Source organism: Rathayibacter sp. PhB186 (assembly GCF_003751825.1).
GTDB classification, from domain to species: domain Bacteria; phylum Actinomycetota; class Actinomycetes; order Actinomycetales; family Microbacteriaceae; genus Rathayibacter; species Rathayibacter festucae.
Genome location: NZ_RJKO01000004.1, coordinates 115,343 through 173,013, shown reverse-complemented (window position 1 = coordinate 173,013; position 57,671 = coordinate 115,343). Strand labels below are relative to the sequence as shown.

Below are 57,671 nucleotides of genomic sequence, written 5' to 3'. Positions count from 1 at the left end.
AGCTGATCCACGGGTAGCGCCGCAGCCGGCGCCGAGTCGAGGTCACGGTCACGGTCACGGTCAGAGTTCCTCTCCGGAGCGGACGAGGGTCCGGATGTAGACGGCGCTCAGGGCGAGCAGGATCAGCGCCGACGCCACGGCGATGGCGGAGCCGGTGCCGATCCGGGCGCCGCCCGAGAACGCCGTCGTGAAGGTGAAGACACCGAGCGTGGACGTGGCGCCGTCGGGCCCGCCGGCCGAGACGAGCCAGATCTGGTTGAAGACGTTGAAGTCCCAGATCACCGAGAGCATCGTCACGAGCAGCAGGGTCGGCCGGAGTGCGGGGAGCACGACGACCCGGTAGACCGCGAGCTCGGAGGCGCCGTCCAGTCGCGCGGCCTCCTTGCGCTCGATCGGCACCTGCGTCTCGGCGGCGTGCAGGGTGAGGGCGAGGAAGGGCACCGCCTGCCAGACGACGAGGAGCCAGATGCAGACCCAGGCGAGCCGCGGGTCGGCGGCCCAGTTCGTGCTGGTCAGATCGCCGACCAGCCCCGTCCGGGTGAGCAGCCAGTTGACGACGCCGTACTGCGGCTGGAACAGCCAGCGCCAGATCAGCGAGGAGGCGACGTTCGGCATCGCCCAGGCGAGGATCAGCACCACGGTCGTGAGGAGGCGCAGGGCCGCCGGCAGCCGGGTCAGCAGGTGCGACATCCCCGCGCCGATCAGCACGCTGCCCGCGACGAGAGCGCTCGTGAAGACGAGGGTGCGCACCAGCGCGAGCCAGAACTCCGGGTCGCCGAGGATGTCGGCGTACTGCGCGAGCCCGACGACGTCGTAGGCACCGGTGAACAGGCTGCGCTGGTCGTAGTCGGTGAAGGAGGTGAGGACGAGGAACACGATCGGGGCGATCGTCACGACCGCGAGCACCAGCCCGGCCGGGGAGAGCAGCAGCAGCGGGGCGAGCGAGGAGCGGCGCCGGGCGCGGCGGGCCGCCGTCCCCGGGCGGAGCGGGGCGGCGGCCGGGGCGGTGGACATCGCGCGATCGCCCGGCCGGCCTAGTGGCCGTTGAGCGTGTCGTCGGCGGCGGCGTCGAACTCCTCCGACGCCTCCTGCACGCTCTTCGCGCCCGAGGCGATCGAGGAGAACAGCGACTCGATCTCCCGGTTGCTCTCGATCGCGGCCCACTTCGGATTGGCCGGCACGGACTCCGAGGTCAGCGCGGCGGTGAAGAACGCGCGCTCGATCTCGCTCAGATCGGACTGCGCCGCCTCGATCCCCTCCCGGCTGTTCGGGATCCAGCCGTCCACGCCGTGGACGAAGTCGCGCTGCACCTCGGGGCTCGTGGCGACGGCGATCCACTGCCGGGCGAGGTCGGCGTTCCGCGATTTGGCGGCGACCGCCCAGTTCGAGCCGCCGAGCACCACCGGCTGCGTGCCGCCGTCGACGCCCGGCATCGGGAAGGTCCCGAGCTCGTCCTCCGACAGCTCCGGGTTCGCCTTCAGGACGCCGGCGACGCCGGTGGTCAGGATCGCGGAGGTCTTGCCGTCGGCGAAGATCTGGTTCTGGTCGGGGTCGAGGGTGTTCAGCGTCGCCGAGGAGGCGCTGGAGTAGGCGTTCTGGAACTCCTTGAACGCCTCGAGACCGGACCGCGAGGCCCTCGAGCTGAGCGTGGACCACCAGGTGTCGCCGTCCTGCATCGCGATCCGGCCACCCGCGTCCCAGACGAACTGCAGCCCCGCGTACCAGTACTGCCCCGGGAGGTAGAAGGCCGAGAAGTCGGGGGTGCCGGCGTGCGCGGCCTTCACCTCGTCGAGCGCGGCGGTGAGCTCCTGGTAGCTGGTGGGGAGGGTCATCACGCCAGCCTCGGCCCAGAGCTTCTTGCTGTAGACGACGGCCCGCGCGCCCGCGAAGCCGGGGACGGCGAAGAGGTGCCCGTCGAACGTCGCCGGGTCGACGAGGCCGTCGAGCCAGGTCTGCCCCTGCGCGAGCTCGTCCCGGTGCTCCGTCAGGTCGAGGAGCCCGCCGTTCGCGGCGTAGCCTGCGACCTGGGTGTTGCCGATGTCGAGGACGTCCGGCGGGGAGTCGGTCGCGAGCGCCGTCGAGACCTTGGTGGCGATGCCCTCCCAGGTCTGCACCTGCACGTCGACCTCCGCGCCGGTGGCCTTCGTGAAGCGCTCCTCGACGGCGGCGAGGGTCTCGGGCGAGTAGTCGCCGTCCATGCTCCAGACGGTGAGCGTGCGACCCTCCTCACGTGCCCCGTCCGGCCCGCCGTCGCTGGTCGTGCACGAGGTGAGCAGGAGCACGCCCGCGACCCCCAGGGCGCCGAGCACGACCGCCCGGCGCCGCACCGATGCGTACTTCCCGACCACGTTGTTCCAGGCCACAGCTCTCTCCTCCGTATGGGTGCCGCGTCGCGATCCGGGATCCTGCGCCAGTTGCGACGGAGTTAGTAAAGAACCCTTGCGAACCCCTGTCAACGAGGCTTCACTGACAGGCGCGAAGAGTCGCATCCCCCGCGCAGAACGGAGCCCGCCGTGCCGTCCCTCCTCCCCCGACCCCGCTCGCTGCGCCCGGAGACCGGCGAGTTCGTGCTCTCCGCGAGCACCCGGATCGCCCGCCCGGAGGCCCTCGAAGGCGCCGCGCAGCTGCTCCGCGCCACGGTCGGCCGGGCGACCGGACTCGCGCTCGAGCGTGGCGACGAGATGACGGCCGGCATCCGGCTCGCGCTCGATCCGGCGCTCCCGCCCGAGGGCTACCGCGTCCGCGTCGACGACCGCTCGGTCGTCCTCACCGCGGCGCGCCCGGCGGGCGCGCTGCACGCCGTGCAGACGCTGCTCCAGCTGCTGCCGCCGGCGATCCACCGGTCCGCTCCCCTGCCCGGGGTCCGCTGGGCGGTGCCGGCCGTGACGATCGAGGACGAGCCGCGCTTCGCCTGGCGCGGGATGCTGCTCGACGTCGCCCGGCACTTCCTGCCCGTCCGCGAGGTGCTCCGCGTCATCGACCTGCTGGCCCTGCACCGCCTGACCGTGCTGCACCTGCACCTCACCGACGATCAGGGCTGGCGCCTGGAGATCCCGCGCTACCCGCGGCTCACCGAGGCGGGTGCCTGGCGGCGGCGGTCGCAGGTGGGCGCCGGCCCGACCGCGGGGCAGGACGACCGGCCGCACGGCGGGTACTACCGCCGGGACGACATCCGCGAGATCGTCGCCTACGCCGCGGCGCGGGGCGTCACCGTCGTCCCCGAGATCGAGCTGCCCGGCCACGCGCAGGCCGCCCTGGCCGCCTACCCGGAGCTGGGGGTGCGGGGCCTGCCGCTCGAGACCTGGACGGAGTGGGGCGTCAGCACGAACGTCTTCAACGTCGAGGAGAGCACGATCGAGTTCCTCGAGCACGTCCTCGACGAGGTGATCGAGCTGTCCCCCTCCCCGTACGTCCACATCGGCGGCGACGAGTGCCCGAAGGACCAGTGGGCGGCCGACGCCCGCACGCAGGAGCGGATGCGCGAGGTGGGCGTCCCGGACGAGAACGCGCTGCAGAGCTGGTTCGTCGGGCGCATCGGCGCACACCTCACCCGGCGCGGGCGCCGCCTGCTCGGCTGGGACGAGATCCTCGAGGGCGGCCTCGCACCCGGCGCGACGGTGCTGTCCTGGCGGGGACGGGTGGGGGCGGTGGCGGCGGCCCGGGCAGGCCACGACGTCATCGCCTGCCCCGAGGACACCGTCTACCTCGACCACCGGCAGTCCGAGGCGGCGTCGGAGCCGATCCCGGTCTCCACCGTCACGACGGTCGCCGACGTCCTCGCCTTCGATCCGGTCCCGCCGGAGCTGACCCCCGAGCAGGCCCGGCACATCCTCGGCGGTCAGGCGAACCTCTGGACCGAGCACGCCGACTCCCCGCGCACTCTCGACTACCTCGCCTTCCCCCGGCTCTGCGCGCTGGCGGAGGCGCTCTGGTCGGGCGGGCACCGCGACACGGAGGACTTCGAGGCCCGTCTGGCGCACCACCTGACCCGGCTCGACGCGCTCGGGGTCGAGTACCGCCGCGCCGACGGCCCGCTGCCGTGGCAGACGCGGCCCGGCGTCCCGGGCCGCCCGATGACGCACGCGGAGGCCGCCGCGCAGGTGGCGCTGCTGACCGCGGACATCGCCGGCGGCGGGAGCAGGTCCGGTCCCTAGCGGGAGGGGCACAGCGTCGTCGAGCAGGAATCCGCTCTCCGTGCGGTCCTCCGCGGCCGGGTGGGCGGGCCTCCGAAATGTGCCGCAGGCTGTGGCACCTTCGCTGTGGGCCACGTCCGAGTCCTCATCGACGAGCGCGATGGCCAGGAGATCGACGGGTCGGACTTCTCCATCGATCTGCTCTTCTTCCACATCGGTCAGCTCCGGTACATCGTGAACGAGCCGAAGAAGGGCGCGTTCGAGCCGTCCCTCCACGGGGCAGCTCGGGCTCTCCCTCGCGCTCGTCGACGACCGGCTCCGCGGCGACGTGCCGCACCGGCCGACGGTGGGATCGTCATCCGCGGTGGCCGTCGCCACCTGCACTTACGAAGCCCTGCCGCCGGAGGGAGACCGAACAGTCGACGTCAGAGCCGGCATCATCGCGGCGAGCCGACTGACTGACACCGCCGCCGGTACGCCTTCTAGCAAGTGCCGTAATGAAAGTCATGTCCGATCGGTGACAGGGATCGAAGCTCGGTGCCAGGTCCGGCCAGCGACACCGCAAACACCTGGAGGCTCGGTCTTCGTCGATCTCGAACCCGCGTGGTCGAATCAGCCGGTGATCTCCGTGGCGATCGGAACGCGCAGCTGATTCGCAAGGGGCGTGTAGAGATCGATGTCCTGTGCGCTGGTCTGCAGTGAGAGAAGTAATGCGTATCGGACCGGGTGGTTCTGTCTGTCCTGCCGCCCGTTGTTCTTCCACCAGCCGCCGACCGGATACACAGCGACGGGGTTACATCGGGCCAGTTCGGCGCCGCTCCCCCTCCATTCGTCTTGATGCGGTGACCCGAGGCCGCGCTGATCCGGGCCGACCAGCCACCGGTCCGTGGTCGTCCCAGCACCGGACGAACCGTCCTCATCAGCCTGGGCGTCGCGGTTGATCCGAGCGATGAACTGCTGCTGCGTCTCGAGCGCACCCTGGAGGTCGAGGCGAAACGCGTGCGACGCGTAGGTGCACCGCTGGCGCCAGCCTCGGCGTGAGGCCGAGGGCTCGACGAAGTACGACAACGTGAGACGCAAGCGCACGTCGGCGACCCCGAGCTGCTCGAGAATCTCGGAAGGCCACGGGAGTGTGTGGAGTCGGACGCGACGCATGCGATGGTCGTCGCCTTCGAACGGCGTGACGTCATCCTGAGACACCACGGAGAGGGCGGGACCTCTCCTGACGGGACGGAGAATCATGGGAGGCGGTCGTCCGGCGGGCTGTTCACTCACAGGGGTCGCATTCGCAGGGTCGTGACGCCGCCGTCGACGAGGAGGGAGGTCCCTGTGATGGAGCCCGAGAGAGGGGTAGCGAGGAACGCGATCGCCGAGGCGACCTCGGCAGGGGTCGCCATGCGTCCGTTGGCCTGGCGCGCGTCGAGGGCGGCGCGTTCGACGACAGGGTCGGGGAACGCTTCCAGCATCCGTGCCACGAAGGGGGTGTCGACCGTGCCGGGGGTGACGCAGTTGACGCGGATGCCTTCTCGAACGTGGTCGGTGGCCATCGCCAGCGTCAACGCGTGTACGGCGCCCTTCGACGCGGAGTAGAGGGCCCGGCGCGGCAGTCCGTTGGCGGCCGCGATCGAGCTCAGGTTCACCACCGAGGCATGATCGGAGAGACGCAGCAGCGGGAGAGCCGCGGCGGTGACTCGGGCGATGCCCGTGATGTTCACGTCGAGCACGCGGCTCCACTCGGCGTCATCGTTCTCCTCGACGGTGCCGACGGCACTGATGCCGGCATTGTTCACCAGGACGTCCAGACCACCGGCTCGTCCCTGCACGCGCTCCAGCGCATCATCGATCGAAGCGCGATCGGTCACATCGCAGCGGAACCCTGTCAGTCCCTCTGGGGGGTCGTCGACGGAGATGTCGAGAACGATCACGCATGCGCCGCGTTCGTGCAGGAGTTGTGCCGAGGCAAGGCCGATGCCGGAGGCGCCTCCTGTGATCGCGGCCACCAGGCCGTCGAACTCGGCCATCAGGCGTTCCGGAACGTCTGCCGGGCGGTGCCCAGGCCGTCGATGGAGAGTTCGACGACGTCGCCGTCGCGGAGGAACGGGGTACCAGGGAGTCCTAGCGCGACTCCTGCCGGTGTGCCCGTGTTGATCAAGTCGCCCGGGTTGAGGACCATGAAGCGGCTCAAGTACCGGATCACGTGCGCGACGGAGAACACCATCGATGCCGTCGATCCGCTCTGACGCTGATTACCGTTCACGTGCAAGCGCAACCCGAGGTTCTGCGGATCACCGACCTCTTCCGCGGGAACCAGCCACGGCCCGAGCGGGTTGAAGGTCTCACAGCTCTTGCCCTTATCCCACTGACCACCGCGCTCGAGCTGAAACTCTCGCTCGGAGACGTCGTGCGAGAGCACGTAGCCGGCGACGTATGCAAGCGCGTCGTCGGAGTCGTCGAGGTAACGGGCTTCGTGCCCGATGACGACACCGAGCTCGACCTCCCAGTCAGTCTTGACGGATCCTCGCGGAATGAGGACGTCGTCCTCGGGTCCGACGATCGTCGACGGGTCCTTGAGGAACACCACGGGCTCGACTGGGAGAGCCGCGCCCGTCTCCTCGGCGTGATCGCGGTAGTTCAGGCCGATGCAGACGATCTTGCCGGGACGAGCGATCGGCGCACCGAGCCTGCCACCCCGCGCAAGGGGTGGGAGCGTGCCGGCCGCGAGTGCGTCTCGCACCTGCGCGATTCCTCCGCCTGCGAGCCAGGCGCCGCTGATGTCGGTCGTCAGCCCAGCGAGTGAGTAGCGTGCACCGTCGTGCTCGACGGCCGGCTGCTCGGCGCCGGGCGCGCCGATCCGGATGATGCGCATGGGTCCTCCTGTTGTGCCCCCTGAGGGCGGTCTTCACATGTGTCGTCGCCGGCCATGACCTGCAGAGGCGAAGGACGAGGGTCACCCTCGTCAGCGACCAGCTGTGCTACACCCCGCTGTCGACGGATCTGTCGAGGGGCCTCGACGGGGAGACCAGTCATAGTCTGACGACAATGATCTGACGATTCGGGGAGCAACAGAACCATTATGCCGGCCCCATCGACGTCCTCCTACAGTTTCATCTGATCATCTGCCCGATCACGACTTGACAGATTGCCATTTATCGATAAATTTGGTGGACGGCGGCTTCACCGCCACACCACCTCCCTGCATCACCGCACTCGACGGCGAGGTCGCTCGCCAGAGGAGAAACAATGAAGTTCTCGAGGATCGCCGGCGTCGCTGCCGGCGCCGCTGCGATCGCCCTCCTGGCCACCGGATGCTCGGCATCCGGGTCCGGAGAGACGTCGGCGGACGGCACCACCACGATCAACTACTGGGGCTGGGACGGCGCTCCCGGGCAGGACGTGATCGATCCGCTCATCGACGCGTTCGAGGCGGAGAACCCCGACATCACGGTCGACTACACCGAGGTGCCGCGCGACGACTACAAGGCGAAAGTCGCATCTGCTCTCGGCGCCGGTGAAGACATCGATGTTCTCGCCGTCCAGCCCGGCGCATGGGCTGGCGAGATCGAGGACTACCTGAGTGACGTGACCGCCTGGCCGAACGCCGACGCCCTCACCAGTGCCTTCACGGACACGTCGATCGAGCAGACGAAGCGTCTGTTCACGGACGGCGGCCTGTACGCCGTCCCCCTCTACTCGACCGGCTCCGCGATCGGCATCTACAACGCCGACATCCTCGACTCGGTCGGCGTCGCTGCGCCCACGACCGTCTCCGAGTTCACCGCGCTGAGCGAGGCCTTGAAGGCGCAGAGCCCGGACATCCTCCCGGCCGTGATGCCGGCTGAGGGCTGGTTCCAGGACGAGGCGGCCCTCACGGTCGTCGGCCAGACCGACCCGAGCTTCTTCGACGAGGTCCGCTACGAGGAGGGCGAGTGGGACACCGACAGCTACGTCACCGGCCTCGAGTCGTACAAGAAGCTCTACGACGACGGCGTCTTCGCGAAGGACACGCTCGACATGGACTACGCCACGGCGACGAACACGTTCGACACCGGCGAGGCCGCTGTGCTCTTCAACGGTTCGTGGGAGGCCGGCCGGATCCTGACCGGCAACTACGGCATCATCCCCTTCCCCGCCGCGACCGCCGACGAGGCCTCGCTGCGTGCGTTCCTCGACGTCACGATCGGAATCCCTGAGGAGTCCACGAAGAAGGACGCTGCGTCCACGTTCGTCGAGTACCTCGCTGCGGGCGACGGCGTCGACGTCTGGGCCACCAGCCTGAAGGGCGTTCCCGCTGTCGACGGCTACACGCTCCCCGAGGGAACGCTGACCACCGACCTGCAGAAGCAGAGCTACGCCACGATGGTCGACCTGATCAGCGACCCCCACAGCGACCGCAACAACCTCGGTGCGTTCTCCGACTTCGTCGGCGCGAACGTGCTGCAGGTCCTCACCGGCAGCATGAGCGCGGAGGACGCCGCCGCGAGCGATCAGGCCGAGCTCGAAAAGGGCAACTTCTAGTCACACCCTGTTCAGGTCGGGCCGCTTCCCGCGGCCCGACCTGACTCGTCGATCCGAGGACTCACCATCATGACCCGACCGCTCGAACGGCCCACCCGTCGCCGTCGCCCCCCGAGCCAGTGGCGCAGCGCGCTCCTGTTCCTGCTGCCGCTGCTCGCCGTCTACGCCGTCTACTACGCCTACAGCATCGTCTTCCTCGCGCAGACGAGCACGCAGCGCGTCGGGATCTCTCTGCTGCGACCGGTCCAGGTCGGGTTCGACAACTTCATCCTGCTGCTCCAGGACGCCGTGTTCTGGCAGTCGATCGGCAACAACCTCGTCTTCGCGGGTGTGAGCATCGGCGTCTCCCTCACGATCGCCTTCTTCATCGCCGTCGCACTCTCAACCGGAGTCCGAGGGCGCAAGGTCTTCTACCTCGTGTTCCTGCTGCCGGCACTCATGCCGCTCTCGCTGGTCGCCACGATCTTCGGGTCGATGCTGCAGTCCCGCAACGGAGCAGTCAACGAGACCCTCCGCGCGATCGGCCTCGGCGACCTCGCCCAGTCCTGGCTGACCACCCCGCAGTGGGCATACATCGCCGTCATCCTGGTGTTCTGCTATCTGATCGGCCTGCCGATCATGTACTACACCGCTGATCTCTCCGCGCTGCCCACCTCCGCACTCGAGGCGGCGCTGCTGGACGGCGCCGGAACCTTCCGGATCATGCGCTCGATCATCTACCCGATGATGCGCTCCACTCACATCACCGTGATCCTGGCTCTCCTCCTCGGTTCCTTCCGCGCTCTCGAGCAGGTGCTCTTCTCCACTGACGGAGGGCCTGGTTCGACGACGGAGATCGTCGGCACCTACCTCTACTCCTCCGTCAATTCGGGAGGGAAGACCATCGGCTTCGCAGCCTCCGCCTCGATCGTGGTGCTGCTCATCGCTCTCGTGATCTCCGTCCTCCAGATGTTCGCCACCCGCACCCGGAAGGCCGATCGATGACCACCACCCTGCTCCCGGAGGCCACCTCCACCAGCGCACCGACCCCGCCCGCAGGACCCCCGCGGCGCCGCAGCAAGCCCTCCGCCGTCGAGGACAACCCGATGCGCGTGGTCATCACCAAGCGCAGCGACCTGATCCTGATCTACGCCCTCCTGGGCGTCATGGGCCTGATCTTCGCCTTCCCGCTGTACGCGGCGGTCAAGAAGTCCCTCGACGGCTTCGGACTCCAGAACTACATCTCGCTGATCACCGAGCCCATCGGCGACGTGTCCCTTCCGATGACCTACCTGAACTCCCTCATCATCGGCGCCCTGCATGCCGCACTCGTCGTCGCGGTGAGCTCGACCGCCGGCTACGCGCTCTCGCAGCTGCGGTTCCGCGGCCGCGAACTGGCGTTCGTGGGCATCCTGCTCTTCCTCGCGGTCCCCGGCGCGGCACTGATCATCCCCGTCTACCACATCACCAACGAGCTGAACCTCTTCAACAACTACCTCGGAGTCGCCCTGCCCGAGGCAGCCCTCACGATCCCGTTCGGCGTCCTCCTGATGCGCAACTACGGCAGCAACATCTCCGAGTCACTGATCGAAGCAGCGCTGCTCGACGGCGCCGGCCATGTCCGCGTGTTCTGGAGCGTCTTCCTGCCCCTCGCGCGCCCCGCGATCGCCAACCTCGTCGTGCTCTGCTTCATCTGGTCGCTGCAGGACTTCCTCTGGCCCTCGATGCTGTTCACCAACCCCGACGTCACGACCGCCGCGCAAGCGGTCTCCTCCTTCTCCAACGTGCTGGGACGCAGCCCCGAGGACTTCGGCCGCTACAACGCCAGCCTCGTGCTCCTCGCCGTTCCCGCCGTCCTCTTCGTCCTGTTCGGACTGCGGTTCATCGTCAACGGCCTCACCAGCGGAAGCACGAAGGACTGACATGACCGCACGCCGCCTCCTCTTCACCAGGCCCGCCGAGGAATGGATCGAAGCCCTGCCGATCGGGAACGGCCGGCAGGGTGCGATGCTCTTCGCCGGCGTCCGGGACGAGCGCCTCCAGATCAACGACGGCACCGCCTGGTCGGGATCCCCGCAGAGCGAATCGGCCGAGCCGAGAATCGATCCCGACGCGGCAGCGGACGCCCTCGAACTCGCCCGGACGGCCATCGCACGCGAGGACTTCGCGGCCGCTGACGCACAGTTGCGCCGCCTGCAGCATCGACACAGTCAGACCTTCCTCCCGTTCGTCGATCTTCATCTCCAGCTGCAGTCGGAGCACGAAGCGACCGACTACGAGCGGACACTCGATCTCGCCACGGCGCGCCACTCGTCCCGTTTCACCCTCGACGCGGCCGACCTCGAGCGCACGACCATCGCGAGTCATCCCGACGGCGTGATCCTGCACGAGGTGACCGCGACGGCCGGCGTGCTCCCGCCCCTGAGGATCAGCCTGTCCTCCGACCTGCGCGTGCTCTCCACCACCGTCGCGCGGGGCGCGCTCTCGGTCGCGCTGCGCATGCCCAGCGACGTCATGCCCAGCCACGACCCCGGACCCGATCCGGTCCGCTACTCCTCGGCTCCGGGGAGCTCGCTCGAGGGCGCCGCCCACGTGACCGTCCTGCACGACGGCGCTGAGTCCCCCGACGGCGACGGGTTGCTCATCGCGGGCGCGACGCGCCTCGCGCTGGTCATCGCGACCGCGACCACGTTCACCGGGGTCGCACAGCCACCGAAAGGCACTTCCGCGGATGCAGCCGCCGAGGCCGCAGCGCGAGCAGCACGTGCCGCAGAGGATCTCGACGGCGTCCGTCGACGACACCTCGACGACGTCACCGCGCTGCTGAGCCGGGTCGAACTCCTCCTCGGCGACGAGGACCCCGCGCCCACCGACGACCGTGTCCGTCGCGCCCTGGCCTCCCCCGACGGGGTGACGGCGGCAGATCCGGCGCTCATCGCGCTGCTTTTCGACTACGGGCGCTACCTCCTGGTCTCCAGCTCCCGGGAGGGCGGCGTGCCGGCGACGCTGCAGGGGATCTGGAACGACTCCCTCCAGCCCCCGTGGAGCTCCAACTACACGACGAACATCAACCTCCAGATGAATTACTGGCCCGCCGAGACGACCGCACTCCCGGAGTGCCTGCCGCCCCTGTTCGACCTCATCGAGGGCCTCGCGAAGACGGGCAGCCGCACTGCGGCGGAGCTCTACGGATCGCCCGGGTGGGTCGCGCACCACAACACCGACGCCTGGGCGTACTCGAGGCCGGTCGGTGGAGGAGAGCACGACCCGAAATGGGCGTTCTGGCCTCACGGTGGCGCTTGGCTCGTGCACCACCTCTGGGACCGCGTCGCCTTCGGCGGCGACGACTCCTTCGCCCGCGACCGAGCCTGGCCGCCGATGAGAGGGGCGGCGCAGTTCGCGCTCGCCTGGCTGCAGGAGCGCCCGGACGGCACCTTCGGAACATCCCCCTCCACCTCCCCGGAGAACCAGTTCCAGACCGACGACGGCGAGGTGTGGTCGGCCGCCGAGTCCTCAGCTGCCGACCTGGAGATCCTCGGCGAACTGCTCACGATGACTCTGGCGCTGGCCGAGCGCCTCGGGATCCGAGACGACGTCGTCGCGCAGGTCGAGCGGGTGCTGCCGCGGCTCGCATCGCCGCGGATCGGCGCGGACGGGACCGTGCAGGAGTGGGAACGGGACTTCGCGATGCCCGACCCTCATCACCGACACCTCAGTCACCTCTACTCGGTTCATCCCACGGACGGCGAGCTCACGGACGCCTTCGCGGACGCCGCGAGACGCTCCCTCGACTCCCGGGGCGACGACGCGACCGGATGGTCGCTCGCCTGGAAGATGCTGATGCGCGCGCGCCTGGGCCAGGGCGACCGGCTCCTTCCGCTGATCGAGTTGTTCTTCCGCGACATGACCGTCGACCGCGGTCCCTGGATCGGCGGCCTGTATCCCAACCTGTTCTCCGCGCATCCTCCGTTCCAGATCGACGGGAATCTCGGCTTCACCGCAGCGATCGCGGAGGGCCTTCTCCAGTCGCACGCCGGCGTGATCAGCGTGCTACCGGCACTGCCTGTCCGCTTCGGCGCCGGCAGCGTTCGCGGGCTCATCGCCCGACCCGGCGTCTCGGTCGACATCCAGTGGACCATCGCCGACGGGATCGCGACAGCACAGCGGGTCCAGTTGCGGGCGATCAGTGCAGCAGCACACGGCACCTATCCGGTGCGGATGAACGGGACTGAACACGTCGTCACGCTCGAGGAGGAATCCGTCCGGCTCGAGGCCGTCGAGCTCGCGCAGCTGTAGAGGAGGGAGGGCTCGGCTATGCGGCCGAGCTCTCCCGGCACTCCAGGTGGAATCCGACGTGGATCTCGCGTGCCGGGGCCCGATCCCCTGCGATGCGCTCGACGAGCATCCGGACCGCCTCGTGGGCGAGGCTCTCCCGACCCGGTGCGATGCTCGTCAGACTCGGTGTCGAGTAGAGCGCGTCCTGGGTGTCGTCGAAGCCCACGAGCGCGACGTCAGCGGGAACACGACGGCCCGAAGACTGCAGCGCGCGCAGCGCACCCAGGGCGAGAGCGTCGTTGAAAGCGAAGACCGCATCGAACGGGGCTCCACTGTCGATGACCTGCTGCATGACCCGCGCCCCTTCGGAACGCACCCATCCCGTCCCACCGGCGGACAGTCCGGGGACCGGATCCACCCCTCGTCGCCGGTGCGCGTCGAGGTAGCCCTGCAGTCGCGGAGTAGCGGCCCCATACTCGGCGCGCTCCTCGACTCCGAGGGCGACGATGCGACGACGCCCCTGATCCAGCAGGTGGAGAACCGCTGCCTCCGCCGCATCCCGGTTGGCCATCGTGACGTGGTCGAAGTCGCTCTCGAGGATGCGATCACCGAGGAGGACGAGGGGGATGCCGATGCGATGCGACTCCACGTCCTCCCGCTCCAGGACGCTCGGCGCGAAGATCACACCGTCCACCACGTCACCACCGAAGTGAGAGAGAGTGGCGAGCTCCCGCTCGCGATCGCTCTCGGTCGTCTCAACGAAGACGGAGAGCCCCTCCTCACGCGCGGCATGAATGACGGACTGCGCCAGCTCGGCGAAGTACGACTGCTCGAGACTCGGAATGGACAGGGCGATCATGCCTGTCCGCCCTTGCCGAAGGTTCCGGGCCGTGATGTTCGCTCGATAGTCGACAGTCGCCAATGCCGCCTCGACGCGATCGATCGTCGTCTGACGCAGTCCCTTGACGCCCCGGAGGTAGTTCGACACCGACTGGTGAGACACCCCCGCCACTCGAGCGACGTCGTAGATCGTCGCGGGCTTCGTCGTGCTCTGATTCACCGTCGGACCTCCGACAGCGAGATTATCGATAAAGCCCGACGGATGCTGGCCCCGGTCCGGGCGGCGCAGGACGTCGGTCACCGTGTGACGGGATCGCCGGCGAGCGGGACGAGATCGATCGGGAACGCTGCACCCTCCCAATCGCCGACGTGAGTGCAGGCCGCGGCTCCCGTCCGAGTCGCCCGGTCCAGGCGACCGGCCAGGTTCGCGCCGTGGATGCGGGCGCTGAGATAGCCGGCGACGAAGGCATCACCGGCTCCGACGGTGTCGACGACGGTGACCGGCACAGCCGGCCGATGCTCGGTCGCTCCTGCGCGCACGACGCTCGCGCCGTGCGCGCCGTCCTTCACCACCAGTTCCTCGAGGTGAGGTGCGAAGGTACGCACCGCTTCCGCGAATTCTTCCGGCGTCGACTCCTCCGGTAGTCCCGTCAGCAGGGCCAGCTCGTCGCGGCCGCCGAACAGCACCCTCGTCACGGTGGCAAGGGTGCGGTAGTGCGGCACGGGGTCGCGGCCTCGCCACAGGGAGGCTCGATGGTTCACGTCGAACGAGACCGGCACTCCGGCGACCGCTGCTCGATCCACCACGGAGTGCACGGCGGACCGGGCGTCCTCGGAGAGCGCGGCCGTAATCCCGGTCACATGGACGAGGTCCGCGGTCTCGACGAGCTCGTCCGGCACGTCCCCTGCTCGGAGGCGGCTTCCCGCGCTCCCGGCCCGGTAGTAGCTCACTCGGGTGCGGCCCGCTGAGGGGCGTTCCTTGAGCAGGAGCCCGGTGCTGGCCTCGGTGTCGACAACGGCGACCGTCTGCACGCCTGCACCCTGCAGATCACGGAGCACGCGTCGTCCCACGGCGTCATCGCCGACCCGGCCCACCCATGTCGCCCGCTCACCCAGGCGTGCCAGGCCGATTGCGACGTTGAGCTCCGCGCCTCCCGTGCTGAGAACCAGTGCGTCCTCGGTGACAAGCGAACCGATCTCCCGCGAACGGAGCACGCCGAGCGCTTCGCCGATCAAGAGGACGCCGGTGCTCACGAGCGCAGTGCTTCCGTCGTGCGTGCCGCGAGAGCGCGGATGCGCTCGGAGTCACCCAGGCCGTCCCGGGGGACCATCCAGCTCCCGCTGACGGCGAAGACGGAGGGATGCGCGAGGTACTCCGGCGCCGAGGCGAGTGTCACTCCCCCGCTGGGCAGGAATCGCACAGTAGCGAAGGGGCCCGCGAGAGCGGCGATGGCGGCGACGCCGCCGGAGACCGCGGCGGGGAAGAACTTGACCCGCTGCACCCCGAGCGAGACGGCGCGCTGCAGCTCGGTCGCCGTCGCGATGCCCGGCACGACTCCCGAGTCGCGTCGTCCGGCGACACGCACGACCCCCTCGTCCAGGCCCGGGCTGACAACAGCCACTGCTCCGGCGCTGATGGCGTTCTCCGCATCGCCCGCGGTGAGAACGGTGCCAGCGACGACGGTGAACCCCTCCACCGCGGACATGGCGCTGATCGCGTCCAGACCCGCGTCGGTGCGGAGTGTCACTTCTGCGCACGGAATCCCGCCCGCGAGCAGAGCTCGGGCGAGTCCCTCTGCTTGGCCAGCGTCGTCGATGACGACGACGGGCAGCACCCGCGCCTCCTCGAGGACGAGCAGCGATTGGACGGCGCTCATCGACCGAGCCATCCGCCATCGACGGGAAGAACCACGCCGGAGACGTACGCGGCGGCCGGCGAGGCGAGGAAGACGGCCGCGCCGCCCAAATCGCTCGCCGATCCCCATCGAGCAGCGGGGATGCGCTCGAGGATCGAGCGGGAGCGAGCGGGATCGTCCTGCAGCGCCTGAGTGTTGTCCGTCGCGATGTAGCCGGGCGCGATCGCGTTGACGGTCACTCCCTGCGACGTCCACTCGTTCGCGAGGGCGCGGGTGAGACCGGCAATCCCTGATTTTGCCGCCGTGTATCCGGGGACGTTGATGCCGCCCTGGAAGCTGAGCAGGCTCGCGGTGAAGATGATCCTGCCAGCGCCGCGCTCGAGCATCGAGCGGGCGATGAGCTGGGTGAGAACGAACTGGCTCGAGAGGTTCACCTCGAGGACGCGGTCCCAGAGCTCGAGTGGATGCTCAGCAGCAGGTGCGCGTTCGATGGTGCCGGCGTTGTTGACCAGAATGTCGACGTCGCGTCCGGCGAGGTCCTCACCCAGAGCGATGACAGCGTCCCGATCGGCGAAGTCGACGGCGCGCCCTTCGAAGGTGCGACCCAGTGCTTCCACGTCGCGGGCGACATCGCTGCCGGTCGATTCGAGGGTGGCGCTGACTCCGATGATGTCGGCGCCGGCTGCGGCGAGGGCGACAGCGATCGCCCGGCCGATGCCGCGGCGGGCTCCGGTGACGACTGCGGTCGTTCCGGCAAGGGAGAACGGGTTCGTCATCGGATCACTCCTGTCCGGACTGGACGTCGACGAGGACCTTCATCGCTCGTCCCGCGGCCAGATCCTCGAACGCAGCAGCCGTTCCCTCAAGAGGGACGACGTGGGTGATCAGCGCCTCGGTCGGAATGGCCCCGCCTGCGGCCAGGAGCTCCACGGCGGTCTCGAAGTCGGTGCGCTGGTAGACCCGGGCACCGAGCAGGCGCAGTTCACGCCAGAAAACCCGCTGCAGGTCGATCGGACGCGGCTGCGGGTGGATGGCCACGACGACCAGCGTTCCGCGCACTTTGAGCAGGGACGTCGCACCGAGCACGGCGGGCGCCGCGCCGGAGACCTCGAAGGCGACGTCCGCACCGGCACCGCCTGTCCACTCCTCGACTCGCGCGACCTGGTCCTCGCTCGACGGATCGACCGTCGCGAAGCCGAGGCTCTCGATCTGAGCGCGGCGTGCGGCGTCGACCTCAGCGACGAGGACCTCGGCGCCGAAGTGACGAGCGACCGACGCGATCAGCACACCGATGGGCCCTCCCCCGACCACTACGGCACGGTCACCTGCGACCAGTTCGGAGCGGCGCACGTCGTGTACCGCGACAGCGACCGGCTCCACCAGGGCGGCCGTTCGGAGGTCGAGGTCCTGCGGCAGCCGGACCAGCGTCGTGGCCGGCACCGTCCACAGGGACTGCAGCGCGCCGGGCGAATCGATGCCGATGAAGTCGAGGTTCTGGCAGATGTGCTGGTTGCCCGCGAGGCACGCGGGGCACGTGCCGTCCCAGTCCAGCGGCATCACCGTCACGGCGTCTCCGACAGCCCATCCGTCGACGTCGTCCCCGAGTGCCTCGATCACGCCGCTCATCTCGTGCCCGAACACCAGCGGCGTGGTCACGCGGGCGTCCATCGAGCCGTGCACGATGTGCAGATCTGTGCCGCACAGACCGACGTAAGCGACCCGGATCTGCACCTCGCCCTGGCCCGGGCTCTGCGGCTCTTGGTCGACGACGCCGACAACACCGGCTCCTTGGTAGGCAGCTGCGCGCACCCTGTACTCCCTTGTGGTCTGATGAATAGCTCCCAGAGAGTATGTCACTGCGGTCTATTGCTCGCCAAGCGGCTGCTGTGCTCATAATTGATCAAATCAATCAGAAGGAATCTCCGCATGCACGCACAGCCGCTCCAGCGCGGACCTGCCCTCACCTCTCTCGGCTTCGGAGCGTCTCAGTTCGGCAACCTGTTCCAGGAGACGACTGATGAGGCCTCCAACGAGGCTGTGTCGCGAGCGTGGGACGCGGGCGTGCGCTACTTCGACACTGCGCCGAGCTACGGGCTGGGGCTCTCGGAACGGCGACTCGGCCGAGCTCTCTCCGCGTATCCGCGTAACGAGGTCGTGATCTCGACGAAAGTCGGACGGCTGCTCGTCGATGACCCGAGCGGTGCCGGGCGGCAGGACGAGGAGGGGTTCCTCGTCCCAGCGACGACTCGGCGAGTCTGGGACTTCAGCCGTGACGGCATCCGGCGCTCCCTTGACGCGAGCCTCGAGCGCCTGGGCGTCGATCGGATCGACATCGCCTACCTGCACGACCCCGACGATCACCGCGAGGCCGCGCTCCGCGAGGGGATGCCCGCGCTCATCGAGTTGCGCGAGGAAGGGGTCCTCGGCGCCGTCGGCGCGGGCATGAACCAGACACGAATGTTGACCGAGTTCATCCGGGAGCTCGACATCGACGTGGTGATGGTCGCCGGGCGCTTCACTCTCCTCGATCATTCCGCTGCGGAGGAGCTGCTCCCCCTCGCGCTCGAGCGCGGAGTCGGCGTCGTCGCTGCCGGCGTCTACAACTCGGGCCTTCTCAGCCGCTCCGTCGTTCCGGATGACGCGCGTTTCAACTATGAGGCTGCACCCGCGGACTTGGTCGATCGAGCTCGTCGGATCGCCGCCGTGTGCGCCGAGCACGGCGTCGAGCTGCCCGCGGCTGCGGTCCAGTTCCCGCTCGAGCACCCCGCGGTCGTCTCCGTCGTCCTCGGGATGCGCACAGCCGCCCAAGTCACGAGCAACGTCGAGCGGTTGAACGCTCCCCTCGATTCCGGCCTCTGGCCCGATCTGGTCGAGGCGGGCCTTCTGCCCGCGTCCCTCGCCCCGCAGACCTTCCCCCGAACCGGCGCCTGAGCGCCCGCTTCACCACCGACCGAGAGGCATCCTCGATGACCACCATCACCTCCGTGCGCGTCCATGACGTGCGCTTCCCGACCTCGCTGAGCATGGACGGCTCCGACGCGATGAACAAGGACGGCGACTACTCCGCCGCCTACGTCGTCCTCGAGACCGACGAGCCGGGGCTCGCGGGCTACGGCTTCACCTTCACGATCGGCCGCGGCAACGACCTCTGCGTCGCCGCAGCGCTGCAGCGCGCGCAGCCCCTCATCGGCCGAGACGTCGACGCCGCCGTCGCTGACCTCGGCGGGGTCTACCGTGACCTCGCCTCCGACTCCCAGCTGCGCTGGCTCGGCCCGGAGAAGGGCGTCGTGCATCTCGCGATGGCCGCGGTGATGAACGCGATGTGGGATCTGGCCGCACGTCGGGCCGGCAAGCCGCTGTGGCGACTGCTTGCGGAGATGACGCCCGAGGAGCTCGTCGACGTCGCCGATCTGCGCTACCTCTCCGACGTGCTCACCCGCGACGAGGCGATCGCGATGCTCACCGAGATGGCACCGAGCCGCGCGGAGCGGATCGCGGACCTCGAATCCCTCGGCGGCTACCCCTGCTACACCACCAGCGCGGGCTGGCTCGGCTACAGCGACGACAAGCTGCGCCGCCTGCTCCAGGAGGCGGTCGACGAGGGCTACCGCCACCTCAAGCTCAAGGTCGGCTCGGACATCGACGAGGACATCAGGCGCCTGCGCATCGCGCGCGAGGTGATCGGCTGGGAAGCGGACCTGATGATCGACGCGAACCAGGTGTGGGACGTCCCTGAGGCGATCGAGTGGGTTTCCCGCCTCGCGGAGTTCAAGCCCCTCTGGATCGAAGAGCCCACGAGCCCGGACGACGTTCTCGGCCACGCTGCCATCCGCAAGGCCGTCGCCCCCATCGGGGTGGCCACCGGCGAGCACGGCATGAACCGGGTCCTGTTCAAGCAGATGTTCCAGGCCGAAGCGATCGACTTCTGCCAGCTCGACTCCGCTCGCCTGGCCAGCGTCAACGAGATCCTCTCCGTCTACCTGATGGCCAAGAAGTTCAACGTGCCGGTTTGCCCTCACGCCGGCGGAGTCGGCCTCTGCGAGCTCGTGCAGCACCTCTCGATCTTCGACTACGTCGCCGTCTCCGGCTCCCTCGACCAGCGGGTCACCGAGTACGTCGACCACCTCCACGAGCACTTCACCGACCCGTGCATCGTCGAGAACGGCCACTACCGCCTTCCGTCGCTGCCCGGCTACAGCGCGCAGATGCACGAGGCGTCGGTCGCTGAGTGGGAGTACCCGAACGGCGGCTACTGGGCCGCGACGCTCGGGGAGACCGCCGTCACCGGGTGATCCTCGGCGTACTCCTCGACCCCGAGGATGTGCGCCTCCATTCGAATCCGCGCACCGTCGACGTGACGGGCGCGCAGCTGGGCCACGATCGCTCGATGGTCCGCCTGCGCGCCCGACACCGTCCCCCGCTCAGCAAGAGCGCGACCGATGCGAATGCGCACCGTGCGGCCGACCAGCGACTCGATCAGCGCCGCGAGAGCGGGATTCCCCGAGGCGCGCGCGATCGCCGCATGAAAAGCGGAATCGGCGTCGATGAACGACTCCACGTCCATCCGCTGCAGATCCCGCGTCATAGCGTCGATCCCGTCGAGGATCACCTCGAGCTCGTCGAGCTCGTCGTCAGTGATGAGCGCAGCCGCTCGCGCCGCACTCTCAGCCTCCAGCACACGCCTGATCCCGAGCATGTCGCGGCTCGTGGCCGGCGACTGCAGATCTGCGAGGAAGGCGAGCGACCCCATCAGGACGGACGGATCCAAAGACGTGACGTAGGTCCCGTCCCCCTGGCGAGTCTCGAGCACCCCGAGGATCGCCAACGCCCGAACTCCCTCACGAAGCGGGCCACGCGACACCCCCAGCGAAGCGGCCAGGTCCTTCTCGATCGGCAGCTTCGCGCCCGCCGACAAGCGTCCCGTCATGATCATGTCCTTGACCCCGCGCACCACGACATCCGTCTGAGAAATCATCGGATCATTCGGTGAAGGCATGTCGCAATCCTAGAAGCCCGCTCGACAGAGGAACGGAAGAGAACATGCGCATCGACGCTCACCTGCACGTCTGGAACCGCTCACGCGCCCGCTACGACTGGCTCGACGGCCAGCCCCCCGAGATCGACCGTGACGTCCACCTCGACGAGGTGCTCCCCCATCTCGACAGAGCGGGTGTCGATCAGGTGGTCCTGGTGCAATCAGCGGACAACGCCGACGACACCCGGAACATGCTCGACGTCGCAAGGACACAGGACCGGGTGGCAGGCGTCGTCGGGTGGCTCCCCCTGGAAGACCCTGAAGCGACTCGGGAGCTGCTGGACAACTTCGTCAGCGACCCGCTGCTCGTCGGAGTGCGCAACCTCATCCACGACCGTCCCGATCCGGACTGGGCGATCCGCCCCGACTTCAACCGAGGACTCGCTCTGCTCGCCACAGCGGCACTGCCCTACGACTACGTCACCGCAGACCCAGAGGCTCTGCGGCACATCCCCCGCCTCAGCGCTCAGCACCCCGACCTCCGTCTCGTGATCGACCACCTCGGCAAGCCGCCCATCGGACGAGACGAGGAGGCCCGTCGGCACTGGCGCGACCTGCTCGCCGGCGCAGCAGCCCACCCCCTCGTGCACGCGAAGATCTCCGGCCTGTACTCCAGCATCGGAGCCGACGGCGACTGGACACTCGACGACCTGCGATGGGTCATCGAAGAAGCGGCAGCACTGTTCGGCCCAGAACGGCTGATGCGCGGCGGGGACTGGCCCATGTCATTGCTCGCGGGAGGCTACGACCGCATCGCGGACGCACTCGACACCATCCTCACCGAGACCTTCGGCCCACACGATCTCCCTCACATCAACGGAGCCACGGCTGCCCGCTTCTACGGATTGCCGCCGGCCTAGCCGGTCCAGACTGCTCCCTCTGGATCGCTTGACTTAATTTATCGATAAATCTACTGTGAGCCTTCGGAGCCCGCGCCGATTCGTCAGCTGACTCCGTCTCTGCAGACGCAGAATCCCCCGTCACCGTCGACAGGAAGAGGGCACGCTGTTGTTCCCCCGCACCCCCGCCGTCCGCCGCAGCGCATTCTCTTTGCGTTCCTGGATGGTCAGGCTCGCCGCTGCGGCCCTCGCCGCGCTGCTCGTCGTGATCGTCCTCCCCACGACTGCGAACGCCGCGCCGCAGCGCGCGGTCGCGACGGTCGCGGCAGCGCGGGCGGACGCGCCGATGCGGATGGAGGTCGGTAGTGAGAACCCTCTCCTCCTGACCCAGCTGAACATCGGCAACGACCTCGCCGGCACTGAGGGCTTCAAGCGCAACTGGAACAGCGGCTGGTCTTTCGCCCAGCTGTGGGCGTCAGTCCCCGACGACCTCAAGCAGAACATGGGCTTCGTGCTGCACCAGGGCCACACCGCCCTCGCGGACAACCGGCCGGAGGACAACGCCCGCTGGATCGAGGACAACATCGCCGAAGCTGACGCGCTCGGCATCCCCGTCTTCATGCTGTGGGACGAGGGACGCACCCTCATCTCGAACTCCACCCGGTTCCAGTTCCTCGAGCAGATGTATCAGAAGTACCCCAGCTTCATGGGCACCGTCGTGTCCGAGCAGGCCGACACCCTCGGTGACCTCCCCGAGGCGCTGCGCATCGCCAACCTCTACGGCGGCTTCCACATCCTCGGCTCCCTCGAGGAGACCAACGGGCTCGCCAATCGTCTCGAGACCAAGAGCTACTGGGACTCGATCGTCCCGTTCAAGAAGAACTTCATCTACAACCCCAAGAACTTCCACGAGAACTTCGAGATGTCCAACGCCTGGGCACAGGGCGCGTGGCTCGCCGGCGTCTTCGACAACTGGGGACCCTACTTCGACGGGTACCCGTACTACAGCTGTGGCTTCTTCGGTCGCGACCAGACCGCCTACCAGAACTGCGGCGACCGGTGGTCGCGCAGCATGTCGGAGACGACAGCCTCGATGATGCTGCTCGATCAGTGGCAGAACGGGGCGACCGTCTTCCACATGGAGAACCAGCTCGACATCCCCACGACCGGCAGCCTCTACTCGCCCTACTTCTACCAGTCGATCCTGCCCGCGATGCGCTACATCCTCTCCCACGAGACGCCGACGAAGGACGACGTCATCGCGCAGACGAAGGTCGTCTTCTCGGAGACGGAGGGGAACATCTGCTCCCTCAAGGATTCGACCGCAGGACGCGCCAGCAACCCGTGCCGGCCCACCTTCTACTCGATGTACGAGAAGTCGCCGCAGCTGACCGCGGTGCAGAAGCAGCTCTGGTACTACCCCCGCGAGTCGGGCCGGTACAACATCATCCCCCGCATCCCCAAGCTCGCCGACCCGGCGCTGGTCTCCCGGTTCGACACCGTCCTGACCACCGGCACCTACAACGCCACCATGCTCTACGGCGACGCCCGCCAGGCCCTCTTCGACGCGAAGTACCCCGCGATCTCCGAAGGCGACGGCTACGTGCAGAAGTCGGGCGATTCGTGGCTCGTCTACAACAGCAACGACCGCGACAACTTCAACCAGAATGCGACCCTGCTTCTGGGCGGTGAGCAGTTCTCCCGCCTCGAGATGCCCGAGGTCACCCCGCACACCTGGGCGATGGTCGACCAGCGCGACGCGAAGACCCTCGCGGTCACCCTCGACACCTACCGCACCGACCGAGAGGCCGACCTGCTCAAGGTGCCCGGAGTGCGCGACATGGAGTTCAACCGCAACTTCGTGAAGTACGCCTACGTCCCCGATCCCCAGGACTCTCAGCTGCGCACGACGACGCTCCGCTTCGACGTGCCCACCCGGCCCACGCTCACCATCTCCGGCTACGACGACAACCAGTACCGCTACAGCGAGACCTGGGACCCGAACACGCACCAGTACACCGTCATCGTCGAATCCAACGGAGTCGTCGATCTCGTCCTGAGCACGGGCGACGCCGAGGCCGGCTGGACGCCCGTGCCCCCCGCCCAGATCACCGGAGACGGCAGCGCGACCGAGGTCGTCTTCGATGGCACCTCCCTCGCATGGAAGGTCCCGGCCGGGTCCACCGGAACCGCAGCAGTCACGATCGACGGGGCCCCCGCAGGAATCGCCGATCTCTCCCGCCCGACTGCGTACCGCGCGACCGGCCTCGCGAACTCCTCGCACGTGCTCCGCATCGAACGGGCCCGTCCCAGCGGAGACTCCTTCTCCTTCGTCCCCTCGGTCGAGCACTCGATGACCACCCTCGAGACCAACGACTTCAACTACGGCAGCGCCGAGGATGACGAATCGATGATCTACGGCGCCGAAGGCTGGCGTTTGATCGACGGGAAGCTCAAGCTCACCGGCTTCGTCTTCCCCTTCTACGGCGACACCACCGTCTACAACACGAACACGAAGCTCAAGGACGTCCGCTACGAGGCCAAGGTCACGCTCGTCCAGGGGACCTCCGGATCGATCATGGTCCGCGGCGACGAGGACGCGAAGTCCGGCCTGTTCTTCCGACTCGACCCGAACCGGACCGCTGAGGGCCGCAACGGCACCGCCGGCTACTCCTGCTCGCTGCACTCCGGCGCCGCCAAGGGACTCAACAACTGGGCCGCCGTCGCCACCTGCCCCACCTCGCTGACTCTCGAGCGCGACCGCGAGTACTCGGTCGTCGTCACCGCACAGGGCAGCACCATCACCGCCTCCATCGACGGCCAGCAGGTGCTCACCTACACCGACCCGTCCCCCGCCACCGGATGGACGGGCGTGCGCGCAGCGCAGACCCAGTCCGACGCCGGCACCCGCCTCGGACAGTTCGTCGAGCTCGACGACGTCGCGATCACTGACCTCGCCACCGGCAGCTCCGTCTACACCTCCAGCTTCGACAACTGGGGACAGGCAGAAGGCTGGATGACCGAGACCCCCCTCGTCTTCGACTGGAACCAGAAAGAGGACCCGCGCAGCTCCTTCACCTTCCCCTGGGAGTGGGACACCGCGCACGGAACCTGGGACGTCGTCGACACCGACGTTCGCACCTCCGGCTTCTCGGGCTACTACACCGCCGCAGCCGACCCGACGACCGCCTTCACGGCGACCGGGGGCAAGGAGGCCGACTGGGCCTCTGACGGCGACTACGACTACTGGAGCTGGGTCAAGCCGACCACCGGCGACCGCGCCGGAATCTCCTTCCGAGCCTCCGAGGACGGTGACATGTACCAGGCGCGTCTCGACGTCGCCACCGACACTGTCACCATCGGACACCTCATCGACGGCACCTGGACCGAACTCGGAAGTGCTCCTTCCCCGGTGGCGCTCGAGCGAGACTCCTGGCAGCTGATGAAGGTCACCACTCGCGGTCCCCTTCTCACCGTGACCGTCGGCGGCAAGGCAGCTCTCTCCCTCCGCGACGACACTCTCACCACCGGAGCCGTCGGCGTCTGGGTCGCAGAGGGAGGCACCGCCTCGTTCGACGACGCTCGCGTCGTCGCCCGGCCCGCCGCCGCAGGAGCGCCGTCGCGCGGAACGACGACCGTCGTCGCCGCTGACGGCATCGCGACCAAGCACATCACCGGCTTCGACGGCGCAGCGGTGAAGACCGCCCGCACCGTCCAGCCTGTCCTGCCCGCTACCGTCATCGCCCGCTACTCCGACGGCAGCCGCGGCCCCGTCCCCGTGACCTGGCCGAGCATCACCACCGAGCAGCTCGCCGTCGCCACCGCCCCCACCAAGACCGGACCCGCCCGCGGGAAGTTCACCGTGCAGGGAACGGTCGCCGGAACCACGAAGACCGTGCCGCTGCGCGTGACCGTGATGCCCAACCTCACCACGAGCTACTCGATCACCGGCACCTACGACCCTGCCTCTCCCACCGTCCCCGACCAGGTCCCCTCCACCCTCGGAGTGTTCTCGGACGGAACGAACACCTACACGAAGCAGCTCTACATCCGGTGGAATCAGACCCCCGCCACCGCACCGGGCTCGCCCCGCACCCAGGTCATCACCGGATCCATCAACGCCTACCCCTGGGCGAGCGTGAACGCCACGATGACCGTCGCCGTGGCCGCCTCTGCTCCCGGGGCGCCGACCGCCGTCACCGCGGCCGCCGGCGACGCCGAAGCGACCGTCTCCTGGACCGCCCCCAGCGACACCGGAGGCGCCGCGATCAGCGGCTACACCGCGACCGCGACCCCGGGCGGCGCGAGCTGCACCACGACCGGCGCGACCACCTGCGTCATCCCCGGCCTCACCAACGACACGGCCTACACGGTCGCCGTGACCGCCACGAACTCCGCAGGAACATCGCTCGCGTCGAGCGCGTCGGAGACGTTCACCCCGCGCAAGCCCGTCGCCTCACCGCCCGATGCTCCATCTGCGGTGAACGCGATCGCCCGTGACCGCAGCGCCGCCATCGACTGGGCCGCGCCGACGAAGGACGGCGGAGCACCCGTCACCTCCTACACAGTGACCGCCACACCCGGAGGAGCCACCTGCTCCACAACCGATGCGCGCACCTGCACGATCACCGGTCTGGACAACGGCACCCGCTACGCCTTCACGGTCATCGCCGGCAACGCGAACGGGAACTCCCCCGCATCGCGAGCTTCCGAGCCCGTCACCCCGGACGCCACCGCAGTCCCCGCGCAGGCCCCCCGAACGGTGACCGCGGCTGCCGGCAACGGCCGCGCGACTATCGCCTGGACCGCCCCGGCGAATGACGGAGGTTCCGCCGTCGAGCGGTACGTCGTCACCGCTTCGCCGAGCGGACTGACCTGCACGACGACCCAGCTCACCTGCACCGTCGCCGGACTCGAGAACGGTGTCGCCTCGACGTTCACCGTGCGCGCTCGGACCGCCGTCGGCCTGTCGGAGACCTCCACCCCCGTCACGGCCACCCCGACCGACGCGAACCTCGCACTTCGCAAGCCCGTCACCTCGTACTACACGTTCGGCGGATCGACGGCAGCCAACAACGCCAACCGGGCACCGTCGAAGATGGTTGACGGCAGCACCGCCACCACCGGTACCGGCGCCGCCACAGACTCCGGCTACTTCACCGGAGGCAACCCCGAAGGCGCGCTGCTCAACTACAACAGCACCACCGCCGGCGGTGACCTCTGCTCGTGGGCGTACGTCGACCTCGGCGCCGATTACAACATCGGCTCCTACTCGGTGATGTTCGGACAGAACTCCACCTCGGGCGGCAACCGCATGTACGACTCGCCCTACTCGATCCAGGCACTGTCCTCGGCTGAAACGGACGCTGCGACTGCTGTCCAGCGGAACTCGAGCCCCTGCGCCCCGCGCACCTTCATCAAGGGAACCGGGAACTACAACACCGCCGCCTACTCCGTCGCCCCGTCCGCTGACATCTGGCGGACCGTATCGACCGGTCGCGGCACGCTGACGCTCGACGCTCACACCCTCTCGGCACCCACCACCGCGCGCTACGTGCGCATCCTGATCGACGAGAAGAGCACGGCCATGGTGTTCGGCACCGCCGTCTTCGAGCTCGAAGTGCGCGCAGCAGCCGGCGCCACCACTCCCGAACCGCCCACGTCCGTCACTGCAGCCGCAAGCGACTCCGCAGTTGACGTCTCGTGGACGGCACCCGCGATCACCGGTGGATCGCCGATCACCGGATACACGGCCACTGCCACCCCCGGCGGACGCTCGTGCTCGACCGCGGGCGAGACGACCTGCCGCATCGACGGACTGGAGAACGGAACCGCCTACACCTTCGCTGTCACCAGCCGCACGACGACAGGCGAATCGACCCCGTCGGTCAGCTCCACCAGCGTCCGTCCGATCTCCGCAGTCACTGCCCCTGGGAGCCCGACGGCCGTCACGGCCCGCGCGGGCGACAGCGTCATCGACGTGGACTGGACGGCCCCCACCTCGGACGGCGGAAGCCCGGTCACCAGCTACACGGCCACCGCTTCACCCGGCGGCGCGAGCTGCACAACGACGACCACCTCCTGCCGGATCACCGGCGTGAGCAACGGCACCGGCTACACCGTCACCGTCACCGCAGCGAACGCCGTCGGACGCTCCGCCGCCTCCGCCGCGTCCGGCACGGCGACTCCCTCCGCACCCGCACTGAACGTCACCGCGACGGCCACCACCCGGTGCGTCGCCGGGAAGGTTGTCCTGACGATCCAGGCGTTTAACAAGGAACCGCGCCCCGTCGACCTCGCTATCGCGACGCCGCACGGAAGCAAGTCCTTCACCGCGGTCGCGTCGGGCAAGAGCGCCACTGCGGCGTTCAGCACGAGACTCGCCAGCATCCCCGCCGGGAACGCCACGACCACCGCGACGACCACCGTCAACGGCGCACCCGTCACGACCGTCATCACCACGCCGTACGCCGCGGCCACCTGCGGCTGATCCCAGCCCCTCCTCATCACCCGAAGCTCCAAGGAGAACGAACATGACCGCACGAACCGCCCTGACCCTTCGCGCAGGCGCCGCCCTCGCCGGCGGGGTGCTCCTGGCCGGGGTCGCCGGCGCCTCCGCCTGGGCCGCCACGCCCTACGGAGACGACGGCGTCGACATCCGCGTCTCCATCCCCGAGATCGCCGAACCCGGTGTCCTCGCCATGACTGTGGCAGGCGACTCCGCCGCGCTGACCGAGTCCGGCTCCACGTCCACGATCCGGCAGTTCACCGGAAAGCTCCCCACCGTCACCATCACCGACACCCGCTCCCCCGAGGACATCCCCGACGGAGCCGCGTGGTACGTCCTCGGATCCTCCACCGACTTCTTCGGCAGCGGAGGACAAGCACCCCTCGGCGCCGACCACCTCGGGTGGACCCCCCGACTGATCGACGGCGGCGAATCAGGAGGCGTCGCAGAAGGCGAACCGGTCGACACTGTCCTCGACTCCGGCCCCGACGCCGTCGGCCTCGTCGACCAAGAGCTGCTCGCCATCGCAGCCGACTCCTCCGCCATCGCCGAAGAAGGATCATGGACGGCCGACGCCGACCTCGTGCTCAAGACAGAGGCCTCTGTCGCCCCCGGCGACTACGGGTCGGTACTCACCCTGTCTCTCTTCGAGTAGCACCACGGTGCCGAGGGATGACGTGGCCGGGGGTCAGGGCCCGACCACGTCAGCGGTGGTCTCCGGCCGTCTCATCCCCTGGTTCCGTCGTCCACGTCGTAGACATCCGTGTCGGGCGGCAGGCGAACGTGGAGCTGCACGCTCGCACCCAAGTCGACCCGTGCGCCTTCCGGCCGAGAACCGCGATCACGTCAGTCTGGTCGCTGGTGCTTCCAGCGCCAGGGCAGAACCTGGAAGAGCAAGCCGGCAGGCGCGCCGCCGCGGCCGTGCCCCCCCTCCTGTACTCACGATCATCGTCAGCTCGGCCGCGGTCCGAGTTGGGTCCGCTGCTGGCCGCCCCCATCGAGAGCCGGCGAGTCATCGGCGCAGGGGCACCTTCAACTTAATGACGAAAAGGTTCTAAGTACTGGTGGTCGTCGGGGCCTGCGAGGTAGCGTCGCAGTGTGAGCAGCGTGAGGCGGATCGGACCTTCGTCCGAGGACACCCGTAGCGTTGTCCTCGATCTGGTGCGCTCGAGCGGCACGGTGAGCCGAATCGAGCTGGCCGAGCTGTCGGGACTGACGGCGACGTCGATCACGCGGATCGTGAAGTCACTGATCGCCGACCGGCTCGTCGTCGAAACAGGCTTCGGCGACTCCACGGGCGGGAAGCGGCCTAGTCTGCTCGCGATCGATCCGCGGTCACGGTACGCGGTCGGCGTCTCCCTCGAGGACACGCGCCTCACCTACGTCGTCACAGACGCGAGCGGCGACGTGGTCGGCCGCCTCGTGACATCCGGCATCGGCCGGTTCGCGCCGAGCACCACCGTCTTGCGCATCGGCGAGGAGATTCAGCAGCTGCTGCAGCGTCTCGACATCTCGATGGACGATGTGGTGGGTATCGGGGTCGCCGGCGCCGGTCTTGATCTGAGCGCGAACGCAGAACGGCTTTCGCTCTCCGCCGAGGAGTGGGACTCGTTCGCCGTGCAGGAGGCCCTCGAAGCGCTCACCGGTCTACCGGTGGTGCGCGATAACGACGCGGCCTGCGCCGCCCTTGGTCAGTTCTGGGTAGGCCGCATGCCCGCGACCCAAGATTTCGCGACCCTGTACCTGTCGCGCGGCTTCGGTCTCGGTTTGATGGTCGGCGGCAGCATTGCTCGCGGGGTGTCCTCGAACGTCGGCGAGATCGGCCACATGATCGTCGATATCGACGGCCCGGCGTGCTGGTGCGGCGCAGCCGGCTGCTTGGAGATGCTCGCCGCGCCGCGGGCCGTCGTTCAGCAGGCGCTAGGCGATTCCGATCTCGTGAGCGATCTCGCGCTCGTCGGCGACGAAGACAGCCTCCGTGCCGATTTCGACGCGGTCGCCGCCGCCGCGGCGAGCGGAGAAGCGCGTTGCGTCGCGCTCCTCGAGCGGTCGGCGCGTCATGTCGCGGCTGCGCTGCTGTCGGTCGTCAATCTGCTCGACCTCGACCGCATCCACCTCGCCGGTCCCGGCTTCGCAGAGGCCGGTCCTCTCTACCAGCGTGTGATCCGCGAGAGCGTCAACCGTCTTGCCCGCACCAGAGACGTCCACGGCGTCACTGTCCAGCTCACCGACCCCGGTCTGGAGACCTCGGCCATCGGAGCGGCGACCCTCGCGTTGCAGCACATCCTCACCCCGCACACGCGGTTGGAGCGACCGACTGTGCGTGAGGCGAAGCGGTTGAGCGGCTGAGCCTGCCCAGCCCCCTCGAGCAGGGCCCGCTCCCTTCGCTGACGCCGCGGCACACCTCACTTCCCTCTCTCGACGAGACCCTTCTCTTCCCCCCTCCTTGAAAGGACCGGCACCCGTGGCCATTCGCTCTGCACTCCTGCACGTCGCCGACGTCGCACGCTCCGTCGATTTCTACACTCGCTTCCTCGGCGCGGAGGTGATCGAGGCGAGTGACGACGAGGCCGCGCTCGACATGGTGACCGCGACGCTGCGCCTCGTCCGCCTCGACACCGCCGCCGACTCGACCTGGATCGCCGACGACCTGCAGGCCGGCTTCCGGCACGTCGGCTTCAAGGTGTCGGATCTCGACGCCCGGGTGCGAGCCCTGCAGGAGGCAGACGTTCCGTTCCACCTTGAACCGATCGACGCGGAGGGGGGCGTACGCCTCACCTTCTTCTACGATCCCGACGGAACCTTGCTCGAGCTCGTCGAGGGGCCGCTGCAGTACCACGAGGTCTACGACCGGGACGCGGTTGATGCGGACTGGAGTCTCGGCGAACCCGAGCGACCCCGGTTCGACCACATTGCGGAGACCGTGCACGATCTCGAGGCCACGAAGAACTACTTCGCCGACCTCGGGTACGTCCTGATGGCGGGTATCCACCAGCCGAACGACCCGCGCGGTTTCGAGATCGCCTTCCTTCGCGACGGGGACACCTCGCTCGAGATCTTCACCTATGACGCGGCGGAGACGAGTACGCGCACGCCGCAGACCGCGGCACCGGGATTCGCGGGGGTCGAGTTCGAAGGCGAGGTCCCCCGTGCGGCGGAGCCGGTCGGCAGCACGGCCGGGCTCGATCTCTACGCGGACCCGGACGGGCTCGTGCACGCGGTGCGTCGCGCGTGACGGCGCGATGGGCGCTGAATCCGCTCGGCCGGACCGGATTGTCGGTCAGCCCGATCACCCTCGGTGGCGCTCCCCTCGGCAGCATGCCGGAGAACTTCGGCTACGAGGTACAGGAGCGCGAAGCGATTGCGTTGGTGGGCGCCGTGCTCGACAGTGACATCCGCACCATCGACACTGCGAACGGCTACTCGGCCGGCCGCAGCGAGGAGCGCATCGGGCGAGGAATCGCTGAGCACGGCGGCCTCCCCGACGACGTGCTCATCGTCACGAAGATCGACGCGAAGGACGGCGACTACAGCGGTGACCGCGTGCTGCGCTCCCTCGACGAGAGCCGCGGGCGGCTGGGCCTCGGCCCGCTGCCAGTTGTGCACCTGCACGATCCGGAGTTCCACGACTTCGCTGAGATGACGGGTAGGCGCGGCGCCGTCCAGGCGCTCGTCGAGGCCCGTGACCGCGGCGAGATCGGTCACCTCGGCCTCGCTGGCGGCGATGTCCGGGTCATGGCGAAGTACCTCGATCTCGGTGTCTTCAGCGTTCTGCTGGTCCATAACCGCTGGACCCTCGTGGACCGCAGCGCCGGCGACGTGATCGCCGCCGCCACGGAGAAGGGAGTCGCCGTCGTCAACGCGGCTGTGCTGGGCGGTGGGATCCTCGCGGGCCGGACCGGTAGGAGCACGCAGTACGGCTACCGCCCCGCCTCCGCGGCGACTCTCGACGCGATTGCGCAGATGCGGGCGGTCTGCGCGAGCTGGGGCACCGACCTCGCGACCGCGGCCGTCCGGTTCTCCACGCGGGATCCGCGCATCGCCACCACGGTCGTGGGGATCAGCAAGATCGAGCGTATCGAGCGCACGGTCACCGCCGCGACCGCGGAGCTCCCTCAGGAGTTCTGGGACGAGCTCGAGTCCCACCTACCCGCCCCCGAGAACTGGCTCGACACCGACGCGGTCTGACCCCGCGCCGCTTCATCCTCGACCGACACGAAAGAGACCCACCATGCCTCTCGTCCGCGTGGACATCCACGACCACCTCGCCGACCTCCGTCCTCACATGAGTGATGCCATCCATTCGGCCCTCGTCGAGGGCTGGGAGATGCCTGCCGATGATCTGTTCCAGATCTTCCAGTTGCACCCGAAGGGCGACTTGTTCTACAGCCGCACCTTCCCCGAGGCCGACCGCAGCGACATCGTGTTCATCCACATCCTGGCGTTCCACGGCTATAGCGCCGAGGTGAAGCAGCGCGGGGCGAATCTGGTTGCCGATCGGCTCGCGGCACTAGGCATCAAGCGCGACGACATCTTGATCGCGCTCAGTGAGAACGGTGACGGCGACTGGCTCGCCCCCGCGAAGGAGGTGTGAGCATGGCGACCACGCCACCTCGGCGCAGTGATCTGCCTGGGTCGTTCGTCATCGGTACGGCAACGGCGTCCTATCAAGTCGAGGGGGCGACGACCGAGGACGGTCGTGGGCCGAGCATCTGGGACACGCTCGCCCGTCGTCCCGGCGCGATCGCAGATGGCACGACGGGCGATATCGCCGACGACCACTACCACCGGGTAGCGGAGGACGTCGCGCTGATGGCGGACCTCGGCGTGGACGCGTACCGCTTCTCCCTCGCCTGGCCCCGTATCCAACCGACCGGATCGGGCGCGGTGAACCAGAAGGGTCTCGACTTCTACCGCGGTCTGGCGGAACAGCTGCTCGAGCGCGGCATCACACCGTGGGCGACGCTCTACCACTGGGACCTACCGCAGGCGCTCGAGGACGACGGCGGCTGGCTCGAGCGCGACACCGCCCACCGCTTCGCCGAGTACACGGCGCGGACCGTGGAGGCGCTCGGCGACGTCATCGGCGACTGGATCACCCTGAACGAACCGTGGTGCTCGTCGTTCCTCGGCTACGCCAGCGGCCTGCACGCCCCTGGACGACAGGAGGGCACACGCGCGGCGCGCGCGGCACACCACCTGCTGCTCGGACACGGCCTGGCACTGCCGGAGATCCGACGTGCCGCACCCGCTTCTCACGCCGGGATCACCCTGAACCTGTACTCGATCCGGGCGGCCTCCGACAGCCCCGCCGATATCGACGCGGCTCGCCGCATCGACGGGCTCAGCAATCGGTTCTTCCTCGACCCGGTCCTGCAGGGCGTCTACCCGGCCGACGTCCTCAGCGACCTCGGCGAGGACGAGTGGTTCGCCGACAACGTCCCAGCCTCCGATCTCGAGCTCATCGGCGCTCCCCTCGACTTCCTGGGCATCAACTACTACAGCCGGCATACCCTGCGCGCGGGGACGCCGCAGCCCGAGGCCAGCGCGTACCCCGGCAGCGAGGCCGTTGAGTTCGTCGACACAGGTGCCGCCAGAACGCAGATGGACTGGGAGATCCACCCGGATGGCCTGGTCGACGTCATCGAGGCGGCGCACAATCTGGCACCCGGTCTGCCGATCTACATCACCGAGAACGGCTCGGCCTACGCCGACGTCCCCGCCCGGGATGGCAGCGTCGACGACGTCGAACGCACGGACTACCTGCAGAAGCACCTGGCCGCCTGCGCCGATGTGATCGAACGCGGACTACCGCTGCAGGGTTACTTCGTCTGGTCGCTCTTGGACAACTGGGAGTGGTCCTGGGGCTGCTCCCGCCGCTTCGGCATCGTCCACGTCGACTACGACACGCAGGTACGCACGCCGAAGACGAGCGCAAGATGGCTCGCCGACTACCTCGGCGAACCCCTCAGCGTCGGCGAACATCGAACCGAGGAGGCACCAGCGTGAGCGGATTCCGCAGCACGAGCCCGGAACGCGGCCTCGAGGCACTGCCGCCGTACGTCTACGGCACCACTCGGCTCGGCGACGTCTCGATACCGCGGACCGAGCGCACCGCCATGGCTCGCTCTGTCCTCGAGCGAGGGCTCTGGCTCCACACGTCCGATCAGTACGGCGACGCTCTCGCGGTGCTCGGCGAGGCTATCGCTGACCTCGATCACCGACCGTCCACCATCGTCAAGATCGGAGGCGGCACGGCCGAGGACGTCCGGGCTGCCGCACGCGCGCATACTCGCGCGCTCGGCATCGATACGATCACCCTTGGTCAGTTGAGCCCGGTCGAGGGCCTCGACAACGCGCTGGTCTACGGCGACAGGACGGTCCTCGATGGTCTGAGGGCGTTGCGAGCGGACGGGCTCGTCGGCGGGTTCGCGCTCGAGGTGTTCCCCTGGACATCGGCCGCTCCCCTTGCGGCTCTTCGCGCCGGTCACCTAGATGACCTCGTGGACGCGGTCATCCTCTACCTCAACCCGCTGCAGCGCTTCGCCACGAACGCCCTGTGGGACGAGCTCGTCGACCGACGGATGCCGCTGATCTCGATGCGCACCGTCGCCGGCAACGACGTCTTCGCGTTGCGAGACGTGCCGGGAGCGGCCTGGCGGCCGTACCTGCGCGACCGTGCGGTCGAGGTGGCTCCCTTGTACGAACGATCCGGCGCGGGCAGCTGGACCGAGTTCTGCATCCGCTACGCCCTGTCGCAGCCGGGGGCCCGGAGCACCGTCGGCTCCACGCTGCGCGCCGATCATCTGAACGCACTGCTCGACGCCGCGAACCGGCCCGTCGCTCCCCTCCCCGAGGACATCGCCGGGGAGCTCGACCGCCTGCACCGCCGCTGGTCGAACGAGACGGACATCCATGCCGAACCATGGACGATGTGACCGCTGGGCTCTGCCCCTGGCCGCAGGCGCGACGCCTAGGACTTCTACGAGAGAGGACGACGACATGACGCTCGGGCAGTTCGAGGACCATGGGGACATCGGCGAGGTGAGCAAGTACGGCACCGCGACCTTTGAGGACGGTCGATACCGCGTCTCCGGGGCCGGTACCAACATGTGGTTCGACCGAGACGCGTTCCACTTCGTGTGGACGCGGGTGACCGGCGACGTCTCCCTCGCGGCCGATGTGACATTCGAGGGGGACGGGGCAGATCCGCATCGCAAGGCCGTCCTCGTCGTTCGCGCGGGACTCGGCGCCGGCGCCGTCTACGCCGATGCCGCCCTTCACGGCGACGGACTGACAAGTCTGCAGTTCCGGACCGCCGCAGGAGGAGTCACCCGCGAAGTGCGCTCCGTCCGCTCGGCTGAACGTCGCCTGGAGATCCGGCGCCGAGGACGCACGATCAGCACCGTCGTCGACGGCAGACCCGCCGGCGGCGCCGTCCGACTCGATCTCCCGGACGAGTACTGGGTCGGACTCGGAGTCTGCTCCCACCGGGACGATGTGATGGAGACGGCAGTCTTCTCCGATGTCGTGCTCACCGCCGTCGACAGCACACCGACCCGCCTGTTCAGCACCATCGAGACGATCGACATCTCGAGCACCGACCGCACCGTTGCGGCTGTCGTGGACCGCTGGGTGGAGGCGCCGAACTGGACACGCACCGATGATCTGATCGTCAATGGGGAGGGCCACCTGTATCGCGTGCCCGTCACTGGCGGCGAGCTCGTCGAGATCGATACCGGATCCGCGATCGCTTGCAACAACGACCACGGCCTCTCCCCCGACGGATCGCGGATCGCGATCAGCGACCAGTCGACAGAAGACGGGCTCTCCGTCATCTACACCCTCCCCTCGACCGGTGGGGAACCAGTGCGGATCACGGATCAATCGCCCTCCTACTGGCACGGCTGGTCACCGGACGGCACGATGCTGGCCTACTGCGCCCAGCGGAACGAGTCGTTCGGTATCTTCACCGTTCCTGCCGAGGGCGGAATCGAGCAGCGTCTGACCACGGCCGTCCACCTCGACGACGGCCCCGATTACTCTCCCGACGGCGAGTGGATCTACTTCAACTCCGACCGGACCGGCCGCATGCAGATCCACCGCGTGCGCCCGGACGGTTCGGATCTCGAGCGCGTCCTCATCAGCGGCACCGCCGACTGGTTCCCCCACCTCTCCCCCGACGGCCGATGGATGGTGCACCTCTCCTACGCCCCTGATGTCGTCGGACACCCGAGAGACCACGACGTGACCCTCGTTCTCACGGACCGCAGCAACGGCTCCTCGCGCACCATCGCCGACGTCTTCGGAGGCCAAGGCACCCTCAACGTACCGTCGTGGTCGCCGGACAGCACCCGCTTCGCGTTCGTGAGCTACGCCTACCTCTGATCCCCCTGCAGGAGACGGAGCTCCCGCCCGCGCGGATGCAGTCGCGCCCAACCACACTGAAGGGAATCACCATGAAGTACCGCCTTCTCGGCTCGACGGGGATCGAGGTCTCGCAGCTCGCACTGGGGACGATGCTGCTGGGCCCCTGGGCCGGCGTCGAGGAGTCCGACGCCGCAGCGCTCCTGCACGCGGCCCTGGACGCGGGCGTCACCGTGGTCGACACCGCCGACGTCTATGCCGACGGAGCCTCGGAGGAACTGGTCGGCCGCGCGCTGCGGGGTCGACGCGACGATGTCGTGCTCTCGACGAAGGGGCGCAACCCGATGGGGCCCGACCGCAATGAGCGCGGATCGTCCAGGCGCTGGATTCGGCGCGCGGTCGAGGCGAGCCTCGTTCGGCTGAACACCGACCGAATCGATCTGTACCAGTTGCACCGCCCCGACCCGGGCACTTCGATCGAGGAGACGGTGGGCGCGCTCGTCGACCTGCAGCGGGAGGGGAAGATCATCGACTACGGGACCTCCACCTTCAGTGCGGGGGCCCTGGTCGAGGCGCAGTGGGCGGCCGCGCGGCTCGCCTCCCCGCGGCCGACGATCGAGCAGCCGCCGTACTCGATCCTCGCGCGCCGCATCGAGGCGGACGTGCTGCCGACGGCCCTCGCGCACGGGCTGGGTGTACTCGTCTACAGCCCGCTCGCTGCAGGCTGGCTGACCGGTCGCGTCCGTCGCGACGCCCCGGTCGAGGACACCCCGCGCACGCGGTCGAAGCCGAACGGCTACTTCGACCCCGCACGCAACGAGCGGCGCCTGGCCGCCGTCGAAGCGCTCGAGGAGGTGGCGCGCGAAGCGGGACTCACGATGATCCAGCTCGCCCTGGCCTTCGCGGTCGAGCATCCAGCGGTGTCGACCGCGCTGCTCGGCGTCCGCACGCCCGCCCAGCTCGACAGCCAGCTCGCCGCGGCCGATCTGCGGCTCGACGACGGGGTGCTCGACGCGATCGATCGCATCGTGACCCCGGGCACGACGATCGCGGACGATGACGACCACTACGCGGCCGCGGTGTCCGGCGATCGCGACGGACGACGACGCCCGCTGACTCGCGGCTGACTCGCGCGGCCGGGAACGGACGACGCCTCGGCGGCCCGACCGGGGTCGTGGCCGCCGAGGCGTCGTGGTCGCCTCGGGCGGAGCGGGACCGTGCTACCCGAGGCGGGAGGCGTAGTGGTCGGCCACGACCTGCTCGCCGGGCTTGCCGTACATGCAGTAGTCGGTGTTGGTCGCGGCGTCCGCCCGGTCGTAGAGCTTCACCGGCCAGTCCCACAGGGCGAACCCGCCGACCCAGTCCCGCTTCTCGCACGCCTGGAACATCTCGGACAGCCACGAGGCCTGCGCCCCCCCCGACGGCTCGCCCTGGAGAGTCCAGTCGTTGGGGCGCTGCGGCGACGTATCCCGGCTGGGACAGCCCGCCTCGATGAAGAAGAACGGCTTGCCGTGCTCGCGGACCACCGGCTCGATGCGATCGAGCTGATTCTCCCAATCCCCCGCCCGGTAGTACCCGCTCGACGAGATCACGTCGACCGCGTCCCACCAGGTGACCCGGTCCTCCTGGTACTTGTCGCAGTTGTAGGTCACCACGCCGGAGTAGACCTCCCGGACCTCGGCGACGAGCCGGCGCCACTCCTCGGCCTGCGGGTCTGCGCGCACCATCTCGCAGCCCACGCAGAGCATCTCGGCGCCCTCTTCCTCGGCGATGCGCGCGAAGTGCACGATGTACTCCCGGTACGACTCGAACCAGGTGCCCCAGGAGGCCTCGCCGGGGACGGTGAGGTCGAGGAAGCCGATGTAGCCGCGCCAGATCCCGTCGCGGCAGTTGACGGTCGGCTTGAGCACGGCCTTCCACCCGCGCTCGTGCACTGCGCGGATCGCCCATCGCACTTCGTCGTCGGTGGGTGTCGGCGCGTCGCGCCACGGGATGGTCTCCGAGACGACGGTGTCCTGCAGGGTGGCGAAGGCGATGGTCACCCAATTGAGATTCAAGGACTTCATCGCGTCGAGGGAGGCCTCGGCCTCGGGGGTGTTCCAGGTGCCGCGCACGCCGGTCCAGCCCCAGGTCATCCCTCCCATGAAGTCGTCGAGCACGGACAGATCAGCGGTGGTGGTGGTGGTGTCGGTCATCGATTCGCCTTTCGGGGTGCGGGGGTCAGCAGCGCGTTCGCGGTACGGAGCACGTCGGGCCGGGTGAACCGCTCGGGCTCGACGTCGCTCGACGTGCGGATCGTGAAGGTCCGCGACTCTCCCGGGAGAAGGGTGACGAGCATGTCGTCGACCTCGGCGTCGGGCGCCGCGACGTCGGCCAGCAGGGCCAGCTCCCGGACGAGCGAGCGCGCGGTGACCGTCACCTCGACGCCGACCGCCGTGCGGTGGGCATCGACATCGACAAGTCCCTCGTCCAGGGTGGAGTCGCGGAACTCGGCGAAGAACCAGAGCCCGCGCTGGTCGCCGAGCTCGGCGACCAGGAATTCGGACGCCGCATCCGCCGCCTCCGCGATGGCGGCGTCGACGGGGACGCGCACTGTGCTGCGCGCGGGCACGACGGTGGTGATGGTCGCCTCGGCCAGGACGTCGCCGGCGAAGCTTCGGCGGGTCACCCTCACCGGCCCCGACCACTCGTCCGGCGTGTCGTTCGACAGCGACACCTCGAGGCGCCCGTCCTCGGGCTGGACGCTGACGACGCGGTCGGCGAACGCCGCTCGGATGGCGTACCAGAGCGGCTTCCTACGGCCGTATCCGTCGACGGCGGCCCAGGAGACCACCGGCCAGTTGTCGTTGAGCTGCCACACGATGGCGCCCTGGTTGTGCGGGTGCAGCGAGCGGAACCAGTCGAGTGCGGTCCTGATGGCGAGTGCCTGGTTCAGCGCCATCGCCCAGTGCCACTCGGGCATCGTGTTGGGCAGGGGGAAGTGCGCGACGAGGCCGTCGGTCAGCTTGACGTTGCCTTCCATCGCCTTCTGGTGCACGAGCATCGAGGGCGACTCGGGTGTGAGGGGCCGGTCGGGCAGCGCCTCCGTCAGGGTCGCCCACGTCGGGGGACCCTGCCAGCCGAACTCCGCGACGAACCGGGGACGGTGCTCGCGATAGCGGGGGTAGTCCTCACGATTCCAGTGCTCCCACATGTGCATCGTGCCGTTGAGCTCGTCGTTGGGGTGCAGAGCCTGGTCGGGCGAGAAGGGGCTGCCCGGCGTGTAGACGACCTGCGGCGCGAGCTCGGCGACCAGCGCCGGGAAGACGTCGTAGTAGTAGCCCGCGCCCCAGGTGCGACCCTCGAGGCGCTCCTGCCAACCCCATTCGATGTGGCCCCACACGTTCTCGTTGTTGCCGTTGAGGACGACGAGCGAGGGGTGGGCGCCCAGGCGGATGACCGCCTCGCGCGACTCCGCGACGATCTCGGAGAACAGCGGCTCCTCCTCCGCGTACGCCGCACAGGCCAGCAGGAAGTCCTGCCAGGTCAGCAGACCGAGCTCGTCGGCGGCGTCGTAGAAGTCCTCGCTCTCGAAGATTCCACCGCCCCAGACGCGGATGAGATTGATGTTCGCGTCGGCGGCCTGCACGAGTCGCTGCCGGTAGCGCGCGGCGTCGACGCGGTGCGGGAAGGTGTCGTCGGGGATCCAGTTGACGCCCTTGACGTACACCGGCTCGTCGTTGATGACGAGCACGAAGGGTGTGCCCGCGGCGTCCGGGGTCGTGTCGGCGCGCACGGTGCGGAAGCCCACGCGGTGGGAGCGGCTGTCGAGGACCTCGCCGGACACCTCGAGGGTGACGTCGAGGTCGTACAGCCTCGCCTCGCCGTAGCCGCGCGGCCACCAGCGTTCGACGTCGGGCACCGTCAGGGTAAAGCGCGCTTCGCCGTCGGTGACGGCGGTGCGCTGAGTGACCCCGCCTACCGACGCGACGACCTCGAGGCGCGCCTCACCGGTCTGCTCGACTGCGACCCGCAGGGTCACCAGCCCGTCGGTGCCGTCGACGGTCGCCGAGACCACGGAGTCCTGGATGCGCGCGACTGACCACGATTCGAGGCGGATCGGGCGCCAGATGCCGCTCGTCGAAGTGTCCAGACCCCAGTCCCAGCCGAAGCTGCAGGCCATCTTGCGGAGCGCGTTGTACGGGTGGTGGTTGACGTGCGGTCGGTACTCGAGATCCAGCGAGGCCTGGTCGGCCTCAGGGACCGGCGCGGCGAAGTGCACTTCGAGGCTGTTCTCACCGTCCACAAGCAGCTCGCCCACCGGCACGCGGTAGCTGCGGTGCTGGTTGTGGCTCTCGAGGACGACCCGGCCGTTGAGCCGTACCGTCGCGACGGTATCGAGACCCTCGAACACGAGGTCGCGGCGTTCGGCGCCGTCGCCGGTCGTCTCGAAGGTGGTCGTGTAACGCCACGCGGTGCTGCCGATCCACTCCTGCAGCTTCTCGTTCGTGCCGACGTACGGGTCCTCGAGGAGGCCAGCGGCGAGCAGGTCGGTGTGCACGGTACCCGGTACGACTGCGGGGACGGCTCCGGCGTCGCGGACGTGACGGGGGACGGAGTGCAGGTCGGCTGGCTCGACGTTCCAGCTGTCGTGGAGGTCTGTGCTGATGAGTCGACGCGTGGTCACTTGGTGGCTCCTCGGGTGATGCCGTTGTAGATGAAGCGCTGCAGCGAGAGGAAGATCACGAGGGTCGGGATGATCACGATGATCACGCCGGCCGCGATGATCTGCTGCGACGAGCTGAACGGGCCGATGAAGCGGAACAGGGAGGTCGAGACCATGTTCAGCTCCGGTGTCGGCATGTACAGCAGGGGTATGTAGAACTCGTTGTAGATGGCGATGCCCTTGATGATGATCACCGTCACGATCGCGGGCTGCAGCAGCGGCAGGATGATCCGCCAGTAGATGCCGAAGCGGCTGGTGCCCTCGAGCATCGCCGCCTCGTCGAGACTCTTCGGGATCGACTGCATGAACTGCACGAAGATGTAGATCGAGACGATGTCGGTGCCAGAGAAGAGGAGTACCGCCGCCCAATAGGTGTTGACCAGGCCGAATCCGTTGATCACCTGGTACGTCGCGACCTGGGTCGTGACACCGGGTACCAGGGTGGCGATGAGGAACAGCGCGAACACGAGCTTCTTCGCCCGGAACTCGAACCTGTCGAGGGCGTAGGCGGCCATCGTGCCGATCAGGATCGTGACGACGATCGAGAGCGTGAGCACCAGGCCGGTGTTGACGAACCCGCGGAGCATGTCGCCGCCGACCCAGGCCGTGGCGAAGTTCTCGAAGTTCAGCCAGTTCTGCGGCGGAGCGATCGGGGAGGTCGTGGCGTACTCCTGCGCCGTCTTGAAGCTCGCGAACACGATGACGACGAGTGGCAGCAGGAGGAGCATGCTGAAGACGATCAACGACGCGTACTTGCCGAGGACCGCGAGGAACCGCCGGAGGGGATGCGGGGTGAGCAAGCGATCGTGGGGCCGCTCAGGCGCGGCGAGAGTGGAGGTCATGACGTCTCCTGTCGGGGTCAGTTGAGGGCCACGTCGTCGTCCGGCACGAGCCGACGCTGGACGTAGGTCACGAGCAGGACGATGATCAGCAGGATGACCGCCATGGCGGAGGCGAAGCCCACCCGCTGGAAGACGAAGGCCTGCTGGATCGTCGTGATGACGAAGGTGGAGCTGCCGTTCGAGCCGCCGGTCATGATGTACGGGATCTCGAACACCGACAGGGACCCGGCGATCGCGAGGATGAACGACAGGCTGATGATGCGCTTGATGCCCGGCACGATGATGAAGCGGAATTTGTGCCACGAGTTGGCGCCGTCGAGGTCGGCCGCCTCGTAGATCTCGTCCGGGATCGACTGGATCGCCCCGAGGAACAGCACGAAGTTGAGCCCGGTGTAGCGCCAGATCGAGACACCGCCGAGGGAGACGTTCACCCAGTCCGGGTTGCCGAGCCACTGCGGTGTCGTGCCGAGGGCGCCCAGTCCGAGCCCGGCGAGAGTCGCGTCGAGCGTGCCTCCCGGCCGGAAGAAGAAGAGGAAGACCAGCGCGACGGCGACGCCGTTGAGCAGGTACGGGAAGAAGATGACACCTTTGAAGAAGTTCCGGAAACGGGTGTCGAAGCTCAGGATCGTCGCGAAGTAGAGCGCGATGAACATCTGCACGAACGAGGCCGCGAAGTAGTAGAGGCTCACGAAGAAGACCTGGAAGTACTCGGGCCGGGTGAAGATCTGAAGGTAGTTGTCGAGACCGACGGTCTCCTTCTCGAGCGAGATGCCGTCCCAGTCGGTGAACGAATACCAGATCATGTTGCCGACCGGGTAGTAGGTCAAGGTGATCAGGAGCACGAGGGGAACGACGAGGAAGAGGAGCGGAGTGATCCGCAGCTCGCCGTTCGGACCTCGGAGCCCGCGACGTCGTCGCGAGGCCGACGCCTCTTTGCTGGTGGCTTTCGCGAATCTGACGCCGGTGGCGGCGTCGCCGGTGATCTCGGTCATTTCTTGACTCCCGCAGTGATGAAGGTGATCGGGGGCGTCCCCGGGGCGGGGTCGCGGGTCTCGCGCGACCCCGCCCCGGGTTCGATCAGTTCGTGGAACTGATCGCGTCGGCCCAGCGCGAGTCGAGGTCAGCGAAGGCCGACTCCTTGTCGCCATCGGCGGCACCGCGGGCGATGTCGACGAGCTTCTGGCGGTAGATCCCTCCGGTGAGGTCGATCTGCGACGCCTTCATGAGGTCCGCCTGCAGGCTCTCCTCGCCGGCGGGGGCAGCGTCCTGCTCGAGGTACTCCACGCCGAGGTCGGAGAACTCTGAGAGGTTGGCCGGGTTCTCGCTGTCCAGCGCCGTTCCGATGGCGCCCGACTTCGTGGCGAAGTCCGACTCGAGCGTGAACCAATTGATCCAGGCGAGCGCGGTGGCCTTGTTGTCCGACTTCTTGTTGATCGCGCTGTAGTAGTCGGGCGCGAGGGTGGCGACGAACTTGCCGTCCACCTGGTAGGGGAAGGGCATGTAGCCGATGTCGTCCGGGTTGGTGCCCGCCGTCGTCGCCGCGTCCCTCATCTGCTGGATCGCCCACGATCCGAGGTACATAGTGCCGATCTCGCCGGTGGCGAGCATCGCCTTCGAGCTCTCCCAGGCGGTCGTGGTCGGATCGGGCTCCGAGAGTCCCGCAGCGACGACGTCGAACAGCAGGCCGTCCGAGACGCCGACGTAGGAGTCCCCGCTGGTCCACGGGGCGTCGTCCTTGTTGACCGCGTTGTTCGCGTTGCCGTCGCCCTGGACGCTGGGGTCGCCGTTCCACTGCGAGAGCGGCCAGGTGTCCTTGTAGTTCGTGTAATACGGGACCGCGTCCGTGTTGGCCTTGATCGCCTCGAGTGCGGTGAGGAACTCGTCAGGCGTGGTGGGTGTCTCGGTGACTCCCGCGTCGGCCCAGACCTTCTTGTTGTAGACGAAGCCCATGGTGTTGCCGAAGGTGGCGATGCCGTAGGAGGTGCCCTCGTACGACTTGCCGGACATGAACCGGTAGGTTCCGGCCAGCTCCGACTCCTCGCCGAGCGGCTCGAAGAATGAGGAGAACTGCTTGGGCGAGACCGTGGTCGGCAGGGCCAGCACGTCGCCGATGTTGCCCGAGGACAGACGAGTGGTGACGTCCTGCTCGTAGTTGGTGACGCCCTCGAACTTGACCGACGTGCCCGGGTACTTCTCCTCGAATTGAGAGGCGTACTCGTCGAAGGTGCCGTCCTGGATGAGGTCGGTGCGCTGGGTCAGCACGGTGATGTCACCGCTGACCTCACCGTCCAGACCGCCGCCGGACGAGCCTCCGGAGGAGCAAGCGGTCATACCGACCGCGAGCGTGAGGACCCCGAGGCCCGCAATGGCATGCCGAAGCTTCATTGTTTCTCCTAGATCTTCGTTGACCGACTGAAAGACCGTCGAACGGCTGCTGTCCCGGTGGACGGTACACGCCTGACCCAGGAGCGTCAAGCAATTTTGACTATCGTTGTCATTGCGGAGAACTCCAGTGCTGACGCTCTCGATGGCCGCACCGATCCGGTCACGCAGCTTCACGGCGCCGGGATCGCGACCTAGGATGACATCGTGGGTCAAAAGAACGCGTCACGGGAGCTGCGGCCCGTCATTCCTGCCGAGCGGCCCCTCTCGGGCCTTTTCCGCTCGCTGCGGCCGGCATGGCTCCGGATGGCGATCGCTGTCCTCGCCTACTTGGTGAAGGACAGCCCGATCTGGGTACTTCCGGTGATCACCTCCGCGGTGATCGACACGGTCGTCGCCGACGGATCCCCGAGCACCCTGCTGCTGCTCGGTGCGGCCGCTCTCGTTCTCGTGGCGCTCAACTACCCGGCGGCGCAGCTGTTCATCCGCCTGTTCATGTCGACGGTCCGCGATTTCGGCGTGGCATTGCGCAACCAGCTCGCCCACCGGCTGCAGGAGCTGTCGATCGGATTCCATACGCGCTCGAGCTCGTCGGTCATGCAGACGAAGGTCGTGCGCGACGTTGAGAACGTCGAGTTGATGATGCAGCAGGGGGCGAATCCCCTTCTCAGCGCCTTCGGCGTCATCGTCGGTGCCCTGGTCGTCGTGGCGGCGCAGGTCCCCGGCTTCCTCGTCCTCTTCCTGCTCGTCGTGCCCGTCGCGGTTCTTCTCGTCCGCGGGGTGCGCGCGCGGTCGGAGAGCCGCAACGAGCGCTTTCGGCGCGACGTCGAACACTTCTCCTCCCAGGTCGGCGAGATGGCGTCTCTGCTGCCCATCACCCGGGCGCACGGTCTCGAGGGCGTCGCCGCGCATCGCATGGTGCAGAGTGCGCGGTCCGTTCGCGACTCAGGGTTCTCGCTCGACCTGCTCAACGGCCGTTTCACGGCTCTCGCCTGGGTGGTGTTCCAATGTCTCTCGATCGGCTGCCTCATCGGGGCGGCTTACCTCTCGGTGACGGCGGTCCTGCCGATCACGGCGGGACAGGTCGTGCTGCTGAGCACCTACTTCGTGATGCTGACCAACTCGATCGTCAACCTGCTCAACCTGGCGCCGATCATCACGAAGGGGCGGGAGTCGCTGCGTTCGATCGCCGAGGTCCTCGAGGAGCCGGACGTCGAGCGCAACGAGGGCATGCGTCACCCTGACCGCGTTGTCGGCCGCCTGAGCTTCGAGGGCACGAGCTTCCACTATCCCGAGTCCGAGACGCCCGCCGTGGTCGCGATGGACCTCGATGTCCGCCCCGGTGAGACGGTGGCCTTCGTGGGCCGGTCGGGCTCGGGCAAGTCGACGATCCTCAACCTCGCGCTCGGCTTTCTGCGCCCCACAGAGGGGCGAATCCTCCTGGACGGCGTCGACATGAACAGGCTCGACCTGCGCCAGGTGCGGCGAGCCGTGTCGGTCGTGCCGCAGGAGTCGGTGCTCTTCACGGGATCGATTCGCGAGAACGTCACCTACGGTATGGAGAACGTCGACGACGAGCGGGTCCGCCAGGCGTTGCGTGACGCGAACGCATGGGACCTCGTGGTGAGCCTTCCGGCCGGGCTGGACACCCTGCTCGGGGAGAAGGGAGCGCGGCTGTCCGGGGGTCAGCGTCAGCGCATCTCGATCGCTCGCGCCCTCATCCGCGACCCGCGCATCCTCCTGCTGGACGAGGCGACCAGCGCGCTCGACAGCGAGTCGGAGAAGCTCGTCCAGGACGCCCTGCTGCGACTGCGCCGGGGCCGGACGACCCTCGTCGTCGCGCATCGGCTCTCCACCATCCGCTCGGCGGACCGCATCATCGTGCTCGACGGCGGCCGCATCGTCGAGCAGGGCACGCACGACGAGCTAGTGGCGGCGGGTGGCGTCTACGCCGGCCTGCACGCCATCCAGGCCGGCTGACCAAGGAGCACCATGGCATTCTTCGATCTCACCCTCCCCGAGTTGCAGGTCTACATGCCCGACCGTGAGGAGCCGGACGAGTTCGACGCGTTCTGGTCGTCGACGATCGCCGAGTCACGCGCGCTCGCCGCCGAGCCCCGCTTCGAGGACGTCGACGCCGGGTACAGCGAGTTGATCACTCAGGATGTTCGATTCAGCGGCTTCGGTGGGCAAGAGATCTCGGGGTGGTTCATCGCGCCCCGCCATCGCACAGGACCACTTCCGGTCGTCGTCTCCTACCTCGGCTACGGCGGCGGGCGCGGACTGATCGGATCGTGGTCGCAGCTTCCCTCCGCGGGCATCGCGCAGTTCGTCATGGACAGTCGCGGCCAGGGCAGCGGCTACCGCCCAGGATCGACGCCCGACGGCGAGTTCACCGGGCCGTCGGCAGGCGGAGTGATGACGCTCGGCATCGAGGACCCCTCGCAGTACTACTACCGCCGGCTCTTCACCGACGCCGTGCTGGCTGTCGATGCGGCCCGTCGGCACCCTCTCGCCGACCCGGATCGCATCGTCGTGAGCGGCGGAAGCCAGGGCGGCGGAATAGCACTTGCCGCCGCCGGGCTCAGCGAGGGCCTTGCCGGCGCCGTGATCGACGTGCCGTTCCTCTGCGGCTTCCGCCGAGCGACCGGGCTGGTCGACACCTTCCCCTACGGCGAGATCGTGCGCTACCTGCACGTCCATCGCGGTGATGAAGAGAGGGTGTTCCGCACGCTGTCCTACTTCGACGGCATCAACTTCGCCGCTCGGTCGAGCGCCGACGCGCTCTTCTCCGTCGGCCTGATGGACCAGGTCTGCCCGCCTTCGACCGTGTTTGCGGCCTTCAACCACTACGGCGGGGCGAAGCGCATCGAGGTCTACCCCTACAACGGGCACGAGAACGGCGAGGAGTTCCAGGGCCAGAAGACCGTCGAATTCGTCCGTGATCGCGTCTCGCTCTGACCGCGCGGCGGTTCGATCAAACCGCTGGGAAACCCAGATGCGAGCGGCGCAGGACGAGTTGGGTCGGCAGAACGATCTGCTCCAGGCCGCCGTCGAGCGCGTCGATCCGGCGGAGCGCGAGGGTCGCCGCCACCCTCCCCATCTCCTGCGGACTGTGCGACACCACCGAGACCCCGAGGGGCTCAGCGAACTCGAAGTCGTCGAAGCCGATGAGGGCGGTCCCCCGGCCCGAGCGCTGAATGGCGCGGAAGGCTCCGAAGGTCGCGCGGTTGTTGCCGGCGAAGATCGCGTCGGGTGGATCGGCTAGAGCCAGCAACGCCGCTGTCGCCGCATCGGCCGACTCGATCGACGCCGCGTCCTCGCTCACAAGGGTCTGCTCCTGATCGAGTCCCCGCATGACGAGCGCGTCGTGATAGCCCAATTGGCGTTCGCGGTGCGTGTAGAGGTGGGAGGAGCTGCCGACGAAGCCGACCCGCCGATGACCGGCGTCGATCAGGGACAGCGTCGCAGATCGGGCCCCGCCTCGGTTGTCGAAGACCACGGAGTCGCTGGCAGCGTTGGAGAGCGGCCGGTCGACCGCGACGATAGGCGTGCCGAGCTGCCGTTCGCCCTCGAGATAGGAGTGGTCCTCAGCGATCGGGACCAGGAGGAGCGCGGAGACGCGGCGCTCGAGCATGCTGCCGACGATGGGGCGCTCCCGGCTCTCCTCGTCGCCGGACGCGGCCATCACCAGCGTGAAGCCGCGCTCGTTGGCCGCCGCGCTGACGCCTGTCGCGACCTGCGCGTAGAACGGGTTGGTCAGGTCGCCGATGACGAAGGCCACCGCGGTCGTCGGGCGGCCCTGGCGGAGTTCTCGGGCCATCGCGTTCGGGCGGAACCGCAGGGCGCTGGATGCCTGGAGCACCCGCGAGCGCGTGCTGCTCTTCACGCTCGGAGAGTTGTTCAACGCCCGAGACGCCGTCTTCAAGCTGACGCCGGCCAGCCGCGCGACATCGGCCACCGTGGCACGGACCGCCGTGGCTGCGGGGTCGACGATGTCTTCATCAGTCATGCGCCCAGCGTAGGGCCGACGCCCCTCCCGCGAAGCCGCGTATTCGCGCGGCGAGTACCGACCAGCTCTTCTTGACAACGTGAGACATTCGTCACAGACTTGACCGGCCCGCGCGGCTCGAACCGCGCCAGTTCGAGAGTGTCTCTCTGAGCGGACGGGCGACCAGAGAACGGGAGTACTGATGCTCGCTGGCATTGAGACCGGTGGCACGAAGGTGGCCTGCGGCGTCAGCGACCCCGCCGATCCGACCGAGCTGCTGATGACGCGCCGATTCCCCACGACGAGTCCCGGCGAGACGATCTCCCGCATCGTCGAGTTCATTCGCGACGCAGACGACGCCCTCGGCCTCGACGCTGTCGGGATCGCCTCGTTCGGCCCGGTCAACGTGGACCCGGACCGAGAGCGATACGGCTGGATCACCGGCACGTCGAAGCCGGGCTGGGCCAACACGAAGCTGCTGGAACGCGTCTCGCAGCAGGTGGCGAAGCCGCTGGCGCTGCTCAGCGACGTCAGCGGCGCCGCCCTCGGCGAGCAGCAATGGGGTGCCGGGCGGGACGTCACCTCCGTCGCCTATGCGACCTTCGGAACGGGTGTCGGAATCGGCGTCGTCATCAGGGGGCACGTCCTGCACAGCAACGGCGCTCCGGAGGTAGGCCACCTGCTCGTGCGCCGCCACCCGTTCGACGACTTCGCAGGCTGCTGCCCGTTCCACGGCGACTGCCTGGAGGGCCTCGCCGCCGGACCGGCGGTGCAGGCCCGCTGGGGAACGGACTCCTCGCACCTGCCGTCGCGCATCCGAGGCGAGGCCTTCGAGATCCTCGGCTTCTACATGGCACAGGCGATCGCGGCGATCGCCTACAGCACGGGGGTCGAGCGCGTCGTCGTCGGCGGCGGTGTGCTGAACGCTCCGGGCCTCCTCGACGAGGCGCGCCGCCAGCTCGCAGCAGTCACAGGCGGTCCCCTCGCCGGCCACCCCATCTCCTCGGATCCCTGGGACTTCGTGGTGCCCCCTGCGCTCGGCGAGAGGTCTGGCGTACTGGGGGCGATCGCTGCAGCTCGGATGCTCTCGGCCGCACCAACCGCTCTGGCCTGACCCGCCGCTCTGGCCTGACCCGCCGCTCTGGCCTGACCCGGTGCTCTGGCCTGACCCGGTGCTACCCCTGGCGCGGCCAGGGGTAGCGGTGACTTCCGCGGCCAGCAGCCGACGAGCATACGGTCCGCTTCCATACCCAGCGCGTCCGGCATGGGGCGGAGTGGTCAGTACGGCTTCGCGTACACGGTTGCGGTGAGAGATCCGGGCGCCGCGGTCAGCGCCGAGAGCAGTTCCGTTTCGGGGGTGTCCACCGCCGGCAAGCTGACGGGTCCGAAGCGCTGCGACGGAATGACGGTGTCGAGGGATGTCATCGCGCCCGTTGAGAATCAAGGAGAACCAGCCGTCGTTGGCACAGAGTTCCGGAGGGCACATCCGATCGCAGGACCAGGTGTCGCGCGGTCGAGGATCGGCCCCTCGCTCCGCCACCCGAAGAGATCGGCCGACGACCACGACTCGATGCCGTCGACCGGTCCCGCCCAGTACGGTACGGGTGTCGCCGTCAGGTGGCAGCGGCCGGCCTGAGCCACTGCAGACGGGTCGCGCAGCGGGCCGGGAACGTCCGCTCGAGACCGACTGCTCCACATGCAGCGACGGCGGCCGGATCGCATTCATTCAGCCGCCTCCGGCGAACCGTCGGTCGTCCACTCCAGTAGAACGGTGCCGGGGAGAGACGGCATCGTCAGGCGAGCGCCTCCTGGCACATCCAGTAGCGTCGCGCCGCTATCGTGCGGGAGTCGGATCCATGCGTCGGCGGGCACACCCGGCAGCAGGACCGAGTCGCCGGTCGACGTCTCCGTGAGCGCCCATCCGCCGAGCGCCGCCGGGAACGCGCCCTCTGCGAAACGACCCGGGACGGGCCGTCGCCACACGGTCAGCCAGGATCGGGACGCCGAATGCAGCCCGAGCGCTACCCATTCGTCCTCCCACGCTGGCAGGCCGAGCGGCCAGAACGGCAGCGCGTCGCGCACGAACGGTCGCAGGCTCTTGTGCACGCCGATCCACTCGGCGACGCGGGCAATCTGCGGCGCGGAGAGCAGGTCGATCCGTCCGCTCAGATGCACCCGCTGCAGCACCGACTGCGCCATCGTCAGATCGATCATCGCGTCGCTGTGCTCGGGCTGCGGATACGACCACACGGCGGCCTGCTCCGGCAGCACAGCGGACGGCGCAGCCGCGGCGATCGCCACATTCGACAGCGGATTCTCCTGATCGCTCGTCGACTGCAACTGCGATACCGAGAGCTGTCCGTAATCGACGCGCATCCCTCCCGACGAGCAGTTCTCCAGCACGAGTGCCGGGTGCCGGTCGAGCACCCCGGCAAGCCATGCGAGGTAGGCCCGGTTGTGGCCGAGCAACCCCTCCCCGAGGGAGGCGGCCTCGATTTCCGTCCCCTCGCCGATGTTGATGTTGTGATCGAGCTTCAGATAGCCGACGCCGTAGTCCGCGACAAGCCGGTCGACGACACCGTTCATCCGGTCGACGACCGCCGGGTGGCGGTAGTCGAGATGGTACCGACCATGCTCGGCCACAGGGCGCCCCTCGCGAGTGAAGTAGGCCTCGGGCGGGAGCTCCGTGAGCGCCGGCGATTCGACACCGATCACCTCCGGTTCCAACCAGAGCCCCGGCGTCATCCCGCGATCGCGGATGCGGTCAAGGACGACCGTGAGCCCGCCGGGGAAGCGCTGTGTCGACTCCTCCCAGACGCCGACCGTCGTCCACCAGCCCGCATCGTCGGAGTACCAGCCCGCGTCGATCACGAAGCACTCCGCGCCGATCCGAGCGGCCGCGTCGATCAACGGCAGCAGCTTCTCCGTGGTCGGGTCGCCCATCAGGGCGTTCATGTAGTCGTTCAGAATCACCGGTGCGGCGTCGCGATCCGGATGCGGTCGGACGATGGCCCGGCGATGCTGCGTCAGAGCACCGATCGCATCGTCGAACGAGCCGACGACCACGGCCAGCCCGACGGTCACCGTCTCGAAGCCGTCGCCGGGGCTCACGCGTGTGCGCCAATGGTGCTGGCGGAACGTCGGTCCGCTCACAGAGACGGCGAGATCGATGCCGATGTCAGAGAACTCGGTGTGCCAGGCCCCGTTGTGCTCGAGCTGCCACGCCCACGCGATACCGCGCGCCGGCGCGGTCACCACCGCGACAGGGAGATGCGACCCGGTGGACCAGGCACCGATCGCACCGATGCTCTCGCTCGCTCGGACATTGCTCGTCGAGGGCCCGATTCCGCCGTCGACGAAGCCGAGCTCCGCCAGGCTTCGCGCCGACCAGCGGTATTCGGCTGTCCAGGTGTTACGCGCCGTGTGCACCATCAGTTCGTCGAGTACCGGCCCGTCGATGACGGCCGAGAAGCCGCCGAGAATCAGGGTGCTGAGGTACTCCACGACGATCTCGCCCTTCCCCTCGTTGACGACCCGGTTGCGCAGCTGCACCGCGTCCGGGGCGGTCGCGACGATCGAGGTGGTCACCGTCGCTCCGGATCGCGCGTCGTGCTGGGTGATCGCGAGTGCGCGTCCATCCGGTTCCGTCTTGTGCGAGACGTAGCGCAGTCGCCGGCTCGCCGCGTAGTTGCGATGGCGAGCATTGTGGCTGTGCCGCACGTGACTCTCGCCGCCGAGGGAGAGTTCTACCAGCACGGGTTCGCTGCGTGCGTCGAGCTGAGCCGCAAGGGGAGGCTCGGTACCGGAGGGTGTTGCGGAGGTGAGCCACACCGGCTGCTCCGGGCCGTATCGGAGCGTGAAGTGCACGCCGCCTACCGTGATTGCGAGGTCGGTCGTGGTCATAGTCGTCGCTTCCTTCCGAGGAGCTGTCACGAGATCTGCGCGCGATGAAGCCGCGCGTACGCGCCGTCGACGCGCAGGAGTTCGTCGTGCGATCCGACCTCGACGATGCGCCCGTGGTCGAGAACGACGATGCGGTCGGCCGAGCGCACCGTCGAGAGCCGGTGAGCGACCACCAGAGTCGTGCGCCCCGCCATCAACCTCTCGAGCGCCTCCTTGACCAGGCTCTCCGACGTGCTGTCGAGCGCCGAGGTCGCCTCGTCCAGCAGCAGGATGCGCGGGTTGCGCACGAGCGCCCGTGCGATGGCGAAGCGCTGGCGCTGCCCGCCCGACAGGCGGGCACCACGTTCGCCGACCATAGTGTCCAGGCCCGCGGGCATCTCTTCGACGATGCCGAGAGCGTTGGCGTCGCGCAGGGCGGCCAGCACCCGGTCATCGCCCACTCCGTCGAGTCCGTAGACGATGTTGTCTCGGATCGAACCCTCGAACAGCACCGACTCCTGCGGAACGACTGAGACGAAGCGCCGAACCGTGCGCAGGTCCAGTTCCTCCATATCGCGACCGTCGAGCAGGATGTGACCCTGCGTGGGCCGGAGGAAGCCGAGCACGAGGTTCAGTAGGGTCGACTTGCCGGATCCGGAGGATCCGACGAATGCGACGGTCTCCCCCGGCTCGATCGAGATTCCGATGTCGTCCAAGGCCGTGCGTTCGTCGTCGGGATAGCTGTAGCCGACCCCCTCGAGCGTGATGGCTCCGCGCACCGCGTCGACCTCGACCTTGCCGTGGTTGTGTTCGATGTCCGGATCCTCGAGCACCTCGGCGATCGAGCGGATCGACTCGAGGCCCCGCGTGATGACCGGGGTGAGGCCGAGCAACGAGACCACCGCGCTCGTGAGCAGTGTGAAGTAGGTGCTCAACAGCACCACCTGCCCGGGTGTGATGGGCAGGGTCGCGGTCAACGACGCCCAGGACGCAGCGACCAGGCAGCCGACGCCGAGGATCTGGAACGAGACCCACGACACCGCGCCGAACCCGCTGTTGACGCGGTCGAGCGAGGAGCCGGCGTGCCGTACCGTCTCGGCGACGTCGTTCACGCGCGTCGTCGCCACCCGCTCGAGCCCGTGAGCTCGTGTGATCGGCAGCAGCGTCGCCATCTCTCCGACCCGAGCTGAGAACTGCTCCACCTGACGCCTGAACTGCTCGTTGCGCCGCCTCGACCTCTTCCGGACCAGCACCACGAGCGTGACGGAGAGCGGCACGGTGAGCAAGAAGATCGGTACGAATGCGGGCACGCTGATCGCCGTCATCGTCAGCGCTCCCATGAGCACGCAGATCGCGGAGGCGGCCGGCGGGAAGGACTGCTGAAGCATGAGTTCGAGGTTCTCGACGTCCCGGACGACCTTCGTCTGAATGACGGAGGAGCTGGAGCGGGCGTGGAAACCGATCGACAGGCTCTGCAGGCGAGCCGCCAGGGTATTGCGCAGACGTGCACCCAAGCCGCGGTACACCCCGCTGAACAGCGTCGTGAACACCAGCTGGCTCGGGAGGTTCTGCAGCAGCAGCACTCCCGCGATCGCCGCGGTGCCCCAGAGGTGCGAGACGTCGCGCCCCTGCACGACCGTGTCGATGATGTTCGAGGTCAGCACCGGCAGCAGCCACAACGGACTGTCCTTGAAGATGAAGGCCACCGCCGCACCGGCCAGCCGGCCGCCGGACGGTGCGAGGAGCCGCCGCAGCGTCGCCACGGGGCGGTCCCCCTGGAATCGGATGTCGCGCATGTGCTGCCCTCGTGCTCCCGGCTCGTCATCGGATTCGTCGTATCTGCGGGACGGATGGAGCGGATCGTCAGTGCACGCCCAGCACCCCGTCAACGCGGCGCACGATGCCCAGCGGATTGCCATCGCGCAGGGCGGCGGGCAGCACAGCCGCGGGTGCCGTCTGGTAGGTGACGGGACGGAGAAACCGTCGTATGGCAGTCGCCCCGACCGAGGTGAACACGGAGGTGCTGGCCGGGTACGGCCCGCCGTGCTGCTGTGACCACGTCACCGCGACTCCCGTCGGCCAGCCGCCGAAGAGCAGACGCCCCGCCTTCGACCGCAACGCGTCTACCAGGTCGCCGAGGGGTTCTTCCGGCTCGGCGTGGACGGTCGCGGTGAGAGAGCCCGGCACCACGGCGAGCGTCGCGAGCAGCTCGGCTTCGGAGGCGTACTCCACCAGCACCGTGACCGGTCCGAAGCACTCCTCCAGCAGTACGTCGGGTCGTTTCAGCAGCGTGGCGACATCCGTGCGGAGCGCGACGGCCGTCGCGCCGTCGGCGCCCTGCTCCGGGTCGCCCGCGACGACGGAGACACCGGGCTCGGCGGAGAGCGCGGCGAGCCCGCGTGGGAAGGAAGCGCGGATGGATTCGGTGAGCAGGACCGCGCCGCGTCGGGTCGGGATCTCCGGTGCGAGCGCGGCGGCGAAGTCTGAACCGGAGGGGACGAATACGAGGCCCGGCTTGGTGCAGAATTGGCCCGCTCCCATAGTGAAGGACCCCGCGAGGCCCGCCGCGAGCTCCGCTCCACGCGCCGCCGCCGCCGCCGCCGTGATGACGACCGGATTGAGGCTGCCCAGCTCGCCGTAGAAGGGGATGGGCACCAGACGAGACACCGCCCTGTCGAAGAGTGCACGTCCACCGCTGACCGAACCAGTGAATCCGACCGCGGTGATCAACGGATGCTCGACGAGCGCGATCCCCGCCTCGTGTCCGGAGACGAGGGCGAAGAGGCCGTCCGGCGCTCCCGCCGCGACGAGTGCTGCCATGACGATCTCGGCCGTCAACGTCGACGTCTCCGGGTGCCCGGGGTGCGCCTTCACGACGACCGGGTTCCCCGCAGCGAGCGCCGACGCGGTGTCGCCACCGGCGACCGAGAATGCGAACGGGAAGTTCGACGCGGCGAAGACGGCGACCGGTCCGAGCGGCACCAGGAGTCGACGCATGTCGCCGTTCGGCGGCGTGTTCGCGGGGTCGGCGTGATCGATCGTGGCCTCGAGGTAGGAGCCTTCGCGGATCACGGCGGCGAAGAGGCGCAACTGCGCAGTGGTGCGAGCGAGCTCGCCGGGGAGCCGCGGACTGCCGAGGTGCGTCTCCGCGTCGGCGATCGCGACGAGATCGTCGGAGCGCGAGTCCAAGGCGGTCGCGACGGCCTCGAGCCAGAGAGCACGCTCCTCCTCCGTCGCCCGGAGTGCGGCAGCGGCCGCGTGGTCGGCGCGCTGCATGACGATGTCGAGCTGCTCGCGGGTGGTTTCGGTGCTCGTCAGGATACTCATCTCGGGTTTCTCTCGTTTCCGGATCTGAAGGAGGGGTCGAGGACTGCTTCGGGCCGAGCGTCTAGGCGAAGGCGAAGCCGAGGCCGGACGCCGTCCGCGCCGTCAGTCGCCCGCCGGCCACAGTGACGCCCGTCGGACGGCGGAGCAGGCCGAGGCTCTCGAACGACGCGTCCTCCACGTCCTCCACCCAGCACTCCGCGGGCAGGGTGAGCGCCAACTGTCCGGAGAGCTCGGGGAGCAGGTGCGGCGCGATAGCGACTCCGTGCACGCGCGCCAGCTCGGCGATGCGCAGGAACGGGGTGATGCCGCCGACGCGGACGATGTTGGGTTGGACGATGTCGCACGCGCCGGCCTCGATCAGATCACGGAAGCGGTACAGCGTGTGCGCGTTCTCACCTAAAGCGACCGGGACGTCGATCGACGCGCGCAGCTGGGCGTAGGCCCACGTGTCATCCGCGCGCAGAGGTTCCTCGATCCAGTCGAGTCCGAACGGCGCTAGTGCGGCGACGGCGCGACGCGCGGTCGGGAGGTCCCAGCGCTGATTCGCGTCGATCATCAGCCGGCGACTCGGGCCGAGCACCTCGCGCACGGCGGCCAGCCGATCGACGTCCTCCTGCACGTCCGGCTTGCCGACCTTCACCTTGACCGCGCCGAACCCGGATGCGACCCAGCGACGCACCTGAGCGACCAGCTCCTCGAGCGTGTAGTGCAGATTCACTCCACTGCCGTACGCCGCCACGCTGTCCCTGCGCCGGCCGAGATGCTCGACCATCGGGAGTCCGGCGGCGCGTGCCTCCCTGTCCCACAGCGCGAGGTCGACGCCGGCCATGGCGATCGTCGTGAGGCCGCCGGAGCCCGCTTCGTGCAAACGGGCCCAGAGCGCATCCCACATCGGGGCGACGCTCACCGGCCGGTCGAGCACGAAGGAACGGACATCGTCTTCGATCAGCGCGAGCAGAGCGCGCGGACCGATGGTCGGGGTCCACGAGAATCCCGTGCCGGTGCTGCCGTCCGACGCGGTGATCGTCGTCTCGACTACGTGCGTCTCGGTGACGTCTTCGCCCCACGGACGCCGCAGCGGCACGGAGCGCAGCCGCGCATCCAGCCGCGCGATCGTCGGAACGGGGACCGATTCCATCATGCGGCCGAGGCGGCGAGCACCGGTGCACCGACGTTCTCGAAGCCGGCGTCCAGTACACGTGCCAATTCCGCCAGCTGCTCCGGATTCGGGTCGACCAGTGGCGCCCGAACCGAGCCCACCGGAAGGCCGCGCAGTCGCAGGCCGGCCTTGATCAGGGAGACGCCGAAGCCCGGAACTTGATCGCGCAGACGGACGAGAGGACGGTAGAAGGCATCGAGGAGCTGCATTCTCCGCACGTCGTCACCCGACGTGTACGCATCGTAATGGGCGACGGCAATCTCCGGTGCCATCGCGAAGGCGGCGGAGGAGTAGAGCGGCAGACCCAGCCCTCGGTACGCACCCTGGGTCAGCTCCGCGGTGAGGAGCCCGTTGAAGAATTGGAAGTCGGTGCGACCGGTCGCCGCGACGGCCAGCACGATCTCCTGAGCGCGGCCGACATCGCCCGTGCCGTCTTTGAAGCCGACCACCTTCGGATTCGCAGCGAGGCGGGTCACCGTCTCGGCCGTATAGGCGGCGGTGCCTCGGTGGTACAAGATGACGGGCAGCGGTGAGGCGGAAGCGATCGCCTCCACGTACGCCACCAAGCCGTCGCCGGTTCCCGAGACGAGATAGGGCGGCAGCACGAGCAATGCGTCGGCCCCCACCTCCGCGGCATCACGGGCGATTTCGATCGCGTTGCCCAGCGACCCGCCGGTACCGGCGACCACGGGCACGGCGCCGCCCGCCGCGGCGACCGCCTCGACCGTCGCTGCCACGACCGTGCGCACCTCCGACGTGGAGAGAGCGTGGAACTCGCCCGTCCCGCAGGCGGGGAACACCCCACCCGGCAGATAGGGCAGACGGGACGCGACGTGCTCGCCGAGCAGCGCCGTGTCGACGCTTCCGGACGGGGTGAACGGGGTGACGGGGAAGAAGAGCACGCCGTCGAAGTCGAGAGTGAGAGTGGTCATGATCGTGCGGATCCTCCAGTGGGTACGGACAGCGGGGAGCGGGATGCGGAGCCCGCCGGCGGCGCCGAATCCGTGCGTGGATCGATCAGTTCGCTGCGCCAGCT

46 protein-coding genes (2 of these 46 running past the window's edge) are annotated in these 57,671 nt (G+C 68.5%); 21 read left to right on the top strand and 25 right to left on the bottom strand.

Going from position 1 to position 57,671, the window contains the following annotated elements; genetic code table 11:
* The 3 genes in view from EDF45_RS12550 to EDF45_RS12540 are tightly spaced (at most 20 nt apart) and all read right to left on the bottom strand, a layout consistent with a single transcriptional unit that may run on beyond the window.
* Window positions 1-58 carry the beginning of a carbohydrate ABC transporter permease gene (locus EDF45_RS12550; RefSeq protein WP_221181118.1) on the bottom strand. 809 nt of this gene lie to the left of the window's left edge, so 58 of the gene's 867 nt are visible here — the first part of the coding sequence; the start codon lies at window positions 56-58; its stop codon lies beyond the left edge, outside the window.
* 2 nt (window positions 59-60) lie between these two features.
* Window positions 61-1,014 (bottom strand): carbohydrate ABC transporter permease, encoded by a 954-nt coding sequence (locus EDF45_RS12545; RefSeq protein WP_123736430.1) that lies wholly within the window; start codon window positions 1,012-1,014, stop codon window positions 61-63.
* Between the two features lie 20 nt (window positions 1,015-1,034).
* Window positions 1,035-2,363: an extracellular solute-binding protein gene (locus EDF45_RS12540; RefSeq protein ID WP_221181119.1), complete on the bottom strand. Its 1,329-nt coding sequence runs from the start codon at window positions 2,361-2,363 to the stop codon at window positions 1,035-1,037.
* A 150-nt stretch (window positions 2,364-2,513) separates the two neighbouring features.
* Here EDF45_RS12540 and EDF45_RS12535 point away from each other — a divergent pair, with 150 nt between their 5' ends.
* A complete protein-coding gene (locus EDF45_RS12535) occupies window positions 2,514-4,154 on the top strand; it encodes a beta-N-acetylhexosaminidase (RefSeq protein WP_123736432.1) in 1,641 nt (546 codons plus the stop codon).
* Between the two features lie 591 nt (window positions 4,155-4,745).
* Here the strand turns inward: EDF45_RS12535 and EDF45_RS12530 are convergent.
* Genes EDF45_RS12530 through EDF45_RS12520 form a run of 3 tightly spaced genes read right to left on the bottom strand, consistent with a single transcriptional unit; the run spans window position 4,746 to window position 6,999 of the window.
* Complete coding sequence (locus tag EDF45_RS12530; protein ID WP_148070833.1) at window positions 4,746-5,375, bottom strand: hypothetical protein; 630 nt, start codon at window positions 5,373-5,375, stop codon at window positions 4,746-4,748.
* Window positions 5,376-5,404: 29 nt separating this feature from the next.
* A complete protein-coding gene (locus EDF45_RS12525) occupies window positions 5,405-6,154 on the bottom strand; it encodes an SDR family NAD(P)-dependent oxidoreductase (protein WP_123736434.1) in 750 nt (249 codons plus the stop codon).
* Window positions 6,154-6,999 (bottom strand): fumarylacetoacetate hydrolase family protein, encoded by an 846-nt coding sequence (locus tag EDF45_RS12520; RefSeq protein ID WP_123736435.1) that lies wholly within the window; start codon window positions 6,997-6,999, stop codon window positions 6,154-6,156. Before EDF45_RS12520 ends, EDF45_RS12525 begins: the two co-directional genes overlap by 1 nt.
* 374 nt (window positions 7,000-7,373) lie before the next feature.
* On the opposite strand from EDF45_RS12520, the gene EDF45_RS12515 reads away from it, so the two are divergent.
* The 4 genes from EDF45_RS12515 to EDF45_RS12500 all read left to right on the top strand — a co-directional run bounded on the left by EDF45_RS12515 (window position 7,374) and on the right by EDF45_RS12500 (window position 12,923).
* Window positions 7,374-8,648: an ABC transporter substrate-binding protein gene (locus EDF45_RS12515; RefSeq protein ID WP_123736436.1), complete on the top strand. Its 1,275-nt coding sequence runs from the start codon at window positions 7,374-7,376 to the stop codon at window positions 8,646-8,648.
* 69 nt (window positions 8,649-8,717) lie between these two features.
* Window positions 8,718-9,632 carry a carbohydrate ABC transporter permease gene (locus EDF45_RS12510; protein ID WP_123736437.1) on the top strand — a complete coding sequence of 305 codons (915 nt, stop codon included), beginning with the start codon at window positions 8,718-8,720 and terminating at the stop codon, window positions 9,630-9,632.
* Window positions 9,629-10,549 (top strand): carbohydrate ABC transporter permease, encoded by a 921-nt coding sequence (locus EDF45_RS12505; protein WP_221181120.1) that lies wholly within the window; start codon window positions 9,629-9,631, stop codon window positions 10,547-10,549. Before EDF45_RS12510 ends, EDF45_RS12505 begins: the two co-directional genes overlap by 4 nt.
* Before the next feature lies 1 nt (window position 10,550).
* Window positions 10,551-12,923: a glycosyl hydrolase family 95 catalytic domain-containing protein gene (locus tag EDF45_RS12500; RefSeq protein ID WP_123736438.1), complete on the top strand. Its 2,373-nt coding sequence runs from the start codon at window positions 10,551-10,553 to the stop codon at window positions 12,921-12,923.
* A 16-nt stretch (window positions 12,924-12,939) separates the two neighbouring features.
* Here EDF45_RS12500 and EDF45_RS12495 read toward each other — a convergent pair whose 3' ends face one another.
* Genes EDF45_RS12495 through EDF45_RS12475 form a run of 5 tightly spaced genes read right to left on the bottom strand, consistent with a single transcriptional unit; the run spans window position 12,940 to window position 17,407 of the window.
* Complete coding sequence (locus EDF45_RS12495) at window positions 12,940-14,043, bottom strand: LacI family DNA-binding transcriptional regulator (protein WP_148060281.1); 1,104 nt, start codon at window positions 14,041-14,043, stop codon at window positions 12,940-12,942.
* A complete protein-coding gene (locus EDF45_RS12490; RefSeq protein ID WP_123736440.1) occupies window positions 14,040-14,996 on the bottom strand; it encodes a sugar kinase in 957 nt (318 codons plus the stop codon). Before EDF45_RS12490 ends, EDF45_RS12495 begins: the two co-directional genes overlap by 4 nt.
* The gene (eda, locus tag EDF45_RS12485) at window positions 14,993-15,619 is read right to left on the bottom strand and encodes a bifunctional 4-hydroxy-2-oxoglutarate aldolase/2-dehydro-3-deoxy-phosphogluconate aldolase (protein WP_123736571.1); all 627 of its coding nucleotides are present in this window, start codon (window positions 15,617-15,619) and stop codon (window positions 14,993-14,995) included. Before eda ends, EDF45_RS12490 begins: the two co-directional genes overlap by 4 nt.
* Window positions 15,616-16,374: an SDR family oxidoreductase gene (locus EDF45_RS12480; protein ID WP_123736441.1), complete on the bottom strand. Its 759-nt coding sequence runs from the start codon at window positions 16,372-16,374 to the stop codon at window positions 15,616-15,618. Before EDF45_RS12480 ends, eda begins: the two co-directional genes overlap by 4 nt.
* 4 nt (window positions 16,375-16,378) lie before the next feature.
* The gene (locus EDF45_RS12475) at window positions 16,379-17,407 is read right to left on the bottom strand and encodes a zinc-binding dehydrogenase (protein ID WP_123736442.1); all 1,029 of its coding nucleotides are present in this window, start codon (window positions 17,405-17,407) and stop codon (window positions 16,379-16,381) included.
* A 117-nt stretch (window positions 17,408-17,524) separates the two neighbouring features.
* Between EDF45_RS12475 and EDF45_RS12470 the strand changes: the two genes are divergently transcribed.
* Together EDF45_RS12470 and EDF45_RS12465 are read left to right on the top strand one after the other, a co-directional pair.
* Complete coding sequence (locus EDF45_RS12470; protein WP_123736443.1) at window positions 17,525-18,529, top strand: aldo/keto reductase; 1,005 nt, start codon at window positions 17,525-17,527, stop codon at window positions 18,527-18,529.
* A gap of 35 nt (window positions 18,530-18,564) precedes the next feature.
* Complete coding sequence (locus EDF45_RS12465; RefSeq protein ID WP_123736444.1) at window positions 18,565-19,890, top strand: L-fuconate dehydratase; 1,326 nt, start codon at window positions 18,565-18,567, stop codon at window positions 19,888-19,890.
* On the opposite strand, the gene EDF45_RS12460 is transcribed toward EDF45_RS12465, so the two are convergent.
* Window positions 19,848-20,594, bottom strand: coding sequence for a FadR/GntR family transcriptional regulator (locus EDF45_RS12460; RefSeq protein ID WP_123736445.1), 747 nt, complete (start codon window positions 20,592-20,594; stop codon window positions 19,848-19,850). The two genes, EDF45_RS12465 and EDF45_RS12460, sit on opposite strands and share 43 nt — an antisense overlap.
* Here EDF45_RS12460 and EDF45_RS12455 point away from each other — a divergent pair.
* The 11 genes from EDF45_RS12455 (at window position 20,585) to EDF45_RS12400 (ending at window position 37,474) form a co-directional block, all read left to right on the top strand.
* The gene (locus EDF45_RS12455; protein ID WP_221181121.1) at window positions 20,585-21,493 is read left to right on the top strand and encodes an amidohydrolase; all 909 of its coding nucleotides are present in this window, start codon (window positions 20,585-20,587) and stop codon (window positions 21,491-21,493) included. The two genes, EDF45_RS12460 and EDF45_RS12455, sit on opposite strands and share 10 nt — an antisense overlap.
* A 202-nt stretch (window positions 21,494-21,695) precedes the next feature.
* Window positions 21,696-27,962, top strand: coding sequence for a fibronectin type III domain-containing protein (locus EDF45_RS21915; protein WP_123736447.1), 6,267 nt, complete (start codon window positions 21,696-21,698; stop codon window positions 27,960-27,962).
* A 43-nt stretch (window positions 27,963-28,005) separates the two neighbouring features.
* Window positions 28,006-28,635 (top strand): hypothetical protein, encoded by a 630-nt coding sequence (locus EDF45_RS12445; RefSeq protein WP_123736448.1) that lies wholly within the window; start codon window positions 28,006-28,008, stop codon window positions 28,633-28,635.
* 443 nt (window positions 28,636-29,078) lie between these two features.
* Window positions 29,079-30,329 (top strand): ROK family transcriptional regulator, encoded by a 1,251-nt coding sequence (locus EDF45_RS12440; RefSeq protein ID WP_123736449.1) that lies wholly within the window; start codon window positions 29,079-29,081, stop codon window positions 30,327-30,329.
* Window positions 30,330-30,444: 115 nt separating this feature from the next.
* Window positions 30,445-31,215: a VOC family protein gene (locus tag EDF45_RS12435; protein WP_123736450.1), complete on the top strand. Its 771-nt coding sequence runs from the start codon at window positions 30,445-30,447 to the stop codon at window positions 31,213-31,215.
* Window positions 31,212-32,168, top strand: coding sequence for an aldo/keto reductase (locus tag EDF45_RS12430; RefSeq protein ID WP_123736451.1), 957 nt, complete (start codon window positions 31,212-31,214; stop codon window positions 32,166-32,168). The genes EDF45_RS12435 and EDF45_RS12430 overlap by 4 nt, the downstream gene beginning before the upstream one ends.
* Window positions 32,169-32,211: 43 nt before the next feature.
* The gene (locus EDF45_RS12425; RefSeq protein WP_123736452.1) at window positions 32,212-32,574 is read left to right on the top strand and encodes a tautomerase family protein; all 363 of its coding nucleotides are present in this window, start codon (window positions 32,212-32,214) and stop codon (window positions 32,572-32,574) included.
* Window positions 32,575-32,576: 2 nt separating this feature from the next.
* Window positions 32,577-33,989, top strand: a complete 1,413-nt coding sequence (locus tag EDF45_RS12420) for a GH1 family beta-glucosidase (protein ID WP_123736453.1) — start codon at window positions 32,577-32,579, stop codon at window positions 33,987-33,989.
* The gene (locus EDF45_RS12415; protein ID WP_185020173.1) at window positions 33,986-34,918 is read left to right on the top strand and encodes an aldo/keto reductase; all 933 of its coding nucleotides are present in this window, start codon (window positions 33,986-33,988) and stop codon (window positions 34,916-34,918) included. Before EDF45_RS12420 ends, EDF45_RS12415 begins: the two co-directional genes overlap by 4 nt.
* Before the next feature lie 64 nt (window positions 34,919-34,982).
* Complete coding sequence (locus EDF45_RS21270; protein WP_185020172.1) at window positions 34,983-36,368, top strand: TolB family protein; 1,386 nt, start codon at window positions 34,983-34,985, stop codon at window positions 36,366-36,368.
* 71 nt (window positions 36,369-36,439) lie between these two features.
* A complete protein-coding gene (locus EDF45_RS12400; RefSeq protein WP_123736456.1) occupies window positions 36,440-37,474 on the top strand; it encodes an aldo/keto reductase in 1,035 nt (344 codons plus the stop codon).
* A gap of 93 nt (window positions 37,475-37,567) precedes the next feature.
* Here the strand turns inward: EDF45_RS12400 and EDF45_RS12395 are convergent, their stop codons facing one another.
* The 5 genes from EDF45_RS12395 to EDF45_RS12375 all read right to left on the bottom strand — a co-directional run bounded on the left by EDF45_RS12395 (window position 37,568) and on the right by EDF45_RS12375 (window position 44,279).
* Complete coding sequence (locus EDF45_RS12395) at window positions 37,568-38,542, bottom strand: glycoside hydrolase family 113 (RefSeq protein ID WP_123736457.1); 975 nt, start codon at window positions 38,540-38,542, stop codon at window positions 37,568-37,570.
* A complete protein-coding gene (locus EDF45_RS12390) occupies window positions 38,539-41,013 on the bottom strand; it encodes a glycosyl hydrolase 2 galactose-binding domain-containing protein (RefSeq protein ID WP_123736458.1) in 2,475 nt (824 codons plus the stop codon). The genes EDF45_RS12395 and EDF45_RS12390 overlap by 4 nt, the downstream gene beginning before the upstream one ends.
* Window positions 41,010-41,894, bottom strand: a complete 885-nt coding sequence (locus tag EDF45_RS12385) for a carbohydrate ABC transporter permease (protein ID WP_123736459.1) — start codon at window positions 41,892-41,894, stop codon at window positions 41,010-41,012. The genes EDF45_RS12390 and EDF45_RS12385 overlap by 4 nt, the downstream gene beginning before the upstream one ends.
* 17 nt (window positions 41,895-41,911) lie before the next feature.
* A complete protein-coding gene (locus EDF45_RS12380; protein ID WP_123736460.1) occupies window positions 41,912-42,886 on the bottom strand; it encodes a carbohydrate ABC transporter permease in 975 nt (324 codons plus the stop codon).
* Window positions 42,887-42,971: 85 nt separating this feature from the next.
* On the bottom strand, window positions 42,972-44,279 hold the full coding sequence (locus EDF45_RS12375) for an ABC transporter substrate-binding protein (RefSeq protein WP_123736461.1): 1,308 nt from the start codon (window positions 44,277-44,279) through the stop codon (window positions 42,972-42,974).
* Window positions 44,280-44,582: 303 nt separating this feature from the next.
* On the opposite strand from EDF45_RS12375, the gene EDF45_RS12370 reads away from it, so the two are divergent.
* Both EDF45_RS12370 and EDF45_RS12365 read left to right on the top strand, forming a co-directional pair.
* Window positions 44,583-46,256: an ABC transporter ATP-binding protein gene (locus EDF45_RS12370; protein WP_123736462.1), complete on the top strand. Its 1,674-nt coding sequence runs from the start codon at window positions 44,583-44,585 to the stop codon at window positions 46,254-46,256.
* Between the two features lie 12 nt (window positions 46,257-46,268).
* Window positions 46,269-47,237 carry an acetylxylan esterase gene (locus EDF45_RS12365; protein WP_123736463.1) on the top strand — a complete coding sequence of 323 codons (969 nt, stop codon included), beginning with the start codon at window positions 46,269-46,271 and terminating at the stop codon, window positions 47,235-47,237.
* A gap of 16 nt (window positions 47,238-47,253) precedes the next feature.
* On the opposite strand, the gene EDF45_RS12360 is transcribed toward EDF45_RS12365, so the two are convergent.
* A complete protein-coding gene (locus tag EDF45_RS12360) occupies window positions 47,254-48,237 on the bottom strand; it encodes a LacI family DNA-binding transcriptional regulator (protein ID WP_185020171.1) in 984 nt (327 codons plus the stop codon).
* A 232-nt stretch (window positions 48,238-48,469) separates the two neighbouring features.
* On the opposite strand from EDF45_RS12360, the gene EDF45_RS12355 reads away from it, so the two are divergent.
* A complete protein-coding gene (locus EDF45_RS12355; RefSeq protein ID WP_123736465.1) occupies window positions 48,470-49,381 on the top strand; it encodes an ROK family protein in 912 nt (303 codons plus the stop codon).
* A gap of 164 nt (window positions 49,382-49,545) precedes the next feature.
* Here the strand turns inward: EDF45_RS12355 and EDF45_RS21265 are convergent, their stop codons facing one another.
* The 7 genes from EDF45_RS21265 to EDF45_RS12325 all read right to left on the bottom strand — a co-directional run.
* Window positions 49,546-49,692 carry a hypothetical protein gene (locus EDF45_RS21265; protein WP_185020170.1) on the bottom strand — a complete coding sequence of 49 codons (147 nt, stop codon included), beginning with the start codon at window positions 49,690-49,692 and terminating at the stop codon, window positions 49,546-49,548.
* Between the two features lie 297 nt (window positions 49,693-49,989).
* Window positions 49,990-52,170: a glycoside hydrolase family 36 protein gene (locus tag EDF45_RS12350; RefSeq protein ID WP_123736466.1), complete on the bottom strand. Its 2,181-nt coding sequence runs from the start codon at window positions 52,168-52,170 to the stop codon at window positions 49,990-49,992.
* Window positions 52,171-52,196: 26 nt separating this feature from the next.
* Entirely contained in the window at window positions 52,197-53,945 is a 1,749-nt protein-coding gene (locus EDF45_RS12345; protein WP_123736467.1) for an ABC transporter ATP-binding protein, read from the bottom strand.
* A gap of 67 nt (window positions 53,946-54,012) precedes the next feature.
* The gene (locus tag EDF45_RS12340; protein ID WP_123736468.1) at window positions 54,013-55,476 is read right to left on the bottom strand and encodes an aldehyde dehydrogenase (NADP(+)); all 1,464 of its coding nucleotides are present in this window, start codon (window positions 55,474-55,476) and stop codon (window positions 54,013-54,015) included.
* A gap of 61 nt (window positions 55,477-55,537) precedes the next feature.
* The gene (locus EDF45_RS12335) at window positions 55,538-56,617 is read right to left on the bottom strand and encodes a mandelate racemase/muconate lactonizing enzyme family protein (RefSeq protein WP_123736469.1); all 1,080 of its coding nucleotides are present in this window, start codon (window positions 56,615-56,617) and stop codon (window positions 55,538-55,540) included.
* The gene (locus EDF45_RS12330) at window positions 56,614-57,567 is read right to left on the bottom strand and encodes a 5-dehydro-4-deoxyglucarate dehydratase (protein WP_123736470.1); all 954 of its coding nucleotides are present in this window, start codon (window positions 57,565-57,567) and stop codon (window positions 56,614-56,616) included. The genes EDF45_RS12335 and EDF45_RS12330 overlap by 4 nt, the downstream gene beginning before the upstream one ends.
* Window positions 57,564-57,671: the end of an NAD(P)-dependent oxidoreductase gene (locus EDF45_RS12325; protein WP_123736471.1), read on the bottom strand. It continues 861 nt past the right edge of the window; 108 of the gene's 969 nt are visible here — the last part of the coding sequence; the start codon falls outside the window, past its right edge; its stop codon occupies window positions 57,564-57,566. The genes EDF45_RS12330 and EDF45_RS12325 overlap by 4 nt, the downstream gene beginning before the upstream one ends.

Coding starts and splice junctions, on each gene's coding strand:
- EDF45_RS12545 (WP_123736430.1), bottom strand. CDS start 1,014: ATGTCCACCGCCCCGGCCGCCGCCCCGCTCCGCCCGGGGACGGCGGCC.
- EDF45_RS12530 (WP_148070833.1), bottom strand. CDS start 5,375: ATGATTCTCCGTCCCGTCAGGAGAGGTCCCGCCCTCTCCGTGGTGTCT.
- EDF45_RS12525 (WP_123736434.1), bottom strand. CDS start 6,154: ATGGCCGAGTTCGACGGCCTGGTGGCCGCGATCACAGGAGGCGCCTCC.
- EDF45_RS12520 (WP_123736435.1), bottom strand. CDS start 6,999: ATGCGCATCATCCGGATCGGCGCGCCCGGCGCCGAGCAGCCGGCCGTC.
- EDF45_RS12515 (WP_123736436.1), top strand. CDS start 7,374: ATGAAGTTCTCGAGGATCGCCGGCGTCGCTGCCGGCGCCGCTGCGATC.
- EDF45_RS12510 (WP_123736437.1), top strand. CDS start 8,718: ATGACCCGACCGCTCGAACGGCCCACCCGTCGCCGTCGCCCCCCGAGC.
- EDF45_RS12505 (WP_221181120.1), top strand. CDS start 9,629: ATGACCACCACCCTGCTCCCGGAGGCCACCTCCACCAGCGCACCGACC.
- EDF45_RS12500 (WP_123736438.1), top strand. CDS start 10,551: ATGACCGCACGCCGCCTCCTCTTCACCAGGCCCGCCGAGGAATGGATC.
- eda (WP_123736571.1), bottom strand. CDS start 15,619: ATGAGCGCCGTCCAATCGCTGCTCGTCCTCGAGGAGGCGCGGGTGCTG.
- EDF45_RS12480 (WP_123736441.1), bottom strand. CDS start 16,374: ATGACGAACCCGTTCTCCCTTGCCGGAACGACCGCAGTCGTCACCGGA.
- EDF45_RS12470 (WP_123736443.1), top strand. CDS start 17,525: ATGCACGCACAGCCGCTCCAGCGCGGACCTGCCCTCACCTCTCTCGGC.
- EDF45_RS12465 (WP_123736444.1), top strand. CDS start 18,565: ATGACCACCATCACCTCCGTGCGCGTCCATGACGTGCGCTTCCCGACC.
- EDF45_RS12460 (WP_123736445.1), bottom strand. CDS start 20,594: ATGCCTTCACCGAATGATCCGATGATTTCTCAGACGGATGTCGTGGTG.
- EDF45_RS21915 (WP_123736447.1), top strand. CDS start 21,696: ATGGTCAGGCTCGCCGCTGCGGCCCTCGCCGCGCTGCTCGTCGTGATC.
- EDF45_RS12445 (WP_123736448.1), top strand. CDS start 28,006: ATGACCGCACGAACCGCCCTGACCCTTCGCGCAGGCGCCGCCCTCGCC.
- EDF45_RS12425 (WP_123736452.1), top strand. CDS start 32,212: ATGCCTCTCGTCCGCGTGGACATCCACGACCACCTCGCCGACCTCCGT.
- EDF45_RS12420 (WP_123736453.1), top strand. CDS start 32,577: ATGGCGACCACGCCACCTCGGCGCAGTGATCTGCCTGGGTCGTTCGTC.
- EDF45_RS21270 (WP_185020172.1), top strand. CDS start 34,983: ATGACGCTCGGGCAGTTCGAGGACCATGGGGACATCGGCGAGGTGAGC.
- EDF45_RS12400 (WP_123736456.1), top strand. CDS start 36,440: ATGAAGTACCGCCTTCTCGGCTCGACGGGGATCGAGGTCTCGCAGCTC.
- EDF45_RS12395 (WP_123736457.1), bottom strand. CDS start 38,542: ATGACCGACACCACCACCACCACCGCTGATCTGTCCGTGCTCGACGAC.
- EDF45_RS12385 (WP_123736459.1), bottom strand. CDS start 41,894: ATGACCTCCACTCTCGCCGCGCCTGAGCGGCCCCACGATCGCTTGCTC.
- EDF45_RS12380 (WP_123736460.1), bottom strand. CDS start 42,886: ATGACCGAGATCACCGGCGACGCCGCCACCGGCGTCAGATTCGCGAAA.
- EDF45_RS12375 (WP_123736461.1), bottom strand. CDS start 44,279: ATGAAGCTTCGGCATGCCATTGCGGGCCTCGGGGTCCTCACGCTCGCG.
- EDF45_RS12370 (WP_123736462.1), top strand. CDS start 44,583: ATGGCGATCGCTGTCCTCGCCTACTTGGTGAAGGACAGCCCGATCTGG.
- EDF45_RS12365 (WP_123736463.1), top strand. CDS start 46,269: ATGGCATTCTTCGATCTCACCCTCCCCGAGTTGCAGGTCTACATGCCC.
- EDF45_RS12355 (WP_123736465.1), top strand. CDS start 48,470: ATGCTCGCTGGCATTGAGACCGGTGGCACGAAGGTGGCCTGCGGCGTC.
- EDF45_RS21265 (WP_185020170.1), bottom strand. CDS start 49,692: ATGACATCCCTCGACACCGTCATTCCGTCGCAGCGCTTCGGACCCGTC.
- EDF45_RS12350 (WP_123736466.1), bottom strand. CDS start 52,170: ATGACCACGACCGACCTCGCAATCACGGTAGGCGGCGTGCACTTCACG.
- EDF45_RS12345 (WP_123736467.1), bottom strand. CDS start 53,945: ATGCGCGACATCCGATTCCAGGGGGACCGCCCCGTGGCGACGCTGCGG.
- EDF45_RS12340 (WP_123736468.1), bottom strand. CDS start 55,476: ATGAGTATCCTGACGAGCACCGAAACCACCCGCGAGCAGCTCGACATC.
- EDF45_RS12335 (WP_123736469.1), bottom strand. CDS start 56,617: ATGATGGAATCGGTCCCCGTTCCGACGATCGCGCGGCTGGATGCGCGG.
- EDF45_RS12330 (WP_123736470.1), bottom strand. CDS start 57,567: ATGACCACTCTCACTCTCGACTTCGACGGCGTGCTCTTCTTCCCCGTC.